At 41.8% G+C, this 51,006-nt stretch carries 46 protein-coding genes, 1 tRNA gene and 1 pseudogene (1 of these 48 running past the window's edge); 26 read left to right on the top strand and 22 right to left on the bottom strand.

All coding sequences use genetic code 11. The annotated features are described in order from the left end of the window. Positions 1–305: pseudogene (locus tag CWC02_RS02820) on the bottom strand (hypothetical protein); the annotation flags it as partial. A gap of 250 nt (positions 306–555) precedes the next feature. Here CWC02_RS02820 and rhlP point away from each other — a divergent pair. The 3 genes from rhlP to CWC02_RS02805 all read left to right on the top strand — a co-directional run bounded on the left by rhlP (position 556) and on the right by CWC02_RS02805 (position 4,795). After that, positions 556–1,368 (top strand): rhombotarget lipoprotein, encoded by an 813-nt coding sequence (gene rhlP / locus CWC02_RS02815; protein WP_138616296.1) that lies wholly within the window; start codon positions 556–558, stop codon positions 1,366–1,368. 88 nt (positions 1,369–1,456) lie between these two features. Further along, positions 1,457–3,514: a TonB-dependent receptor gene (locus CWC02_RS02810; protein WP_138616294.1), complete on the top strand. Its 2,058-nt coding sequence runs from the start codon at positions 1,457–1,459 to the stop codon at positions 3,512–3,514. A gap of 66 nt (positions 3,515–3,580) precedes the next feature. Further along, positions 3,581–4,795, top strand: coding sequence for an MFS transporter (locus CWC02_RS02805; protein ID WP_054552624.1), 1,215 nt, complete (start codon positions 3,581–3,583; stop codon positions 4,793–4,795). A 14-nt stretch (positions 4,796–4,809) separates the two neighbouring features. On the opposite strand, the gene CWC02_RS02800 is transcribed toward CWC02_RS02805, so the two are convergent. From CWC02_RS02800 to CWC02_RS02785, 4 genes are all read right to left on the bottom strand, one after another. After that, entirely contained in the window at positions 4,810–5,220 is a 411-nt protein-coding gene (locus CWC02_RS02800) for a GFA family protein (protein ID WP_054552625.1), read from the bottom strand. A gap of 1 nt (position 5,221) precedes the next feature. Then, the gene (locus tag CWC02_RS02795) at positions 5,222–6,235 is read right to left on the bottom strand and encodes a fatty acid desaturase (protein WP_138616292.1); all 1,014 of its coding nucleotides are present in this window, start codon (positions 6,233–6,235) and stop codon (positions 5,222–5,224) included. A 47-nt stretch (positions 6,236–6,282) separates the two neighbouring features. Beyond that, complete coding sequence (locus CWC02_RS02790; RefSeq protein ID WP_054552627.1) at positions 6,283–8,454, bottom strand: putative bifunctional diguanylate cyclase/phosphodiesterase; 2,172 nt, start codon at positions 8,452–8,454, stop codon at positions 6,283–6,285. A 519-nt stretch (positions 8,455–8,973) separates the two neighbouring features. Next, positions 8,974–9,058, bottom strand: a tRNA-Leu gene (locus tag CWC02_RS02785). A 420-nt stretch (positions 9,059–9,478) separates the two neighbouring features. Here CWC02_RS02785 and CWC02_RS02780 point away from each other — a divergent pair. Continuing rightward, a complete protein-coding gene (locus CWC02_RS02780) occupies positions 9,479–9,979 on the top strand; it encodes an RDD family protein (protein WP_138616290.1) in 501 nt (166 codons plus the stop codon). 62 nt (positions 9,980–10,041) lie between these two features. Here the strand turns inward: CWC02_RS02780 and lptG are convergent, their stop codons facing one another. Next, a complete protein-coding gene (lptG, locus tag CWC02_RS02775; RefSeq protein WP_054552636.1) occupies positions 10,042–11,109 on the bottom strand; it encodes an LPS export ABC transporter permease LptG in 1,068 nt (355 codons plus the stop codon). Then, positions 11,106–12,218 (bottom strand): LPS export ABC transporter permease LptF, encoded by a 1,113-nt coding sequence (gene lptF, locus CWC02_RS02770; protein ID WP_054552637.1) that lies wholly within the window; start codon positions 12,216–12,218, stop codon positions 11,106–11,108. The genes lptG and lptF overlap by 4 nt, the downstream gene beginning before the upstream one ends. A gap of 322 nt (positions 12,219–12,540) precedes the next feature. Here lptF and pepA point away from each other — a divergent pair, with 322 nt between their 5' ends. From pepA to CWC02_RS02755, 3 genes are all read left to right on the top strand, one after another. Beyond that, the gene (gene pepA / locus CWC02_RS02765) at positions 12,541–14,055 is read left to right on the top strand and encodes a leucyl aminopeptidase (RefSeq protein WP_138616288.1); all 1,515 of its coding nucleotides are present in this window, start codon (positions 12,541–12,543) and stop codon (positions 14,053–14,055) included. A gap of 126 nt (positions 14,056–14,181) precedes the next feature. Beyond that, complete coding sequence (locus CWC02_RS02760; RefSeq protein ID WP_054552639.1) at positions 14,182–14,628, top strand: DNA polymerase III subunit chi; 447 nt, start codon at positions 14,182–14,184, stop codon at positions 14,626–14,628. A 23-nt stretch (positions 14,629–14,651) separates the two neighbouring features. Beyond that, positions 14,652–17,507 carry a valine--tRNA ligase gene (locus tag CWC02_RS02755; protein ID WP_138616286.1) on the top strand — a complete coding sequence of 952 codons (2,856 nt, stop codon included), beginning with the start codon at positions 14,652–14,654 and terminating at the stop codon, positions 17,505–17,507. 110 nt (positions 17,508–17,617) lie between these two features. On the opposite strand, the gene CWC02_RS02750 is transcribed toward CWC02_RS02755, so the two are convergent. Continuing rightward, positions 17,618–18,895 (bottom strand): outer membrane protein transport protein, encoded by a 1,278-nt coding sequence (locus CWC02_RS02750; RefSeq protein ID WP_054552641.1) that lies wholly within the window; start codon positions 18,893–18,895, stop codon positions 17,618–17,620. 336 nt (positions 18,896–19,231) lie between these two features. On the opposite strand from CWC02_RS02750, the gene CWC02_RS20910 reads away from it, so the two are divergent. Then, positions 19,232–19,555, top strand: coding sequence for a hypothetical protein (locus CWC02_RS20910; protein ID WP_054552642.1), 324 nt, complete (start codon positions 19,232–19,234; stop codon positions 19,553–19,555). On the opposite strand, the gene CWC02_RS02740 is transcribed toward CWC02_RS20910, so the two are convergent. From CWC02_RS02740 to CWC02_RS02695, 10 genes are all read right to left on the bottom strand, one after another. Continuing rightward, positions 19,515–20,732, bottom strand: coding sequence for a cyclic di-GMP phosphodiesterase (locus CWC02_RS02740; RefSeq protein ID WP_054552643.1), 1,218 nt, complete (start codon positions 20,730–20,732; stop codon positions 19,515–19,517). The genes CWC02_RS20910 and CWC02_RS02740 overlap by 41 nt on opposite strands. 189 nt (positions 20,733–20,921) lie before the next feature. Then, on the bottom strand, positions 20,922–21,257 hold the full coding sequence (rraB, locus tag CWC02_RS02735) for a ribonuclease E inhibitor RraB (protein WP_054552644.1): 336 nt from the start codon (positions 21,255–21,257) through the stop codon (positions 20,922–20,924). Next, positions 21,257–21,943 (bottom strand): 1-acylglycerol-3-phosphate O-acyltransferase, encoded by a 687-nt coding sequence (locus CWC02_RS02730; protein ID WP_082389235.1) that lies wholly within the window; start codon positions 21,941–21,943, stop codon positions 21,257–21,259. The genes rraB and CWC02_RS02730 overlap by 1 nt, the downstream gene beginning before the upstream one ends. Before the next feature lie 165 nt (positions 21,944–22,108). Next, positions 22,109–24,406, bottom strand: a complete 2,298-nt coding sequence (gene parC, locus CWC02_RS02725) for a DNA topoisomerase IV subunit A (protein ID WP_138616284.1) — start codon at positions 24,404–24,406, stop codon at positions 22,109–22,111. Positions 24,407–24,416: 10 nt separating this feature from the next. Continuing rightward, a complete protein-coding gene (locus CWC02_RS02720) occupies positions 24,417–25,517 on the bottom strand; it encodes a PQQ-dependent sugar dehydrogenase (protein ID WP_138616282.1) in 1,101 nt (366 codons plus the stop codon). Positions 25,518–25,568: 51 nt separating this feature from the next. Beyond that, positions 25,569–27,458: a DNA topoisomerase IV subunit B gene (gene parE / locus CWC02_RS02715; protein ID WP_138616280.1), complete on the bottom strand. Its 1,890-nt coding sequence runs from the start codon at positions 27,456–27,458 to the stop codon at positions 25,569–25,571. Positions 27,459–27,491: 33 nt separating this feature from the next. After that, positions 27,492–28,052, bottom strand: a complete 561-nt coding sequence (locus tag CWC02_RS02710) for a YqiA/YcfP family alpha/beta fold hydrolase (protein ID WP_054552649.1) — start codon at positions 28,050–28,052, stop codon at positions 27,492–27,494. After that, positions 28,037–28,819 (bottom strand): metallophosphoesterase, encoded by a 783-nt coding sequence (locus CWC02_RS02705; protein ID WP_054552650.1) that lies wholly within the window; start codon positions 28,817–28,819, stop codon positions 28,037–28,039. The genes CWC02_RS02710 and CWC02_RS02705 overlap by 16 nt, the downstream gene beginning before the upstream one ends. Then, entirely contained in the window at positions 28,806–29,264 is a 459-nt protein-coding gene (locus tag CWC02_RS02700; RefSeq protein WP_138598894.1) for a DUF1249 domain-containing protein, read from the bottom strand. The genes CWC02_RS02705 and CWC02_RS02700 overlap by 14 nt, the downstream gene beginning before the upstream one ends. Positions 29,265–29,273: 9 nt before the next feature. Further along, positions 29,274–29,906: an NUDIX domain-containing protein gene (locus CWC02_RS02695; RefSeq protein ID WP_054552652.1), complete on the bottom strand. Its 633-nt coding sequence runs from the start codon at positions 29,904–29,906 to the stop codon at positions 29,274–29,276. Between the two features lie 150 nt (positions 29,907–30,056). Here CWC02_RS02695 and tolC point away from each other — a divergent pair, with 150 nt between their 5' ends. The 3 genes from tolC to CWC02_RS02680 all read left to right on the top strand — a co-directional run bounded on the left by tolC (position 30,057) and on the right by CWC02_RS02680 (position 33,063). After that, complete coding sequence (gene tolC / locus CWC02_RS02690) at positions 30,057–31,397, top strand: outer membrane channel protein TolC (protein WP_054552653.1); 1,341 nt, start codon at positions 30,057–30,059, stop codon at positions 31,395–31,397. Between the two features lie 104 nt (positions 31,398–31,501). Continuing rightward, a complete protein-coding gene (gene lpxL, locus CWC02_RS02685; protein WP_054552654.1) occupies positions 31,502–32,428 on the top strand; it encodes an LpxL/LpxP family Kdo(2)-lipid IV(A) lauroyl/palmitoleoyl acyltransferase in 927 nt (308 codons plus the stop codon). A 59-nt stretch (positions 32,429–32,487) separates the two neighbouring features. Continuing rightward, positions 32,488–33,063: a TcpQ domain-containing protein gene (locus tag CWC02_RS02680; RefSeq protein ID WP_054552655.1), complete on the top strand. Its 576-nt coding sequence runs from the start codon at positions 32,488–32,490 to the stop codon at positions 33,061–33,063. Here CWC02_RS02680 and glnE read toward each other — a convergent pair. Further along, positions 33,060–35,846 (bottom strand): bifunctional [glutamate--ammonia ligase]-adenylyl-L-tyrosine phosphorylase/[glutamate--ammonia-ligase] adenylyltransferase, encoded by a 2,787-nt coding sequence (glnE, locus tag CWC02_RS02675; RefSeq protein WP_138616278.1) that lies wholly within the window; start codon positions 35,844–35,846, stop codon positions 33,060–33,062. The genes CWC02_RS02680 and glnE overlap by 4 nt on opposite strands. Before the next feature lie 72 nt (positions 35,847–35,918). On the opposite strand from glnE, the gene CWC02_RS02670 reads away from it, so the two are divergent. The 6 genes from CWC02_RS02670 (at position 35,919) to ruvX (ending at position 40,179) form a co-directional block, all read left to right on the top strand. Beyond that, the gene (locus CWC02_RS02670) at positions 35,919–36,812 is read left to right on the top strand and encodes a DUF350 domain-containing protein (protein ID WP_054552657.1); all 894 of its coding nucleotides are present in this window, start codon (positions 35,919–35,921) and stop codon (positions 36,810–36,812) included. Positions 36,813–36,840: 28 nt separating this feature from the next. Next, positions 36,841–37,308 (top strand): hypothetical protein, encoded by a 468-nt coding sequence (locus tag CWC02_RS02665; RefSeq protein WP_054552658.1) that lies wholly within the window; start codon positions 36,841–36,843, stop codon positions 37,306–37,308. 62 nt (positions 37,309–37,370) lie between these two features. Beyond that, positions 37,371–38,105: a 16S rRNA (uracil(1498)-N(3))-methyltransferase gene (gene rsmE, locus CWC02_RS02660; RefSeq protein ID WP_138616276.1), complete on the top strand. Its 735-nt coding sequence runs from the start codon at positions 37,371–37,373 to the stop codon at positions 38,103–38,105. Between the two features lie 68 nt (positions 38,106–38,173). Next, positions 38,174–39,127, top strand: coding sequence for a glutathione synthase (gene gshB / locus CWC02_RS02655; protein WP_054552660.1), 954 nt, complete (start codon positions 38,174–38,176; stop codon positions 39,125–39,127). A gap of 24 nt (positions 39,128–39,151) precedes the next feature. Then, a complete protein-coding gene (locus CWC02_RS02650) occupies positions 39,152–39,709 on the top strand; it encodes a YqgE/AlgH family protein (RefSeq protein ID WP_054552661.1) in 558 nt (185 codons plus the stop codon). 20 nt (positions 39,710–39,729) lie between these two features. Further along, positions 39,730–40,179 carry a Holliday junction resolvase RuvX gene (gene ruvX, locus CWC02_RS02645; protein WP_054552662.1) on the top strand — a complete coding sequence of 150 codons (450 nt, stop codon included), beginning with the start codon at positions 39,730–39,732 and terminating at the stop codon, positions 40,177–40,179. Positions 40,180–40,246: 67 nt separating this feature from the next. Here the strand turns inward: ruvX and CWC02_RS02640 are convergent, their stop codons facing one another. Further along, the gene (locus CWC02_RS02640; protein ID WP_054552663.1) at positions 40,247–41,380 is read right to left on the bottom strand and encodes a PilT/PilU family type 4a pilus ATPase; all 1,134 of its coding nucleotides are present in this window, start codon (positions 41,378–41,380) and stop codon (positions 40,247–40,249) included. Positions 41,381–41,394: 14 nt separating this feature from the next. After that, on the bottom strand, positions 41,395–42,435 hold the full coding sequence (locus CWC02_RS02635) for a type IV pilus twitching motility protein PilT (RefSeq protein WP_054552664.1): 1,041 nt from the start codon (positions 42,433–42,435) through the stop codon (positions 41,395–41,397). A gap of 2 nt (positions 42,436–42,437) precedes the next feature. Here CWC02_RS02635 and CWC02_RS02630 point away from each other — a divergent pair, with 2 nt between their 5' ends. The 9 genes from CWC02_RS02630 (at position 42,438) to CWC02_RS02590 (ending at position 50,703) form a co-directional block, all read left to right on the top strand. Next, positions 42,438–43,151 carry a YggS family pyridoxal phosphate-dependent enzyme gene (locus tag CWC02_RS02630; protein ID WP_138616274.1) on the top strand — a complete coding sequence of 238 codons (714 nt, stop codon included), beginning with the start codon at positions 42,438–42,440 and terminating at the stop codon, positions 43,149–43,151. 17 nt (positions 43,152–43,168) lie between these two features. Beyond that, positions 43,169–43,990, top strand: coding sequence for a pyrroline-5-carboxylate reductase (proC, locus tag CWC02_RS02625; RefSeq protein ID WP_138616272.1), 822 nt, complete (start codon positions 43,169–43,171; stop codon positions 43,988–43,990). Between the two features lie 23 nt (positions 43,991–44,013). Beyond that, positions 44,014–44,547 (top strand): YggT family protein, encoded by a 534-nt coding sequence (locus tag CWC02_RS02620; RefSeq protein WP_054552667.1) that lies wholly within the window; start codon positions 44,014–44,016, stop codon positions 44,545–44,547. Positions 44,548–44,605: 58 nt separating this feature from the next. After that, positions 44,606–45,046 (top strand): DUF4426 domain-containing protein, encoded by a 441-nt coding sequence (locus CWC02_RS02615; RefSeq protein WP_054562744.1) that lies wholly within the window; start codon positions 44,606–44,608, stop codon positions 45,044–45,046. A 7-nt stretch (positions 45,047–45,053) separates the two neighbouring features. Further along, entirely contained in the window at positions 45,054–45,653 is a 600-nt protein-coding gene (locus CWC02_RS02610; RefSeq protein ID WP_058586594.1) for an XTP/dITP diphosphatase, read from the top strand. Beyond that, a complete protein-coding gene (gene hemW, locus CWC02_RS02605; protein WP_138616270.1) occupies positions 45,650–46,783 on the top strand; it encodes a radical SAM family heme chaperone HemW in 1,134 nt (377 codons plus the stop codon). The genes CWC02_RS02610 and hemW overlap by 4 nt, the downstream gene beginning before the upstream one ends. Before the next feature lie 40 nt (positions 46,784–46,823). After that, entirely contained in the window at positions 46,824–48,659 is a 1,836-nt protein-coding gene (locus CWC02_RS02600) for a DUF885 domain-containing protein (protein WP_138598887.1), read from the top strand. Between the two features lie 99 nt (positions 48,660–48,758). After that, the gene (locus CWC02_RS02595) at positions 48,759–49,442 is read left to right on the top strand and encodes a hypothetical protein (protein WP_138598886.1); all 684 of its coding nucleotides are present in this window, start codon (positions 48,759–48,761) and stop codon (positions 49,440–49,442) included. A gap of 4 nt (positions 49,443–49,446) precedes the next feature. Continuing rightward, entirely contained in the window at positions 49,447–50,703 is a 1,257-nt protein-coding gene (locus CWC02_RS02590; RefSeq protein WP_138616268.1) for a lipopolysaccharide biosynthesis protein, read from the top strand. On the opposite strand, the gene CWC02_RS02585 is transcribed toward CWC02_RS02590, so the two are convergent. After that, on the bottom strand, positions 50,692–51,006 hold the end of the coding sequence (locus CWC02_RS02585) for an SIMPL domain-containing protein (RefSeq protein WP_054552674.1). The gene runs 402 nt beyond the window's last position; the window shows 315 of its 717 coding nt (coding positions 403–717); the start codon falls outside the window, past its right edge — the gene reads right to left on this strand; it ends in the stop codon at positions 50,692–50,694. The genes CWC02_RS02590 and CWC02_RS02585 overlap by 12 nt on opposite strands.

Raw genomic sequence — 51,006 nt, 5'->3', positions numbered from 1 at the left:
ATATCACGGTCAAGAATATCACCATGGTGATAACGCTTATACCAACCTGGTGGTAAGCCACCACCATGCCCTACTTTTTTGTATAAACCGGGTGGTAAATCACGGTAGCTGTAACGGTCGTATCTATCGTAACGATCATGTCTGTCATGATGGTGATGTTTGTGGTGTTTTTTATGCTTCTTATGCTTTTTACGTTCGTGCTTATGTTCGTATCTATCATGGTCACGATCATGTTTCGCGTTTGCTTCCATAGGTATCAAACTCAAACCTAAAACGGCAACTGAGATAGTAAGTAATTTATTCATAATAGAGACCCTCAACGTTTGCTCTTGGTAAAAAGCCTAACGTTTTAGCCTGAATCATAGATGAAGGGTTACAATTTAAAAACGCAACTGCTTACATATCAACACATTAAAAAGCCAATCTTTACATTTCTTTAAACTACTTTGGCACTATTTACGAAAAACCGAGTCTGAGTTACAGTTCCGTTTGGGCGTCTGTCGTTATATTTGCAACATAAACAAACGCTTCCTCACTACATAATAAGGATAATTTATGAATCTACTAAAATGGTGTTTGGTCATTAGCATTACTGCACTAACGGGCTGTAGTGCCATGATGAGCCAATATGGCAATCAAAAAACGCAATCAAGTTCATTGGTTGAGTATCTTTACCCAGACCAGCAAGACAGAGCGGCCCATCAAGCAACGATCCCAACTTTGAACTTACCTGCCACTGTAGGGATTGCCTTTATTCCTAACAAGTACAATGATGGCTTACACCACGGTGACGAAGTGGCACTGCTGAACAAAGTTAAAAAGCAGTTTATGCAATATGACTATATTGACCGCATTGAAGTGATCCCAAGCACATATTTAAAAGGCGGCGAAGGGTTTACCACATTAGAACAAGTATCACGATTATATGATGTGGATATTATGGCGCTTGTTTCTTACGACCAAGTGTCGCAAAGCCTAGAAAATAACGCCGCTTTTTTATATCTAACGATTGTTGGTTTATATGTGATTCCGGGCAATGAAAACTCAGTACAAACCTTTGTAGATACCGCCGTATTTGATGTAAAAAGTCGAAAAATGCTGTTTCGCGCTCCAGGTATACATAAAGCAGAGCAACGCAGCACAGCGATTGGCATCGATGAAGTCGCTAAAGAGCAATCGCTGGCAAGCTTTAATGGCGCTGTTGATGACATGATCACGAATCTCGATGCGGAATTGGCGCAATTTAAAACCCGCGTTAAAGAAGAAAAAGTAGCTAATGTCACGCACAGAAATGGTACTGGCGGCAGTAGCTTATTTTGGTTAGTTGCAGTACTGGCAGGTTTTGCCGTACATCGCCGTAGCGCATAACAGACAAAGTTATTAATCGCGAAAGCTTTTACCCATCCTAAAAAGCAGTTACCCTTTGGTTTTTGTTGTACCTAACCAAAGGGTTTTCATGAAGTTGTCGATACTCTCAGTGCTTGTGAGCACCTCATTATTTAACCATCAAGCTTTCGCTAATAATGAGCTAGAACACATTACAACAACCGCCTCGCGCAGCGAAGTGTTGGCAGATCCACTCCCTGTTGTGGTCAGCAGTATTTCACAAAAGCAACTAGCCCTAATCGCTCCTACCCATATTGAACAAGCCCTTAAGCAAGTGGCCGGTGCTAATCTTCAACACGGTAACGGCCAAGAGTATTTACCCGCTCTACGTTCGCCTGTACTTTCTGGTGCTGGTGCCTGCGGTGGCTTACTTACCGCTGAAGATGGTATTCCACTTCGCGCAGCTGGTTTTTGCAACATCAATGAATTATTCGAAGCCCACACAGAAATGGCTGAACGTATCGAAGTACTGAAAGGCCCGGGCTCTGCCCTTTATGGTTCAAATGCAGTGCATGGTGTAGTCAACGTGATCACGCCAGATACGACCTATGACCACAACCAACTTGGTTTTGATTACGGCTCGTTTGGCTACACCCGCTACAAACTTGGTACGGGGCGTGACTTTGGCCAACAAGGTTTAGGCATTAATGCCACGATCACCCGAGATACAGGCTATCGCGATGACGAAAGTGTTGATCAAGAAAAGCTCTCGCTTCGTCACCGTTTTGATGGCGAAAAACTAAGTGTAAATACAGGCCTGACTTACACCCATTTAGATCAACAAACGGCTGGCTACATCGAGGGCTTTGAAAGCTATAAGGATGAGCAAATAGCTCAGTCTAATTATGATCCTGATGCATTTCGTAAAGCCCGATCTTTGCGTGTTTGGTCCAAGCTAAATTGGACACAAGATGAGGCTAACAGCTTTACCCTAACGCCTTATATCCGCGATCAAAACATGACCTTCTTTAAGCACTTTTTACCGGGTACTCCCCTTGAAGAAAATGCTCAGCAAGGTGTTGGCCTTCAATCAAGCTGGCAGCATAAGCTAACAGGTTCTAGCCTGTTAACTGTTGGTTTTGATGGTGAGCTTACAGATGCTGACTTCTTACAATATCAAGACAGTCCCACTCAAGGCTCAGCATTTTTAGTCGCCACCGTGCCTCAAGGCAAACATTATGATTATCAAGTAACAAGCACCCTATTAGCACCGTTTGTGAACCTTGATTGGCAACTTGATGAGTTACTTATCAGCCTTGGTGGCCGATACGAGCGTATGCGATATGACTACAACAACCATATGTTGGCTGGTCGTACAAAAGAAGATGGTACTCCATGCGCAATGGGTGGATGTCGCTATTCTCGACCTGAAAGCGGTGTAAATCGCTTTACCAACTTTTCGCCTAAGCTTGGTTTAAGCTATCAATATGCTGAAAACCAGTTTATCTACGCCAATGCTTCAGAAGGTTATCGAGCACCGCAAGCGGCAGAGCTTTATCAGTTACAACGCGAACAAAATGTCGCAGATCTGAAATCTGAAACAGCTAAAAACCTAGAGCTTGGTTTAAAAGGTCAACAAGCACAGCTGCATTATGTAGTTAGCTTTTATGCAATGAATAAAAAGAACGTAATTTTCCGCGACAGTGATTTTTATTATGTCAATGATGGCCAAACCCAGCATCGTGGTGTTGAGCTTGAGTTAGCTTATGCCATAACGCCTAGCTTATCGATGCAGTTAGCCGCGAGTCACGCCAAGCATACATACAGTTATGACCAATTACTCAGCGGGATTAATATCAATGGTAATCTCATTGATACTGCACCACGTAACATCGCTAACTTACAGCTACTTTGGCAAGCAAACGACATGACACGTGTTGGTCTTGAGCTACATGCCACCAGCAGCTACTTTACTGACCCTGAAAACCAACATAGCTACGAAGGTCACTCATTAGTAAACTTAAGAGCGGCTTGGCAGCTAACAGATAACCTTACGGTCACTGCGCGAATAAACAATTTAACCGACAAGCGTTACGCAGAGCGTGCTGACTACACTACATTTAGTGGCGATCGCTACTTTCCGGGTAGACCGCGCAACGCCATGTTATCAGCAAGTTATCAGTTTTAAGTAACCGCATTTTTTAGTGAGCTATCTCATAGTTCACCCACGCTGTTTAGTGTTTTGGTATGATAAATGTACCTATTGCTATTACTCCTAAACAGCGTGACATCTTCTCAAAATCTAATTCGTAACCTTCTTTTAGTGCTCGGCATTTTTCTTATTGCAGCCAGTTTACGTGCCCCTATCACTGGTATTGCACCGGTGCTTGAACAGATCATTGAACAGTTTCAGTTAAATGCATCGCAAGCCGGCATGTTGACGACTTTACCTTTAATCGCGTTTGCCATTGCCTCACCTATGGCGGCAAGTCTTGCTAAAAAGTGTGGCCTTGAAATATCACTGTTTATTGCCCTTGTACTCATAGGTATAGGGGTTGTCTCTCGGGTTATTGATTCTGCCACCGTGCTTTTTATTGGTACCGCAGTAATTGGTGTCGGTATCGCGATTGGTAATGTGTTATTACCAAGCCTAATAAAGCGTGACTTTCCACACAAAGTGGCAGTAATGACGTCGAGTTATGTTTTGGCGATGGGCATATTTGGTGGCAGCTATTCAGCACTCATCATTCCGCTCGCTGAATACAAAGAACTTGGCTGGCAATTGGCGCTTGCCAGTTATGCTTTACTGGTTGTGCTGGCTATTATGGTGTGGTTACCACAACTTAAGCAACATACCATGCCAAAACAGGCATATGTGTCAAACAATACACAAAACAAAATTTGGCACTCTGCACTGGCTTGGCAAATCACCTTATTGCTCGGCTTTAACTCCTTTTTCACTTATATCATGCTTGGTTGGCTACCCAGTATTTTAATAGAAGGTGGCCATAGTGCGCAGCACGCGGGCGCTTTGCAAGGCGCCTTTCAAGTAGCCTCTGCGCTACCAGGTATTGTGCTTATTCCACTACTTGCCAAATTAAAAGATCAACGCATCTTAACGCTAAGCTTGGCATTACTTGGCGCGCTTTGTTCTGTTGGATTATTAGTTGCACCTAGTTTTGCGATGCTTTGGTCAGTCACCTTAGGTTTTTGCTCAGGTGCCTGTTTTATCTTAGGCTTATCATTTGTAAGCCTACGTACTCATGACTCAATGCAAGCCGCTGCGTTATCGGGTATGGCGCAATGTATCGGGTATTTATTGGCTGCCACAGGCCCTATTATTGCGGGCGCCTTACATAGTTATTTCAACAACTGGGCGGGAGCACTTTGGCTGTGTATGGCATCAAGCCTATTGTGTGCTTTATTTGGTTACTTAAGTGGTCGAAATATCACCATCGGCCAACAATAAATATGAAACCGCAGCTATTTAGGTGCGGTTTCAAAGGCGCTCATATTACTCAGGTTATCGAGCCAAGGTTTATGTGAGCGATACCAAATATGCGCTTTAGGGATGAGCTCATCAGCTTGCTCTACGGCGCCAATACGTAAGCCATAAATACGTTCACCTGCACCGACAGAAGTCGCGTACAAAGCTGTACCACAATTACCACAAAACCCTTGCGCACGTTGGTTGCCACTTTCAGCTATTTTTATATATTCTTTTGGCTTAGCACCTGTAAAGGTAACTCCATCTGGCACAGACACCACAACCGTACGAAAAGGCGCACCTGAGATAATTTGGCAATCAGTGCAGTGACAGTTTATCACTTTATTTTCATCAACGTTTGCATGGTAAGTTACCTCACCACAATGACAACGACCGGTAACCTTCATATTAAACTCCTTGTTGAGATGACAGCTCTTTTACAGGGTAATGATTAGCGTGTTTCAAGCTTTGTAAATCATTAAAACGTACCCCATGATGAGCCATAATAGGATGTATTTTTTTGCTGATCAATTGTCTGATATAAAAGGGTTGATTCGGCACAAAATGATGAATTGTGTGGGTGCGGCCAAAATCAAAACAGAATAGCTGAAACGGTAAAAACCAACGGCTGGTGATCACATGCGTTTGCTCAAGCAAATTATTTACACCGCCATAATAATGCATTGAAGATGTCACTAAGTTAAGAGAACTCGAACGAATAATATTAGGCACGATAAGTACCACCATTAAAAACTCTGCCATCGCCAATAACTCAGCTCCCCACGGCGGCAATGTAAATGGCTGTACGAACTGCACTGCATAATAAGCAATTACCCCGTAAAGAATCGCAAAATACGCAGTAGCAATCGGAAAGCCCGCATTAAATACACGGAAGAACTTAAAACCACTAATTTCTTTTTTAAATCGCTTGGTATTGATTAACAAGCCTAGCAAGCCATCAGTAATGACCAAAGCTCTCAACAAGGGCGACTTAATACCATTGCCTACTAAACGCTCTTCTAAATCTTGTGAGGTGCCGGATACTTTATGGTGATATAAATGAATCTTTCTGCGATACCAAGGGTTCACCGTATTAGGCCGCATAAGCCACACGGTTAACATCATAAAGTTATGTATAAAAGGACGATTACTAAAATACTGCTTATGGATAAGGTCATGCTCAAGCTCATGCGATATTGAGGTAATAAAGGCAGCCAGAATGATGCAAAGCCACGAGGGAATAACCGCTAAGTAATAAAGTGTTGCAACACCGAATAGTGAACACAACGACACCAGCAGAATTACCATCGCAATTTTATTTTGTTGGTTAAGTATAGGGTAACGCGCTCTTAACGACTGCTCTTCGGCCTTAATGGCTGTAACAATCGCCTTGATGTTTTGCTTTGCGGTTAATTTTGACATAGTAAGCTTTTGCTAACTGCTTAATACCAAAATCATACCGTAAATATCTACTGCTCTCGAGAAAATTGCGTTAAAAATGGTATTACATCATTTGCTGGTAATGGCTTAGAAAAGTAATAGCCTTGGATATAATCGCAGCCTGCTTCGGTAAGCACCGCCAATTGCTCGCGCTCTTCAACCCCTTCAGCAACGACCTTAATACCCAATACTCGACTCATTTGGATAATCGATTTAACCAGTGCTTCGTCACCTAAATCAACATGAACTTCATCTATGAAAGACTTATCAAGCTTGAGTACATCAACAGGGAAACGGCGTAAATAACTAAGAGATGAATAACCGGTACCAAAATCATCCAATGAAATTAAGCAACCCGCCTCTTTTAATTGAGTAAGCACATCGAGATGGTTAGTATTTTCAGGAGCTAAAACACTTTCAGTTAATTCAAAAGAGATTTGTGACGGCTTAACCCCTTGATTGTTGATAATTTCAAGCCATGCATTACGCTCAGGATTAAACTCAGTAAACTCAAATAAAGACCGATTTACGTTAAAAACAACATCGTTATAACCTTGCAGCTCTAACGCTTTTATTTGCTGACAAGTTTTAACCAACACCAGCTCACCAAGTGGAATAATCACTCGAGACTCTTCTGCTAACGGAATAAACTCCGCAGGTGATACCCATTGCCCTTGATTATTCCAACGCACTAAACTTTCGAATTTAGCAACCGTGTTATTTTCTATATCGATAATAGGTTGAAAATAAACTTCAATTTCGTCGTTTTTCACTGCCAAAGTTAGCTGATCTATAAGCAAGTTTTGTGTTTTTATTTTGTTATCCATTTCAGTGCAGAAAAATAAATACTCCGTACCAGCTTGCTTTGCATTGAGAGTTGCAAGCTCAGCTTGTCTTATCAAGCGGCGTGCTATTTTTTCGATTTTATGTTCAGAGGATGAAATATAACGTTGCTCAAAACAGCTGATCCCAAGAGTTACATATACTTGCTGGCTAATACCACCAATTGAAAAAGGCTCAACCAACAATGCTGTAATTTGCTTACAAACATGTTCTAGCTCACTAATATGTTGATAGGTTTGTAAAATAGCAAAGCTATCACCATCTATTCGTGAAAAGGCTGATTCTTTAAAACAGCTTTCAAGTCGCTCAGCTAGTTTACATAAAACTTTGTCACCAAATGTTAGGCCATATACCGTATTAATATTCTGAAATTTATCAACATCAAAATAAATTACTGCCAAGTTTGTATCTACTTCATCTTGATATGCAAGAGACGAAATTAAAGTACACAAGTACTCTTTAAAGTAAAAACGATTAGTTAACCCTGTAAGTTGGTCGTGGTTAGCGTGAAAATAAATTTTTCGCTCAGCTTCTTTTTTCTCGGTAATATCTAAAATAAACGCCACATAGCAATCCTCAGCATTATTTTGCATTTTGGTTATTGATAAAAATTGCGTATATAACTTACCTTGCTTAGTTTTATTGGTAATTTCACCAGACCATTTGCCCTCAGTATTAATCTGGTGCCACATAGCTTTATAAAAATGTGGATCATACTGGTTTGAACTTAAAATTTTAGGGTTTTCCCCTAAGACTTCGTCCAGCGAATAGCCCGTCATTTTAGTGAAGGCAGTATTTGCATAGGTAATTTCTACATTGTGGTCGCAGATAAAAATAGCTTCGTGGCTTTGTTCTATTAACTGATTAGAAAAATCTAGCTTAGCAATGAAACGGTCTTTTTCAATTTCACGCTGGATTAAACCTGTAAATAACGAAAAGAAAGATTCGATTGATAACGCATCACTTATTTCATGCTGAAAAAGCGCTACCAGAATGGTATTTGTCTTGCCAGAAATGCTTTGTAATGGCACACCCACATAAGCTTCAATATCCATATCAACAAGCAATTGATCATTAGGGAATAGCTGCTGAACACCTGAGTTGTAACTTGAAACACTGCCACAGCTGACATCATTGCATGGTGTACAGCGAATATCGTAGCTGATGTTTTCAACTATTTCGTCATGCGCAACTAAAGCAATGGTTGTCGCATATAAAGTTGACTCATCGACTTGAGCCAAAAAAACATGCGAAGCACCCAGCACTTCTGATAAAGATAGGCATATTGCATTATAAAAGTTCTCACTTTTAAGATTTGAAATACTTTCAACAATACGCTTTAAATCGTATGTACCCATGTTATGCCACCCAACCGTTTTTTCCGCTAAGAGTCTGACTTAACCTGAACTAAAGACGGTAAATTCTATTATATTAAGCACTTAAACACCATGGTACTCTAGTCGAAAGCGGTTAACTTTCAAACAAATAAGCATACATTTTTCATGGTTATTTCAAAAGTAAGCATAGTTTGAAGTTTACAGGTTATAAATAGAACAAAAGTTATTTTAATCTGGGGTGAATTAGTACTTAGATTTGAGTTATAGGTGTTAGGCTCTGGGTGCTAGGCAAAATACCCCCTTGGGGCTGAGGGTGGTTTCAAAACCCAACAACCGCACCGCTCGGCTAAAAACTGACAGCTGATGGCTGGTAGCTTTTTCAGACATAAAAAAACCCTAACCATTTGGCTAGGGTTCAAAAGTGGTACCAGTAGGCGGACTTTTACTTGCTTCAGTGCCATGCCTCGCGTGGCGCTCAAGTCCGCTAACTACTTTTTTCAGGCATAAAAAAACCCTAACCAATTGGCTAGGGTTCAAAAGTGGTACCAGTAGGCGGACTTGAACCGCCACGCCCGAAGGCAACGGATTTTGAATCCGTCATGTCTACCAATTCCATCATACTGGCTTCATTTTTCTTTAACCTTCTAAACACGAGAAGATAAAGAAAAACCACTTTAGAGCGAAAGCTTTTTTTACTGCTTTTGTCTCTATGCCAAGCATTATACAAAGAATGGGTAAGGCAGCAAGCGTTTTGTGCGGCGTCACTGATCAACCGCACAATAATTAAACAAGTTGTTAACTTTAGAGTTTGTCAGTGCCCACTACCCTACTAGTTTTATAGGTATTGAAATTTTAAAGCTTGGATGATTAAAGGTATGGTGGGTTTTGCTTTAATAAATAGTGATGTTTGCATACTCATTTTGATTGTGTATTTAAGGTTAGCAAAGCCAGTTCAGTTCCCAGCATACTAAACAGCCGTTAAGTATTTCTTGTTTGCGAAGGACTTTGCTAAACTACTGCGCAATTTAATTGGATGAGATTGTTTATGTCAGCTGAGTTTCCACGTGCCGGTTTCTGGCGCCGCTTTGCCTCTTTAATTTACGATACCTTGGTTATCATTGCCTTTGCGATGCTGACAACTGTACTGTATTTATTAGCTATTCAAGGGCTTATTTCTTTAGAGTTACTTAGCATTGGTGACGCCGAAGATGTCTCTGCTTTCATTCAAAATTCACCCTTACTATACGGTATCCGTAGCGCATTATTAGTAATAGTGAGTATCAGTTTCTTTAGTTACTTTTGGACTAAAAGCGGCCAAACAATTGGTATGCGCGCGTGGCGTTTGAAGGTGCAAACCCTCGATGGCCATTTAATTAGCTGGCATCAAGGTGCAATCAGAGCAATTACTGCACTATTAGGTTTAGGTAACTTAGTGGTGTTGGTCGATTTTAAAAATAAACGCGCATTGCAAGATTACATCGCAAAAACTGAAGTGATCACTTTAACTAAAGAAGAAAACAAACGTATTTATCGCTCACTTGATTAAAGGCAAATCAAGCATAAAAAAGCGTGGTTCAAACCACGCTTTTTTATGATTTAAAACGAATCTTACACCCGTTTATTCAACAGGTATGTTGCAAACCCAATAAACAACAGACTTGGTAACACAGCACCAACCACTGCAGGTATTTGGTAAACCATTACCACAGGACCAAATATCTCATTGGTTAAGTGGAAAGTAATACCAGTTATGACACCCATGATTATACGTGCGCCCATGGTTACTGTGCGAAGTGGTCCGAATATAAACGACAGAGCAACTAATAGCATAACGGCGATAGATACTGGCTGCATGATTTTGCGCCATAGCGCCAACTCATAGGTGCTAGTATCTTGTTCATTTTGCTGTAAATAACCTAAATAAGACCAAAGCCCAGTAAACGACAACGATTCGGGCTTAACTGATACAACACCTAATTTTTCAGCAGTCAGTTGCGAGTCGTAGAACTCTTCTTTGTACTGCTCAGTCGTGATCTGCTCTGGCGTGATCATGACTTTATTTACATCACGAAGTAACCAGCCATCTTTACGATTTAATGCTTCTTCTGCCTTAGTAATTTGCGTAAGTTGCAACGATTTATCAAAGTGATACATATGCACGCCACGTAAAGTACCTTGCTGATCGACATCTTCAATATTAATAAAGTTACTACCATCTTTCGCCCACACACCTTGCTTAGCATTAAATACATCACCACCATAAATCGCTTGGTTACGTATTTCTTTTGCTTTGAGCTGTGCTTCTGGGGCGCCCCATTCACCTAGCGCCATCATACAAATAGCCATAAACATCGCGGTTTTCATGACTGATACAATAATTTGCAAACGTGACATACCCGCCGCTTGCATAACAACCAACTCACTATTTGATGCCAATGCGCCTAGACCTGTTAAGCCACCAATCAATGCTGCCATTGGGAAGAAGATAACTAAATCACCTGGCATGCTATACAGGGTGTAAATCAACGCTGTTGCAATATCGTAGCTACCACGGCCAACTGATTTTAACTGCTCAATAAACTTAATGAGGGTACTGATACCTACCAGCACCATTAAAGCAAAACCGGTTGTTTGAATTATGCTGCGACCTAAATACCAGTCGAGTGTTTTCATCATGCGCTTAACTCCCGCTTAGTCACAACTGCCTTTAACCATGCGCCGAGCGGACGACCTTTAATAATCAAGAAACCACCAATAAACAAGGCTGATAAATGGATCCACCATAAGCCAATTGAAGGCGGTATTTTTCCATCTTCAACAGCAAACTTAGCGGCATTCAACAAAATGAAATACCCTAAATACAAGCTAATTGCGGGCACTAATTTAGCGAATTTACCTTGGCGCGGATTCACCACACTCAGAGGCACCGCGAGTAAAGTTAATAATGGAATTGAAAGTGGAATAGCTAAACGCCACTGCCACTGTGCAATAGCTTCAGAGGTTTTCATTTTCAATAAATCAAGGGTTGGAATTGCTTCTAACTTACGGCGCTGGTGCTCTATTTCTTGATCTTGAATTTGTACACTGTAACCATCGAACTCAGTTAAGTTCAAAGCAGCAGACTCGCCGTCTGTTTCGTAACGCTTACCATCATTAAGAACAAGTTGCTGTTCACCGTTATCTTGTTCAATCACCACACCACGCTCTGCATACACTAAACGGGCTAAGTCACCTTTTTCACGATCAGGTAACTGCGCAACAAATACCTTGTGTAGCTCTTTACCACTGTTTTCAATGTTGTGAATAAAAACGACCGCTTTTTCGTTACCTGTTTGCTGGAAACGCCCAGCACGTAATGCCGATAAGCCAGCATCGGCTTTTGCTTGTTCTTTTAATTGATATTCTTGCTCACTGGCCCATGGTGCGACATAAAGAGTTAGGGCACCAGCTAAAATAGCCATGGCAGTACTTGAGATAAGCGTTACCCGAACTACGTACCACTCACTGACACCGCAGGCTCTGAAAACTGTCATTTCGCTGTCAGCATAAATGCGACTGTACGCCAAAATAATACCCAAGAAGATACTCAAAGGCAGGATAAGTGAAGCAAGTTGAGGAAGTTTTAGCGCAATCATCGAAAGCACAAGTTTAGCTGGAAGACCCCCTTCAGAGGCGTCTCCTAAAATAACAACAAACTTTTGAGACACAAAAATAGTCATCAAAGTTAAAAATACGGCGACCTGCGACTTGAAGACTTCAGTGGTCAAATAACGAAAAATTAGCAATGCTCGCCCCTGTTAAACATCGAGTTTCACTGGAATAGTAAGGATTTTTGAGTAAACTAGTTATTTTACTCACTTTATTATATGTCATCAGTGTCAAATATCATACCTAGCAAGCGTATATAATCTTGCATTAATGGTACAGATGACATCTATTATGTGATATTGATATTCACATTAAGATAAAGTTCAAAAACACATAAATAGAGTCATGGTTTATGTACTAAGATTAGTGCTACTAAACTAAAAAATGTAAGAAAAGACTCGAAAAAGAAATTCTTACCCTTATAAATTAAGGTTATACGACTCAATATCAGGAGCAACAATGGAATTTAGCGTAAAAAGTGGTAGTCCAGAAAAGCAACGTAGCGCATGTATTGTAGTAGGCGTTTATGAGCCACGTCGTTTATCCCCCATTGGTGAACAATTAGATAAAATCAGTGACGGTTATATCTCAAACTTATTGCGCCGCGGCGATCTTGAAGGTAAGCCTGGCCAAGTATTACTATTACATCATGTACCTAATGTACTAAGCGAACGAGTATTATTGGTAGGTTGCGGCAAAGAGCGCGAGCTTGATGACAAACAATACAAACAAATTATCTCAAAAACGATAAACACACTTAACGAAACAGGTTCAATGGAAGCGGTATGCTTTTTAACTGAGCAACATGTTAAGAGTCGTGACACTTATTGGAAAGTACGCCAAGCAGTTGAAACAACTCAGGACTGCTTATACACCTTCAATCAACTGAAGAGCAAAAAAAGCGACCCTCGTCGTCCTTTACGTAAAATTGTTTTCAACGTACCAACGCGTCGTGAGTTAACCATTGGCGAAAGTGCAATTGAGCATGGCTTAGCCATCGCTGCAGGTAGCAAGTTATGTAAAGACGTTGCCAATATGCCGCCAAATATCTGTAATCCTGCGTATTTAGGTGAGCAAGCGCAAGAAATCGCTGATAACTTCGATAATGTGACTGTTGATATTATCGGTGAAGAAAAAATGGCAGAGCTTGGCATGAATTCATACCTGGCGGTTGGCCGTGGTAGTGCTAATGAATCGGTTATGTCGGTGATCAACTATCAAGGTGGCGACAAAGAGCAAGCGCCAATCGTGTTAGTCGGTAAAGGCTTAACTTTCGACTCTGGCGGTATTTCAATCAAGCCAGGCGAAGCCATGGATGAAATGAAATACGACATGGGTGGTGCAGCGGGTGTTATTGGTACTATGCGCGCACTTGTGCAAATGCAATTACCAATTAACGTTGTCGGTGTTTTAGCGGGTTGTGAAAACATGCCTGGCTCAAACGCTTATCGCCCAGGTGATATCTTAACAACCATGTCGGGGCAAACAGTTGAAGTGTTAAACACCGATGCTGAAGGCCGTTTAGTACTGTGTGATGCACTAACCTATGTTGAGCGCTTTGAACCAGATACCGTTGTTGATGTAGCAACACTGACAGGTGCGTGTATTATCGCGCTAGGTTCGCATGCCACAGGTTTACTATCAAACCACAACCCACTGGCCCATGACTTACTAAAAGCATCTGAGCAAAGTGGCGACCGCGCATGGCAGTTACCTTTATGGGATGACTATCAAGAGCAACTTGAAAGCCCATTCGCTGATTTCACCAACTTAGGTGGTCGTGCAGCAGGTACGATTACAGCGGCATGCTTCTTATCTAAATTCACCAAAAAATATAACTGGGCGCATTTAGATATCGCAGGTACAGCATGGCGTAGCGGCGGTAAAAACAAAGGCGCAACCGGTCGTCCGGTGCCTATGTTGACTCAGTATTTGCTAAACCGCGCAGGCGTGAGCGAAGCAAGTCACGATTAAGCCTTACCGCAAGCTTAAAACTAACCCTAAATAAGGCGCCAAATGGCGCCTTATTAATTGAAGCAATTTGCGTTCTATGTCAAAATCCCTGCTTTGATCTGTGTATCTGTGGGGACGAAAGTCACTATGAATATGAACGCACAATTTTACGTTCTAAAACAAGATGATAGTGCCCACCAAGCGGCTGGCGCTGTTTTCGATCTGGCAGCTAAAATTGCTGCAGATCAGTATCGTCTAGGTCATCGCGTATTTATTTACGCTGATAACACCGACACGGCCCACACAATCGACGACATCATTTGGTCATTTGAACCAGATAGTTTTGTACCACACAACTTACAAGGTGAAGGCCCTAAAGGTGGCGCTCCGGTTGAAATTGGTATGACTCCACCTGTCGGCAACAGAAAAATATTAATCAACCTAGCTGAACACCTACCGGATTTTATTCGCCGTTTTCAGCAGGTTTATGATTTCGTACCCGTTGAGCCAAATGCTAAGCAAGCCGCCCGTGAGCGGTTTAAAAAGCTTCGCCAACTGGGCGCCCATATTGCAACGCAAGAAATTGACATTTAAGCATTTATTTAAGGTTCTGTGTAATGGATAAAACCTATAATCCGCAAGATATTGAACAGTCTTTATACCAAGGCTGGGAAGAAAATGGCTACTTTAAACCGTCTGGCCAAGGTGACGCATACTCAATTATGATCCCGCCACCAAACGTCACGGGTAGCTTACACATGGGCCACGCGTTCCAAGATACCATCATGGATACGCTAACGCGTTTAAAGCGTATGCAAGGCAACAACACATTATGGCAAGTAGGTACTGACCACGCGGGTATCGCAACACAAATGCTTGTTGAGCGTAAGCTTGCTGCTGAAGAAGGTAAAACTCGTCACGACCTAGGCCGTGAAGCATTCATCGATAAAATCTGGGAATGGAAAAACCACTCTGGCGGCACGATCACTAAACAATTACGTCGTTTAGGCGCCTCTGTAGATTGGGACCGTGAGCGTTTCACTATGGACGAGGGCCTTTCTGAAGCGGTAAAAGAAGTATTCGTACGTCTTCACAAAGAAGATTTAATCTACCGTGGTAAGCGCCTAGTTAACTGGGATCCTAAACTTCACACGGCTATTTCTGATCTTGAAGTTGAAAACAAAGACAAACAAGGTCATATGTGGAACCTACGTTACCCTCTTGCTGATGGCGTAAAAACCAAAGATGGTAAAGACTACATAATTGTTGCGACAACACGTCCTGAAACAATGCTAGGTGATACAGGTGTTGCTGTTAACCCTGATGATGAGCGCTACCAAGATCTGATCGGTAAAGACATTTTACTGCCTATCGTAAACCGCCGTATTCCAATTGTTGCCGATGAACATGCAGACATGGAAAAAGGCACCGGTTGTGTGAAAATCACGCCTGCCCACGACTTTAACGATAACGAAGTAGGTAAACGTCACCAACTACCAATGATCAACATCTTCAATAAAGATGCAGCGGTATTAAGCGAAGGCGAAAGCTACACATTCGACGGTAAAGAGCTTGAATTAGATGCGCCAATTCCTGAGCGCCTACATGGCCTTGACCGCTTTGATGCACGTAAAGCGATTGTGAGCGAATTTGAAGAACTTGGTCTATTAGAAAAAATCGAAGATCACAGCTTAACTGTACCTTACGGTGACCGTTCTGGCGTAGTGATTGAGCCTCTTCTTACTGATCAGTGGTACGTGCGCGTAGCACCTCTAGCAGAGCCTGCAAAAGAAGCAGTTAAAAATGGCGATATTAAGTTCGTACCTCAACAATACGAGAACATGTACTTCTCGTGGATGAACGACGTACAAGATTGGTGTATTTCACGTCAGCTTTGGTGGGGTCACCGCATCCCAGCTTGGTACGACAACGAAGGCAACGTATACGTTGGTCGTGACGAAGCTGAAGTACGCCGCGACAACAACCTTGCTGATGATGTTGCACTTAAGCAAGACGAAGACGTTTTAGATACCTGGTTCTCATCTGCGCTTTGGACTTTCTCAACGCAAGGCTGGCCGGCAAACACTGATGATTTAAAAACGTTCCACCCGTCTGACGTATTGGTAACAGGTTTCGACATCATCTTCTTCTGGGTTGCGCGTATGATCATGATGACCATGCACTTCATCAAAGATGAAGACGGCAAGCCACAAGTACCATTTAAAACCGTTTACGTAACAGGCCTTATCCGTGATGAAAACGGCGATAAGATGTCTAAGTCGAAAGGTAACGTACTTGATCCTATCGACATGATTGACGGTATCGACCTTGAAAGCCTAGTTGAAAAGCGCACTGGTAACATGATGCAGCCACAACTAGCGAAGAAGATTGAGAAAAACACTCGTAAAACATTCGAAAACGGTATCGAAGCACACGGTACAGACGCACTGCGTTTCACCCTTGCGGCAATGGCTTCAACGGGCCGTGACATCAACTGGGATATGAACCGCCTTGAAGGTTACCGTAACTTCTGTAACAAACTATGGAACGCGAGCCGTTACGTATTAATGAACACAGAAGAGCAAGATTGTGGCTTCGCTACAGATGCTGAGAAACAGTACTCACTCGCTGATCGTTGGATTTTAGGCCAATTTGAAGCAACGGTTAAAACCTATACTGAGCATCTAGAAAACTACCGTTTTGATTTAGCTGCAAACACAATTTATGAGTTCACTTGGAACCAATTCTGTGACTGGTACCTAGAACTGACTAAACCTGTACTGTTTAAAGGTAACGAAGCACAGCAACGTGGTACTCGTCATACCCTAATCACAGTATTAGAAAGCCTACTTCGCTTAATGCACCCGTTAATGCCATACATCACAGAAACGATTTGGCAACGTGTTGCACCACTTGCAGGTATCGAAACTGCGGGCACTAGCATCATGGTTCAAGGGTTCCCTGTATATAATGAAGCAAATGTTGATAGCCAAGCGATGGACGACCTAGAGTGGGTTAAACAATTCATTCTTGCTATTCGTAACATCCGTGGTGAAATGGATATCAGCCCAAGCAAACCATTATCGGTATTGCTTGCGAATGCGTCTGACGAAGACAAGCGCCGCTTAACGGATAACGAAGCATTCTTAGCGTCGCTTGCTAAGCTTGAAGAGTTCACGCTTCTTGATAACAAAGACGATGCACCAGCGTGTGCAACATCGTATGTTGGTAACCTTGAGATCATGATCCCAATGGCTGGCCTAATCGATGTTGAAGCTGAATTAGCTCGTATTGCGAAGCAGCTTGAAAAAGCAGAAAAAGGCTTAGCACAGGTTCAAAACAAGTTAGCTAACGAGAAGTTCGTAAATAATGCGCCAGAGGCTGTACTTGCTAAAGAGCATGCTAAGCTGGCTGAGTTTACCGATGCGAAAGACAAACTATTAGCGCAAAAAGCGAAAATCGAAAGTCTATAACAGCATATATCAAGCGCGATTTATTCGCGCTTACAAAAAAGCCGCGCTATAACAATGTTATAGCGCGGCTTTTTAATGCTCTGTAGCAGCGACTTTACGTCGCGTTACAATTAAAATTTGTAGTTGTACTGAGCACCAACTAGAACTGCGTGACCTTTTGATTCATAGTCCCATGAAACATCTTGGCCAACTGATGCAGCTAGGCTGTCTTTTTCAGAGAAGTTTTGTGTTTTACCACGAAGAATACTTACACCTAGGTCAATATTTGAGTTTTCGCTGAATGCGTAGTTACCACCAAATGAGAACCAGAAACGATCTGTATCAGGGATAGAGATTGAAAGGTGAGATTGGTCTGCTGGCGACTCATCGTATGCAATACCTGCACGAAGTAAAAGAGCGTCGCTGTACTGGTAGTCAGTACCGATAGAGTAACGCATTGAATCAGAGAAGTTCTCTTCTTTAGAGAATACAGGTGCTTCTTGACTAGGCGTATAAGCTTCTAATTTTTGGAAGCTATCCCAACCAGTCCATAAAATGCTGTAGTGCACGCCAAGCTTCTTATCGATTTGGTGTGAACCAGAGAACTCAGCAATGGCTGGTAAGGTTAATTTTAACTCACCCGGTACTTTAGTACCCGCTAAACCGCCAACAGCAGCTGGTAGTTGGTTTGAGTACTCACCTTCAAAGTCGATATCTGTTTCGCTGCGGTAGTTAAAACCAAAACGGTTGTTTTCGTCTAACTGATACATAGCACCAATGTTCCAACCAAAGCCGTAGTCGTCACCTTCAAGGTGAGCGATTTGCGTGCTCGCTGGTAAACCTAATGGGTTTGCACCTGCATTACGCACCACTTTCGCATCAGCATAAACATAGTTTAAACCAAGGCCTAGGCTGAACTGTTCGTTGATTTTGTATGAAGCACTTGCATTCATGTTAACAGTCACGATTTCAGTTTCGCCTGCGATAGAGCCTGCTGCGTAATCGTCTTTAAATTCAGTTGAAAGACCAAAGTTTGAAAAAGCACCAAAGCCTAAAGATACTTTGTCGTTTAATGGCATAGTGAAGTAACCAGCAGGAATAAATGCTGATGGCGCGATGCTATCGTCATCGATAGAGCTTTCATCTAAGCCGTATGCAGCACTTTCACCTTCTAAGCTAACATCTGGAATTACAGCAATACCTGCCACTGAGATTTGCTTATCTTTAAATAAAGACATAAGTGCAGGGTTACGAGCAACAACTGAGGCATCGTCAGCAACGGCTGCTTCACCAGCGTATGCACGGCCTAAACCTGAAACGTTTTGCTCTGCTAATTGGAAAGCTGCAGCAAAGCTGTCAGCAGAAACAACAGCAAGTGATGCTGCAATTAGTGTTTTTGTGAACTTCATAAATCTGTGTCCTCTTGCAAACTTGTGCGAAAACTAATCCAACAATGAGGGCAACCTATTAGTTAAGCATAAAAGATTAGCGCTGTATGTTGGCATTAGATGTTTTATTCTAATGATTATAAACTTTCGAACATTACCTTAATTAAGATCAAAAAACTGTAATTTTTCGTTAGAAATAGGTAAAAAACCCGCATTTTAACAACAAGATAACAACTTATTAAAACTCATCAGATCTCTGATTACAAACCAAACAAACGATATTAATTATCATTTGCATTGACTTATCGCCTTTGTAGCTTTAGACTAAAAATAAAAGTTTCTCAGTTGAGTTTGAGTATGGAAATCGCCTTTATTATTGTGGCACTAATGTTATGCGGTGTGAGCGTTCATTATTTTTGTAAAGCAAATTATTGTGCATGTACTAAAGCAGGTGATTGCGACAACCCAGTCAATCACTATTGGTTAGGCGCTATGTTTAGCTCAGTTTTGTCTCTTTTATTGTGTTGCGTAGCCTTACATGTCGAAAAAGGGACGCTATTGTGGTTAGTTTTAATGATAAGTTGTTTTAGTGGGGCATTTATTTCAGCTAAACGCAGCGCCAAAAAACGCTGTGTTAAGTCTAAACAAGCAGATGCTCTTTTAACAAACGAGCCAAATTAAGCTGATAATCTAAGGGTTTAATACTGGCAATAATTTTTAGTTCTTTTTCCACGTTCAAATCGACATCTTTCGCCGTCACGTGGTGCTTATGTTTAGCATTATAAAATACTTTCACTTTTGGTTTGATTGGATTCTCGTGATTCCCTTCCATTACTAACGCTAAACGATCATTATTTAACTTAACAATAGTACCGACAGGGTGTACACCTAGACATTTAATAAAGCGCTGCACTAATTCAGAATCAAACATTTGTTTGTTCGCAAGTAAATAACGCAAAGCCGAAATAGGTTCTTCTCCCATTTGATGAGGCCTATCTGCCGTCATAGCATCATAAACATCAACAATTGCCATCATTCTTGCGGGGCGGCTAAGCTTTTCAGCGGTAATACCGCGTGGATAACCTGTACCATCTAAACGTTCATGATGATTTACTATCATATCAAGCATTAGTGGAGTAATGCCCTTCTCGCCTTTCACTAAACCTAAACTCTGCGCCACATGTTTTTTAACGACTTGCATTTCGTTATCATTCAATGCGCTTGGCTTAGATAAAACACCTTGCGGCATTTTAGCTTGGCCAATATCATGCAGCAAAGCTCCCATCGCCAGTTCTTTGATCGTCTTTTCTTTATAGCCTAAATACTTAGCAAACACACTCACCAAAATCGCAGTGTTGATCATGTGACGCCAGTTATAAATATGTTTATCTTTGAGACGAGTTAAAATAGTTAATGCATTGTGATTTCGAAAAACGGAGCCGACTATATCAACAGCAATGTCGTCAAGCACTGCCATATTCATTTTTAGTCCAGCTGTAATATCGGAATATAAACTTTGTAGCTTACGACTATGCTGCTCATAGTGAACACTAGCTTTTAGAAACTCTTGTTGAACCGTGATCCCTTGCGGCTCTTCATTAGCAGCAGGTTTTTGTTCAACCTTCGGTTTAGCCGGTTCAGGCTTTGGTTGGTATTTTTTAGGGAGTGCAACATCGCTTTGTGTAAAGTCGATGAGTAGCTCTTCAACCCCCTCAGAGATCAGGCGCTGAATAATTGTTTTATCACGCACTAAACCACGTGTTTTGATCTTAATACTATTTACATGCTCTTGTTGCTTACTGACACTGTCAACAAACATCCCTGGAACAAGTTCGGCAATGGGTAAAGTAATAAGCATAGGTAAGCTTAGCGCATATAAACATCGAGTTTTTTATTATCGCTAATTGATTACAAATGTCTATAGATTGAATAACGAATACGAAATAGGTATTAGTCAGAAGGGTAAACTAACGAGTCAAGCAACTCGCTAGATTGTGGTAGTTCAGTCTAAGAGCTGACGGCAGATAGCTGACAGCTCTCTAGCTGTTTATTCCTGAAAGTAAGTGCCCCAGCCGTCGTATTCAACGTCTGTTTGCTGAGCAAGCGCTTCTAACTTGTCTACGTCTTCCATAATGGCTTCTACATCAAGTTCACACTCAACAACCACGTCAAAGCTCCATACTTTCTCGCCGTCTTCTAGCTCAAGTTCAGCTGGTTCTTCAACATCGTAACCTAGTTTAAAAGCGGCTAAAGCTGCTTGCTCTAATTTTTCAAAATTTTCGCTAACAAAGTGATGTTCCACTTCATAAAGTACTTCAGGATCTGAGCCATCTTCAAGCAATGAAGTAACGATGTCTTCAGTAATTTCGCGCCAATTTTCCATTATTTGTTTCTCACTTGAGCATCTAATTCAGTTATTTTAGCGGCCATAATCTGATGAACATGTGAAGCATGGTCACGAGCAGATACGTCTTTATCAAGATAAATCGGCGCTAACATTTCGAGGTAAATTGTACCATTATCCCAGCGATTTAGCTTAATAGTTTTGTGCGTTGTACTCATACAAACTGGTACAACTGGCACATCAGCACTCATTGCTGTGTGAAATGCCCCGGTTTTAAAGGGTAATAAACCGCGACCATAGCTTCGCGTGCCCTCAGGAAACATCCACACCGACAAGCCTTTTTGTTTTATTTTCTCAGCTGATTTAGAAATTGTGCCCGCCGCTTTTGAGCGGTTAGCACGGTCAATTAAGATATTGCCCGATAACCAATATAGCTGACCAAAAAACGGGATCCATTTGAGGCTTTTTTTACCAAGGCTTACGCAGTTCTCTGGCACCATGGCAGGTAAAGTGAATAGGTCATAGTTATTTTGATGATTTGCTACATAGACAGCAGGACCAATATTTTTTGGAGTCTCGTGATATTTAAGCTCTAGTTTGACACCTAAAATTTTAGCTACCTTGCAAAACCAACCCGCAATAATATGCACGTTATTGGTATGAAATGGCTTCACAATGCATAAAAGCAGCCCAAAAACACAGCTTAAAACAATAAATAACGCCATGAAAATTATGCGAAAAATAGCTAACAAACGAATTCTCCTCGTACTAATCAGCGCGCATTATAACGTGAAAAATAGCATTTCCATAGCTTTAAGCGCACATGTGTACGCTTAAAATTTCATAACGTTTTAACAATAAAAAGGCCTGCAATTGCAGGCCTCTGGTTTTTACTCTGTTACTTCGCTTGGCGACTCATCACTATCATCAGTTTGAGTCACTTCGACTACAGCTTCATCAACTCGCTGTAAGCCTCGGGGTAACTTATTACCTCGTCTACCGCGTTCACCATGGTAGTGCTCAAGATCAGCCGGTTTCAGTGTCAGTTTTCGTTTACCTGCATGCAGGGTTACGCTACTGCCCGCAGGCACCACAGCCAGCACTTTTACAAACTCTTCACGGGCTTGCACTTTCGCACTTGGGATAGAAATAATCTTATTTCCTTTACCTTTACTAAGCTTAGGTAAATCGCGCAGTGGGAATAACAACATGCGGCCTTCGTTAGAAATTGCCATACAGTAATCTGTTGCTACGTCAGTTACTCTAATTGGCGCGAGTAATTCACCGCCTTTAGGAACACTGACCAGCGCTTTACCGTTTTTGTTCTTACTCACCAGATCTTTAAAGTCACTTATAAAGCCATAGCCTGCATCTGAAGCCATTAACAACACTTGGTTGTCTTCTGCCATCACCACATGCTCAAAGTTGGCGCCAGAGCTTAAGTTAAAGCGCCCTGTCATTGGTTCGCCTTGGCTTCGAGCTGAAGGTAAACTATGTGCATCAGTAGCAAAAGCACGACCACTTGAGTCTAAGAACACTGCAGGCTGGTTACTCTTACCTCGCGCTGAGGCTTTATAGCTGTCGCCTGACTTATAACTCAGCCCTTCAACATCTAAATCATGGCCTTTACCAACACGTGCCCAACCTTTTTCGGATAACACAACAGTCACTGATTCTGAAGGGATAAGGTCTTTTTCGCTTAGTGCTTTTGCTTCTAAACGTTCAACAACTGGTGAGCGACGATCATCACCATACATTTCAGCCGCTTCTTGGATTTCTTTTTTCATCAACGTCGACATACGACGCTCTGAACCAAGCGTTTGCTCTAACTTGTCACGCTCAAGGGCAAGCTCATCTTGCTCACCTTTAATCTTGAACTCTTCAAGTTTTGCTAAATGACGTAGTTTTAACTCTAAAATCGCTTCTGCTTGAATATCTGTTAAACCAAAACGCTCCATTAAAACAGGCTTTGGTTTATCTTCAGTACGGATGATTTCGATGACTTCATCAATATTTAAAAAGGCCGTTAATAAACCTTCTAAAATATGTAAGCGTGCTAATACCTTGTCTAAACGGTGCTGTAAGCGACAGCGAACTGTTTCACGGCGGAACGTTAACCACTCAGTTAAGATACTACGTAAATCTTTCACTTGCGGACGACCATCAAGGCCAAGCATGTTTAAGTTTACGCGGTAGTTCTTTTCTAAATCTGTGGTTGCAAATAGGTGCGCCATTAATGGCTCAGCCTTGATGCGGTTAGAACGCGGAACAATCACGATGCGGGTCGGGTTTTCGTGATCAGATTCGTCACGTAAATCAGCAACCATCGGCAACTTTTTAGCATTCATTTGCGCAGCAATTTGCTCAAGCACTTTAGCACCTGAACACTGATGAGGCAGCGCGGTGATCACTATGTCACCTTGCTCTTCAGTGTAAATTGCACGCATCTTGATAGAACCACGTCCAGTTTGATAAATCTTACGAATATCGTCTTTCGGTGTGATAATCTCAGCTTCTGTTGGGTAGTCAGGCGCATGCACTAACTCAAGCAACTCTTCGATTTCAGTTTTTGGCTTATCAAGTAATAAACAACAGGCACTGGCAACTTCACGCACATTATGTGGTGGAATATCGGTTGCCATACCTACAGCAATACCCGTTACACCATTGAGTAAGATGTGCGGTAAACGCGCAGGTAACACCATTGGCTCATCAAGTGTGCCGTCAAAGTTTGCGGTCCAATCGACAGTGCCTTGACCCAGCTCTTTTAGTAAAACTTCTGAGAACTTAGATAAACGCGCTTCGGTGTAACGCATTGCAGCAAATGACTTAGGATCATCGGCAGCACCCCAGTTACCTTGACCGTCCACCAGCGGGTAGCGGTAAGAAAACGGCTGCGCCATTAACACCATGGCTTCGTAACAAGCACTATCACCATGAGGGTGATATTTACCCAGTACATCACCCACGGTACGGGCTGATTTTTTATATTTTGCTTGCGCCGATAACCCCAGTTCGCTCATTGCATAGATGATACGACGCTGTACAGGCTTAAGACCGTCACCTACATGAGGTAAGGCACGGTCCATAATGACGTACATTGAGTAGTTTAAGTAGGCGTCTTCAGTAAAGCGCCCCATTGTTTGTTGTTCTATGCCTTGCATCAGCAAGGTATCTGTATCACTCATTAACGCTTACCTATTTTTTCTTAGCACTAACGCGATAGATCACATTAGCAAAGTCGTCTGAGATTAATAAGCTGCCATCTGCAAGCTCTGCAAATGCAACTGGGCGACCAAATGTTTCTTCGTTTTGCATAAAGCCTGTGATGAACGGGGTGTACTTAGTAATACGACCTTGTTCAACATTCGCTAGCATCACTTTGTAGCCTGACTTTTTACTGCGGTTCCACGAACCATGCTCAGCAACAAAAAGCTGCTCTTTGAATTTAGCAGGAAACTGCTTACCGTTATAAAAATGAATACCTAAAGGAGCAACATGAGCACCAAGTGCAAGGGCTGGCGATTTGTAGTCAGCAATACTTTTACCTTTACCAAACTCAGGATCTAAAATCGCCCCAGCGTGAACATAAGGGAAACCATAATGCGCGCCCTCTTCACCTTCACCAACACGGTTAATTTCACAAGGTGGCATGTCATCGCCCATCATGTCACGGCCGTTATCACTAAACCAAAATGCATTCGTTGTAGGGTGATAATCAAAACCAACTGAGTTACGAACACCTTTGGCGATTGTTTTAATTTCTTTTGTATCAACATCTAACGAGAAGATACGACCATATTTTTCGTCTTCAGCACAAATGTTACATGGTACACCCACTGGCACAATTAACTCACCAGTTGGCGCAAAACTAATGAATTTCCAGCCATGGTGACGATCAGTTGGAAACTTATCGTATACCACGTCGTATTTAGGATCTTTTAAATTTTTATCAACGTCTTTAAAACGGATGATACGTGACACTTCAGCCACATATAGATCACCATCTTTAATCGCTAAACCTGATGGCATTTCAAGACCTGTGGCAATAACCATTTTTCTGTCAGCCACACCATCACTGTTATGGTCAATCAACGCATAAACATTGCCTGCTTTACGTGAGCCTGCGTAAACAATACCTCTTTTTGATACCGCAATTTGACGTGCATTTTCTACATCATCAGCAAACAGGCTAATAGAAAACCCATCAGCAACTGTTAACTTATCAAGAATATCTTTTGCCATTGCAGGCGCTGATAACAAGCTCAGCGACAATAATGAGGTCAGTAGTTTTTTCATTTTTTCTTGCCCTTTAATTCGTTGCTAGCAACTAGGTTGCTACACCTTTAACTAAACTTCTGCGCGGTTTCCGTGATCTTCTAACCACTGACGACGATCTGACGAACGTTTCTTTGCAAGAAGCATATCCATCATTTCCATGGTTTGCTCTTCTTCATCTAAGGTTAATTGCACTAAACGACGCGTATTAGGATCCATCGTGGTTTCGCGTAATTGTAACGGGTTCATTTCACCTAACCCTTTGAAGCGTTGAACATTAACCTTACCGCGTTTTTTCTCAGCTTCAATGCGCGCTAAAATACCGTTCTTTTCGTCTTCATCAAGGGCGTAGTAAACCTCTTTACCAATGTCGATACGAAATAGCGGCGGCATAGCTACATACACATGGCCTTGTTTAATAAGCGATGGAAAGTGACGAACAAACAGCGCACAAAGCAAGGTAGCAATGTGTAATCCATCTGAGTCAGCATCGGCCAAGATACAAATCTTGTTATAACGCAGACCAGATAAATCACTTGAATCAGGGTCAATACCCAAAGCGACAGAAATATCATGTACCTCTTGCGATGCTAAAATCTGCCCAGATTCAACTTCCCAGGTATTTAAGATTTTACCGCGCAGCGGCATGATTGCTTGGAATTCACGGTCACGTGCTTGTTTTGCTGAACCACCTGCTGAATCACCCTCTACTAAAAACAGTTCAGTACGGTCATTATCTTGGGCACTGCAATCCGTTAATTTACCCGGTAATGCAGGGCCTGAGGTAACACGCTTACGCACAACTTTTTTAGCAGCACGTAAACGGCGCTGCGCATTTGAGATACATAACTCAGCTAATAATTCTGCCGTTTCTGTATGCTCGTTTAACCATAAACTAAATGAGTCTTTTACCACACCTGATACAAACGCAGCGCATGAGCGAGAAGACAGCTTTTCTTTTGTTTGGCCAGCAAACTGTGGGTCTTGCATTTTAACCGACAATACGTAGCTACAACGCTCCCAAATATCATCTGGTGTTAGCTTTACACCACGTGGTAATAGGTTTCTAAATTCACAAAATTCACGCATTGCTTCAAGCAAGCCTTGGCGTAAACCATTAACGTGTGTACCACCTTGTGCAGTAGGAATTAAGTTTACATAACTTTCAGCGATTGATTCACCGCCTTCAGGTAGCCAAACAACCGCCCAGTCAGCGCCTTCGGTTGAACTTGAAAAGTCACCAATAAACGGCTCTTTTGGTAATACTTCAAAGCCTTTGACTGCTTCAACTAGGTAATCTTTTAAGCCTGTTTCGTAATACCACTCTTGGCTTTCTTTGGTTTGCTTGTTAGTAAACTTAATGCGCAAGCCTGGGCACAATACCGCTTTGGCTTTTAATAAGTGATTAAGCTTAGTAATTGAAAAGTTAGCTGAGTCAAAATAGCTCGCATCAGGCCAAAAACGTACAGTTGTCCCTGTGTTACGTTTACCCACACTACCAATGACGTTTAGATCTTCAACCTTGTCACCGTTTTCAAAAGCCATACGAAATTGCTGCGCATCACGGCGCACAGTCACTTCAACACGAGTCGATAGCGCATTTACAACCGAAATACCTACCCCGTGTAAACCACCTGAGAACTGATAGTTTTTATTAGAGAACTTACCACCGGCGTGCAGCTTGGTAAAAATAAGTTCCACACCCGGGATACCTTCTTCAGGGTGAATATCAATCGGCATACCACGGCCATCATCGATAACCTCAAGAGAGTTATCTTCATGAAGGATGACATCTATTTTAGTGGCATGGCCTGCCATTGCTTCATCGACACTGTTATCGATAACTTCTTGACCTAAATGATTAGGTCGAACCGTGTCGGTATACATACCTGGGCGGCGTTTTACGGGCTCTAATCCGTTTAAGACTTCAATTGCTTCGGCGTTATAATTTTGCTGACTCATAGTTTTTATATCTTTTATGCGCTTAGCTATGTTTTACGTGATTTTAAGAAAATCTACAATACTTGCAAAGGTTTGTTCGAAGCCGATAAAACTATGATCGCCTCCAAATTCAACGTGTTGCTTACACTGAGAATAATATTTAACCGCCTGCTGAAATGGCAGTACTTCATCGCCCGTTTGCTGTAGCAAATAAATCAATGAAGGGGTGTCTAATTGCGGCAAATATAAACTGCGCAATGCATCCATGTGACGAGTACCAAGTTCATAATGACTATCTTGATACGGGTTATAATTTTCCCCTAAATAGTTACCGAGTAACTCAAATGGGCGAACCGCAGGGTTAATGACTACCGCGGGTATTGAATAACGTTGCGACAAATAGGTCGCATAAAAACCACCTAATGAACTACCTAGTAATACAGTATCATCATTTAGCAGTTGTTCTAATTGTAAAATTGCATGTAATGGCTCATGAGTTAATCGCGGCACCTGATAATCGACATCAAATTGCGCCATGTGCTCACCAAAACGAACAGCTTTGTAAGATTGCTCAGAGCTATTAAAGCCATGAATATAAATTACTCGTTTAGCCATACTACATCCGTGGTTAGCAGTAAGCTTTGTTGCTCATCAATTATTAAGTCGATGAGTCGAAATGCGGGGCCCAAATCTTCTTGCTGCCACGCCATCGTGTGTTTGCTAAATTGTATTGAGCAGGCCGGTGTCGCATACACACTAAGGTTACGGTAATTTTGCGTGTACTCATGATGCACATGACCATGAAATACCCCTACACACTGCTCAGTATTGACGCAGGTATTTAAAAATTGCGGGCCATTTTCTAGCATATGTTTATCTAGATAGGCTTGAATAGGCAGCGGGTTATGATGACAAAACACCACACTTTGAACCTGCCCTACCGCTTGGCTTAATTCATCTAAATGCGTTTGTGTTACCCAGCCGGCCGGCGTCGGGCCTTTTGAGTTAGCTAACAGCAACTGCCCACCTAAAAAGGTAATGCGTTTATTGTTTAAAATTTGCGGGCTTATAAGCTTTTCATATTCAGCAAGTTCATCATGATTACCCGGCAGCCAAAACACCGGACAACTGAGCGCTGAGTCTGCTATTAATTTAGCAAAAAGCTGATAAGAATCGTTGCTGTGATCTTGTGTTAAATCTCCACCAAATACCACACAATCCACATCTAATTCAGCAATCGCTTCTAAACAGCGTGAAAAATACGCTGCCGTATTCACGCTAAAGTATTCACCATGGATGTCTTTTGATAAGTGGCAATCAGTGATGTGGGCAACTTTCAGTGCTGTTTTATCAAAATGGAAGGCGTCACTAAACCAAGCCATTATTTACATCCCAATTTAAAACTGCTCGGCCGTTTTCAACACAAGCCACCAGCCAGTCATACAAAAAGGCGTTAAGCTGATATTTTTCATCTTTTTGGTGCATATTCGGATTAGGGTAAGCATAGGAAGGCTTGATGCGCTGATGAAAATCATGATGCACGATTTCGGCTACTTTCGCATCATGATACATGCGCACAGTTAAATACAAAGGCTTAACCGAAGGCAAATGACCGGCTTCTTGTCTGATAGAAATATCTGTGGTGTATTTTGCTGTATCGTCAACTTTAACCGCAAAAGTGCTGTGCCCTAATTGCACTTTACGTTCCTGACCTATACGTCGCTCATTAGGTAATAGTTTTAGCGCACGCACGTAATTATGCTCACACAAAGTTAAGTACTTAGGTAAGCTTTGAATATAACGCTGCTGGGCACTGACGTACGACAAAATAATCCCCTATGAGTTTTTCCAATCAGACAGTATACGTTGCTTATTCAGTGCTAACCACTGTAATGAGATAACTGTCGCTGCATTATCTATTTCACCCTGTTCTAGGCGCAGCATAGCTTCATCATATGACATTACATGAGTTTTGATATCTTCATCTTCATTATCAAGGCCAAAAATACCGCCTTGATACCCTGCTAAGTCAGTGCGCGCTAAATATAAATACAAACGTTCAGTGGTGCCGCCGGGGCTTGAAAGATACGACATCATAAATTCCAGCTCGTTAAGCTCAATACCGGCTTCTTCGAATGCTTCACGTTTGGCAACATCTTCATAATCAGTACTGCCATCAGCCATGCCTGCAATACACTCAAGTAACCAAGGTGACTGCTTTGATGCGAGTGCCCCGATTCTAATTTGTTCAATTAATAAAACTTGGTCAGTTTTAGGGTCATAAGGAAGTACAGCAACAGCATGGCCGCGCTCTAAAATTTCACGTTTAACTTCTACTGATTTACCACCCGCAAACAAGGCATGATGAAAGCGATAGATATTAATTTTAAAGAAACCATTATAAACACGCTCAATTGGCTTTAACTCTATGTCATCATGGTTAAATTGTGAGATTGCTGATATTTTCATCCTTTATTTCCTTTACACTGCAAGCAAAAATTACGACCAATTATATTCTGTTACACTTGGACATGCAGATTTACGTAATTTTTTTTTGGTTATTCATTAAAAAAGAGTACCATGGTGATAGTACAAAATTGTCTAAGGACTGAACGAACAATGAAAAAAACTCTACTCGCTGCGCTGATCGGGTTTTCAAGCGCACTGACTGCAACAGCTAGTTATGCTGAAGACTTACTACAAGTTTACGAGATTGCTACAGCAAACGATCCTACCGTACTTAAAGCAAAAGCCCAAGCAGATGCGCAAGCTTATGAAAGTGATCGCGCGTTAAGTGCACTATTACCACAAATTGGCTTAAGCCTTGGTTATGAAACAACCAAGTCTGATCTTTATGAGGGTAATGATACTACAGGTTATGCTGGTTATGATTACGATCCTGATGTTTTCAGCCGTGGTATTAGCCTAAACCAAACACTATTTGATTTAGGCGCTTGGAACTCGCTAGGTATTGCTGATAAGCAAGCATTACAAGCAGACGCTCAGTATGATTTTGCACGCCAAGATCTAATCGTTCGTGTAGCTGAGGGTTACTTCAACGTACTAAGTGCAATCGATAACCTTGAGTTTGTTCAAGCAGAAAAGCGTGCCATCGAGCGCCAATTGCAACAAACTAAAGAGCGTTATGCGGTAGGTTTAACAGCAATCACTGACGTACACGAAGCACAAGCTCAATATGATAACTCTGTTGCACAAGAAATTGTTGCTAAGAACAGTGTTGAAACAGCGCGCGAGCAACTTCGCGAAATTACTGGTAAATACCACGCAAAACTAGACATGTTGAATACAGATACATTTTCAACTGTTGCGCCAAATAAACAATCGTCTGAGTACATCAAAATTGCTGAAGACAACAACTTAAATCTGCAAGTTTCTAAAGTAACGGTTGATATTGCAAAAGATCAAATTGATTTAGCAAAAGCGGGTCACTATCCGAAGCTAACATTAAGTGCTTCTTACGGTGACAGCCTAACCGATCTAAATAGCAACTCACATCAACCTCGTGAAGATAGCGCTAAAATTGGCGTTAACTTTAGCCTACCGATTTACTCAGGTGGTGCTACAACTGCAGCAACAGATCAAGCTCGCGCTTTTTATGTTGCCGCAAGTGAAGATTTAGAAGCAAGTTTACGTGCAGTAACTCGCTCGGTTATTACATCATATAACCAAGTAGTGTCTGACATTGCCACGTATAAAGCCTTACAACAAGCTGTTGTTTCTGCAGAAAGTGCACTTAAAGCAACTGAAGCAGGCTTTGAAGTTGGTACACGTACTATCGTTGACGTATTGATCAGCACGCAAAACTTATATAACGCAAAAAGTAACTTAGCAAATGTTCGTTACCGCTATGTTGTTTCAACACTTCGCTTGAAACAAGCTGCTGGTACACTAACTAGTGAAGACCTTATTGCTATTAACCAAGGTTTAAAAGAAATCTAAGTATTTCTTCGAAACTTATACCAACAAAGCCAGCCTAGCGCTGGCTTTTTGTATTTTTAAACACTTACAGTTAAACTAGCTTTTTTATTTTTAGAGATTTTTTTGTGGTTAGTTCATCACCGTTTAAAGCGTCTTTTTTGGGCCCTCGCTACTGGTTAACTTGGGTTGGCATTTTCTTTTTATATCTTATCTCTTGGTTGCCACATAAATTGCAACTAGCGCTTGGAAAACTGCTCGGCCGCCTAGTACACCGTTTTATGAAACGTCGTCGCCATATTGCTGAGGTGAATATTCGTTTGTGCTTTCCTGAAATGCCAGAGCATGAACAACGCGAACTAGTTCGTAAAAATATGGAAAATACCGGTATTGCGATGATGGAAACCGGCATGGCTTGGTGGTGGCCCGAGTGGCGAGTTAAAAAAGTGTATGGCTCGATAAAAGGGTTAGAATATTTTCAGCAAATTCAGCAATCAGGCAAAGGCGTTTTGCTTCTTGTTCCACACATTTTACACCTTGAAATGGCAAGTCGGGTAATGGGCTTAAAGCACCAAGGTATTGGTTTTTATCGCCCACATAATAATCCTCTAATGGAGTATTTTACTACCAATGGTCGCTTACGCTCTAATGAATATCTAATCGGTAAAAAAGATGTCAAAGGCCTACTGCAAGCCCTCAAAAACAAGAAGGTTTGTTACTACCTGCCAGATCAAGACTATGGCCGTAATCGTTGCGAGTTTGCACCGTTTTATGCGGTAAAAGATACAGCAACAACTACAGGTGCACTGCTGTTTGCCAATAGTAAGAACTGCGAAACCGTAAGTTTAACGAGTCGTCGTGATGAGAATGGATGCTATCATCTAGAAGTGCTTCCTATTTTAGAAAATTTCCCTAGTGGCGATAACCTTGCTGATGTAACACGCGTTAACCAGCGTATGGAACAAGCAATAAACGTGGCTCCTGAGCAGTACATGTGGCTACATCGCCGCTTTAAAACTCGTCCAGATAAGAATGCACCTTCTTATTACAAGTAGAGTGACATTTTGCTGTATGTATGGTTTTATTAAGCTAATTAACAACAAGAGTATTAGAAATGTGGTTTTGGGTTAAGCATTTATCATTAGCTGTCATTTTGATTGCTGCTGCTATTTATTTTTTATTTGGCAGCGGTCCCGTATTAGATATCAAAAATACTCAAAATGCAGCGGCCCAAGGTCTATCACGCTTTTATTCAGCCCTTCGAAATCAGGTCAATGACAAAGATAACGAGCGAGATAAATATGTTCTTAAATTACCGACACCTGAAACTAGTCTAGATGTCGCACTATTTGAGCGTGAAAAAGTCGTTGAGCCTTCATCGCCAAACTGGACCGGAGATATACAACCTCGTCGCTTTGAAAATGGCACGACTTTAAAAGATGTATTATCTGATTATGCTAAAAATGAAGATATTGTGTTGTACTGGTACCTTAGTAAAGACTACGTAGTAAAAGATCACTTTCGAGTTGATAGCAACTTCGTTTCTGCATTGTATCAAGTAGGTCGAGCAATCAACGATGATTTCGAAAATGAGGTTTACACTTATTTTTGTTTTAAGCAAAGAGCGGCTGTGATCACTGAGCTGCCCTCTGCTTATGTACGTGAAAATTGCCGCCGTTTAAAAAGCTAAAACACCTGTAACCACGCCTGACTAACTAAGTCGATATGCTGAGTTAACTCAGCACGTGGCGCACAACGCCCCTGCTGATTCAAACTCATTACATGATAACGTGAACGATAGGCTATATACGCAGCCACTAACTCTTGCTGCATTTGCTCACTAATACAGCCTAAACGCGCCGCATCGGCTAGTATACGCACATTATCAGACCAGCTCGTTAGCTCTGGATGTTGCTTAGCATTATTTAGCACCAGATACTGAGTAATAAATTCAATATCTGTAATACCGCCCCTATCTTGCTTCAAATCAAACAGCTCATCGTTACCCTTAGCAAGGTGAGCGCGCATTTTTTCACGCATCTCAACAACATCCGTTTTTAATTTTTCGTTATCACGGGTTTGGCATAACACATCTATACGAATTCGCGCGAAACGATCTTTTAATGATGCTTGACCGTAAATCATGCGTGAGCGAACGAGAGCTTGATGTTCCCAAGTCCATGCTTGAGTTTGCTGATAGTGGTAGTAACTTTCTAAATTAATAGCCAGTAAGCCTGACGCCCCTTCAGGACGTAAACGAGTATCAAGCTCGTACAAAATACCAGACGCCGTGCGAGTATTAAATAAATGCATTAAGCGCTGTGCAAGTTTTAAATAAAACTGACGCGAATCAATCGACTTATCACCATCGGTATAACTGCTGCCATCGTGGTTATGCACAAACACAAGGTCTAAGTCTGAATCGTAGCCAACTTCGAAGCCACCTGTTTTACCGTAGGCGATTACCGCAAAGCCTTTTTCTTGCTCTGACGTATTAACGGGCTGACCAAAGCGTTCAACACACGCATGCCATGCAATATTGACCGCTTGCTCTACAATTGCCTCAGCAAGCGCTGTAAGGTGGTCGCTTACCTTCATCACGCTGAGTACACCTGTTGCATCAGCCGCTGCAATGCGTAGCTGATGCGTTTGCTTAAACTGACGAAGAGCTTCCATTTGCAGCTCTAGATCACCATGCTCAATGCGCAAGAAGTATTGTCTAATTTCATCTTTGTAAGCAGATAAAGGTGTCGGTTTATAAAGCACCTGAGGATCGATCAGCTCATCAAGTAAAATTGGGTAACGAGAGATATGTTCGCCAATCCATTTACTATGACAACATAGTGCAACCAGTTGATTTAAGGCTCCAGGGTTTTCATACAACAGCTCTAGATAAGCGGTTCGTGAAATGATCTTATTCAATACTTGGCAGATCATCATAAAGGCGTCACTGCTCGCTTTTGCTATCGTTAATTGTTTAAGTAAAAGCGGCATTAATTTATCTAAAATGTCACGACCTCGACTACCAACCTTCGCCTTAGTTAAACGCGCCTTAAAATCTTCCAATGCAGCTTGCCAATCAAGGTTCGGCTCACACATCAGGCTAACATCCGTCATTTCCCATGCGCTGATGTACTCATTTTCACACGGGTCGCTGGTTTCACTTTCAAAACCAATCACCTGTTCGAATTCACCATGGACTTGAGACATGATCTGCTCGATACTAGACAAACACTGATTAAAATCGTCTTTATTGAGCAAATAACATAAACGTTGTTGGTTTAATTCATCATCAGGTAGGGTTTGCGTTTGCTTATCAGCAAATATCTGTAAGTACTGCTCAATTTGACGTAAGTCTAAATAGTTTTGTGTAAGTAAATCAGCCTCTTTGTTGGACATAACCTGATTGTTAACCAGTTCTTTTAAAGCAACTAATAATGACTGAGTTTGCAGGTTAGCTTCGCGACCACCTCGCACCATTTGCAGCGCTTGTACCACAAATTCTACTTCTCGAATGCCCCCTGCGCCTAATTTAATATTGTTTGTAAGGCGTTTTCGGCGTACTTCTTGAGCTATCATTTGCTTCATTTTACGCAGCGATTCAATCACCGAGAAATCAATATAGCGGCGATAAACAAATGGCCGTAGCAATTCATAAAACTCATTCCAATAACGGTTTTCTGTGCCGATTAATCGCCCTTTTAGCATGGCGTAGCGTTCCCACTCACGTCCTTGCTCTTGATAATAATCTTCCATAGCATGAAAGCTCATCACCAAAGGCCCACTTTCACCAAATGGGCGCAGGCGCATATCAACCCGAAATACTTGGCCATTTACCGTAGTTTGATTAAGCGCCATAATCAGCTTTTGCGCCACTTTGGTATAAAACACCTGCGCTTCAATAGAGCGACGCCCACCTTGCGTTGCAACATCACGAGGGTAAGAAAAAATTAAATCAATGTCAGAGGAGTAATTAAGCTCTCCTCCGCCTAGTTTACCCATGCCTAAAACTAACATGTGCATTGCATTACCGTCATCATCAAGCGGCATACCACTCACTTTAGCTACCTGCGCAAACGCCCACTGATTGGCACTATCGATAAGCTGATTTGCAAGCGCTGAGATATAAGCGATGCTATCAGCGATTGGGTTTGCACAGCACAAGTCAAGAAAAGCCACTTTCAACCAGTACTTTTCTCGATACAAACGCAGTTTTGCCATTGCAGCATTGTCGTCAAGCTCATTGATTTCTGTACTACTTAACGGAGCTTCAACTGCACGATTAGCAAGCTCCTTATCATCAAGTAACCAGTCTTTTAAGTTTGGCTGAGATTGTAAACAGTTCCACGCAAAGTCGCTTAAGGACAACAAGTTAATAATTTTCTGTTGTTCAGTTTGCCCCTCATACAAGCTCGCGAAGCGGGTTTGGCCTAACTGATGAAGTGACTCTGGAAGCGCGTGTAAATTACTCATTAAATACTCTCTTTTAACTTGCCAATAACCGTACTAGAATGATTATCAAAGAATTATTTAGCAGGGACCTGCATGTCATATTTATCACTATCTAACACTAGTTTAGTCGCGATTGCTATTAGTTTCGCTGTAATCTGCGCCACTATAGTACTGCTACGTATTCTAACGCAAATCAAAGCAAAACAAGCGCTTAAAGAAGAGCTTGCGCAACATGATAACTTTGCCATGGGAATAAGCTTTGCCAGCGAAATCATGGTCGTTATAGCAACTATCGCTTATATATTTGATGAGATTAGCTTAAGTGCAGCCCAATCTAATCCGCTAAAAGTACTTTTACTCATTGTGCTGTTGTTTGCTTTTATAAAAATAGGCCATTTAATTCATCGTAAATGGATTTTGCATCGCTTTAATGAAGAAGCCGCTATTCTAAAGCAAAATGTCTGCGCCGCCTTGGTCGATTCAGGCATGCTAATCGCAAACTGTATTATTGCTCTTGGTCTTTATAACTGGTGCCATACCCAAGGCTATAGCAGCTTATTGATCGCCACAGTGAGCTTTTTTGTACTGCAAGGTATGTTTGCCCTTGATAGTAAAATCCGTGAGTATCGTTTTGCAAAAGCTAACCAAGGTGCATCGCTACAAAGTAATTTTAATCTAGAAAATACTTCCATCGGTATTCGCTACGCGGGTAAGTCTATTGGCCTTGCTCTTGCCGGTTATGCTGGTCTTGCCAGTGCATCATTTATTAGTGGTAAGATGGTAGAAAACTTATTCACTTTGGTATCTCATTGCGGTGCTATGTGGGTATTACTTTATATTTTGAGCTACATTATTAAGTATATTTCTTTACCGAATATAGATACTTCTCTTGAAGTTGATCATCAAGATAATATTGGTATTGCGTGTATTGAGTTTGCCGTTTTTGGCGCAATAGGCTATTTACTTATTAGTATGTTTTCAATTTGATACGGAAGTTTTAGTACCGTGAGACTCTATGCCCTTTAAAGTTAATGATTATTTACTAGTTGATATAGACAATGAGTTTAGCCGAGCCTTTACTGAGCATTATTTTGCGAGCGTTGAAGGCTCAACGCTTGTTGTGGCAGGCGCAAATAGCCGCCACATGGTCAAACTTATGTTTGATGAATTAATAAAAGATTACTGTTATTGCGACTTCAGTAATGAAATAAGTGTCTCTGAACTGGCCAGCTACCTGCATGAACACCACAACATTAAAGGTGTTTTAATTAATTTAACCGATTACCAATTAGCGGATGATGCACAAAAATTTATATACAATTCCCTACATAAAATACGTTATTTAGTAAAACAAGAAGAACAAGGTTTTAGCTTTGCGCCTTGCCCCGACAGCGCCCATATAAATCACCTTTCCTGTCAAACAACTATCGCTGAAACGACGACAGATCTTTTACCGTTAGCTGAAGAGTTAAATAGAAAATAAATAATTGCACCTAAGCCGCTGTATACTTACCATATTGCTAAATTTATTGATAAGTGACAGTCATGCGAGTTCCACACATTTACCAACCTTCAGCGATTTCTTTAAACACCCCAGTAGCACTAGATGATGATGCCGCAGGTCATGTTGGCCGCGTATTGCGCATGCAAGTCGGTGATAAGGTCTCGATTTTTAATGGTGAAGGAGGTGAATACCTCAGTGAAATTATTGAAGTGAGCAAAAAAAACGTGGTCGTTAAGCCACAGGAATTTGTTGATCATGATGTTGAGTCGCCTTTAAAGATTCACTTAGGCCAAGGTATTTCTCGTGGTGATAAAATGGATTTCACTATTCAAAAATCAGTCGAGCTTGGTATTACAGAAATCACCCCTATTTTTAGTCAACGTTGTGGCGTAAAACTAAGTGGCGATCGCCTTGCTAAAAAACATCAACAATGGCAAAAAATTGCAATTGCCGCGGCTGAACAATCTGGCCGCAACGTTGTGCCTGTTGTATACCCGCCTATCGATATAAAAGAGTGGCTAGAACAAGCAAGTGATGCGATTAAACTTACTTTGCACCCGCGTGCTGAGCACAGTATTAAAACGATTCAAATCCCCAGTGAAGGGGTACGCTTTTTAGTCGGTCCTGAAGGTGGATTTACCGATGAAGAAATTAACATTGCTAAACAGCAAGACTTTGTTGATATCCGCTTAGGGCCACGTGTTCTGCGAACAGAAACAGCCGCTCTGACGGTACTGAGCGCATTACAATTGCAATTTGGCGATTTAGCGAATTGAAAACAGTAAAAATACCCATATATCAAAGTAACAAAACACAGTATGGCATACGATTCTAAGGCAAAAATATGGCAATTAAGCTAGGCATAATCTCTGATCCAATTAGTGGCTTTAATATTAAAAAAGACACTGGCTTTGCAATGATGATGGAAGCACAAAAGCGCGGTTACGAAATTTACTACATGGAAATGGATGACCTTTCTCTACGTCAAGGTCAAGGCTATGCAACAGCTGCCAAAGCCCGTGTATTTGATGATGTTAATCACTGGTATGAATTAGAAGAAAAAGCCACCATTGCTTTAGCTGATTTAGACGTTATTTTAATGCGTAAAGATCCGCCTTTTGATACTGAGTACATCTACGCTACCTATATTTTAGAGCGTGCTGAGCAAGCTGGTACGCTGGTTATCAATAAGCCGCAAAGCTTACGCGATGCCAATGAAAAGCTATTCACGGCTTGGTTTAGCGAACATACGCCAGATACTTTAGTAACACGTAGCCAAGCAGACATTCGTGCATTTTTAGCTGAGCATAAAGATATTATTTTAAAACCCCTTGATGGTATGGGTGGTGCTTCTATCTTTAGAGTTAAAGAAGATGATGCCAATATTGGTGTGATCTGCGAAACATTAACCGAGCATGGTAGTCGTTTTGCAATGGCACAAAATTATATCCCTGAAATCAAGCAAGGCGATAAACGCGTTCTTGTGGTTGATGGTGAAGTAATGCCGTACTGCCTAGCGCGTATCCCGCAAAATGGCGAAACGCGCGGTAACTTGGCAGCAGGTGGTAGAGGTGAAGCACGTCCAATTAGTGATTCAGACCGTAAAATTGCAGAGGCTGTTGCACCTACACTGAAAGAAAAAGGCCTTATTTTTGTTGGTCTAGATATCATTGGCGATCGTTTAACTGAAATCAATGTCACTGCGCCAACGTGTGTAAAAGAGATTGAAGCTGCTTATGACATTTCAATCACTGGTCACTTATTTGATGCCATTGAAAGAAAACTAAGCCATACTTAATTTAAACAACAAAAGGGGCGACCTATGCAGTCATTAGAGAACCATTTCTTAATCGCAATGCCAAGCATGCAAGACCCTTTTTTTAAGCGTGCTGTTACGTATATTTGTGAGCACAACCAAGATGGTGCGATGGGCTTGGTAATTAACCAGCCTATCAATATCACCGTGGGCGAGCTTCTCGATAAAATCGAAATTGATAACGATAAAAGTAAACAAGCAGCAGGCTTAGCTGTATATGCTGGCGGGCCTGTAAAAACCGATCGCGGTTTTGTTTTGCACTCACCAAAGCCTGGTTATGCAGCGAGTCAAAAGCTCAGCAGTGATATTATGATCACCACTTCAAAGGATGTGTTAGCAAGCCTAACAACGAGTGAAGCACCAGAACAATTTATTATCACATTGGGTTATGCTGGTTGGGATCAAGGACAGTTAGAGCAAGAACTGCTGGAGAATTCATGGTTAATTATCAAAGCAGACCCTGAGATCATCTTTAATACACCTGTTGAAAAACGTTGGGAAAAAGCGGTTTCGATGCTGGGTTTTGATGTCGGTCAATTAAGCTCTGAAGCAGGCCATGCTTAACATTTATAATTTTTAAGACTATGACAAAACGAACGTTTAAGGCACTCGGTGAACGCACCGTAATGGGTTTTGACTTTGGCACCAAAAGTATTGGTATTGCCATTGGTCAAGAACTCACAGGAACAGCATCAAGTTTACAAGCTGTAAAAGCGAAAGATGGTATTCCAGATTGGCAACTAATTAAAAAACAAGTGGACGAGTGGCAACCCGATTTAATGGTGGTTGGTTTACCGCTTAATATGGATGGCACCAATCAAGAAGTTACTTTTAAAGCTAAGAAGTTCGCTAACCGCTTACACAACCACTTTGCTATACCGGTTGAAACGCAAGACGAACGACTAACCACCGCAGACGCAAAAGCGCGTTTATTCGAACAAGGTGGCTACCGAAACCTCGGCAAAGGTAATGTTGATAACATGTCTGCTGTGATTATTTTAGAAAGCTTTTTTGAGCAGTTTTATGGTGAGTAGGCGCCTTCAACGTATTTAAAGAGTGCCAGCACAGACAGTGCTGGCATGTAATTCCCTTTTGTTTTAACTAAGATTTACCTTTTTCGTCCAGGCCATCAATAGTCACACCCTGTAAGAAACCAGCCCCTTTTTGTTCATTGTTTTGTAGCTTAATCATTAGGCGTAAGTCATTTGGCGAGTCAGCATGGTGCAGCGCATCAGCATAGTTAATGCGGCGCTGTTTATAAAGCTCAAATAATGCTTGGTCAAAGGTCTGCATGCCCATTTCTTTCGATTTAGCCATAGTCTCTTTAATAGAACCGATATCGCCTTTTTTAATAAGCTCTGCCACCATGGGTGAGTTAAGCAAAATTTCGATAGCAGCGACACGCCCTTCCCCATCGGCAGTTGGCACCAACTGCTGAGCAACAATGGCGCGAAGGTTTAGTGCAAGGTCGTACTTTAACTTATCGTGCTTTTCTTTAGGCACCAAATGCATGATACGGTCAATGGCTTGGTTGGCATTGTTCGCATGCAGTGTTGCGACACATAAGTGACCAGTTTCGGCAAAGCTGAGTGCATATTCCATGGTTTCTTGTGAGCGGATCTCACCAATTAAGATCACATCAGGTGCTTGACGCAACGAGCTTTTCAGCGCTGATTCAAAGCTTTCTGTATCAAGACCAACTTCACGTTGAGTGATAATGCTTTTACGGTGCTCATGCACAAATTCGATAGGATCTTCAATAGTAAGAATATGACCACGTTGATTGCGGTTACGATAACCTAGAAGCGCAGCAAGCGAGGTTGACTTACCCGTACCAGTACCACCTACAAATAGCACTAAGCCACGTTTTGCCATAATCACGTCGGTTAACGTTGATGGCAAACCAAGTTCATTCACATCAGGAATTTGTGTTACGATACGGCGAATAACCATTCCAGCCCTGTCTCGTTGCCAAAAAGCAGAAACACGGAAACGACCTTCATCAGTAGCAATCGCAAAGTTACACTCTTTACTGTCATGAAATTCTTTGCGCTGTTTGTCGTTCATTGCTGACTCGACCAAAGCGAGTGAATCCTCATCTGAGAGTTTTTCATCGCTTAAAGGTATTAATTCACCGTTTACTTTTGCACTGACTGGCAGTTGGCTAGAAACAAACAAGTCAGAGCCTTTTTTGTCGATCATGACTTGCAAAAAATGATTTAAAGGTAAAGACATTTTATATAGCTCCGTTAGCCACCAAACTGGGTTTTATCTTGCGCTTTAGCTCGCGCATCAACATTAGTAATAATGCCGTAGTTAACCAAATTACCTAAACATTGGTCCATGGTCTGCATGCCATGCGATGCACCAGTTTGAATTGATGAGTACATTTGCGCAATTTTATCTTCACGGATCAGATTTCGGATTGCAGGAATACCGATCATGATTTCATGGGCTGCTACTCGGCCGCCGCCTACCTTTTTAAGTAAAGTTTGCGAGATTACGGCACGCAATGATTCTGACAACATTGAACGCACCATGTCTTTTTCTTCACCTGGGAACACGTCAATAATACGGTCAATGGTTTTTGGTGCAGAGGTAGTATGCAAGGTTCCAAACACTAAGTGCCCCGTTTCTGCCGCAGTCATTGCTAAGCGGATTGTTTCAAGGTCACGAAGCTCACCCACTAAGATTACATCCGGATCTTCACGTAGTGCACTTCTAAGTGCATTAGAGAAGCTATGCGTATCACGGTGAACTTCGCGTTGGTTAATAAGGCTTAGCTTATTTTCATGTACGAATTCGATAGGATCTTCGATAGTTAAAATATGATGATGTTTTGTTTGGTTAATGTAATCGACCATCGCCGCCAAAGTCGTTGATTTACCCGAACCCGTTGGCCCAGTGACTAGCACCAAACCACGAGGGTTATCGGCAATGGTTTTAAAAATATCAGGCGCACCTAAATCATCCAACGTTAAAACATCACTTGGGATAGTACGAAACACCGCCGCAGGACCACGGTTTGAATTAAATGCGTTAACACGAAAACGCGCAAGGTTTGGCACTTCGAAAGAAAAATCCACTTCGAGATTTTGTTCATAGTCCTTACGCTGATTATCGTTCATAATATCGTATACCAGACTATTTACATCTTTTTGTTCTAATGCTGGAATATTAATACGACGCACATCACCATCGACACGTATCATAGGTGATACGCCTGATGACAAGTGTAAATCCGAGGCTTTGTGTTGCACACTAAAGGCCAATAATTCGGTAATATCCATTTATGACTCCACAACCAACTGATAATTATATGGTTACAATAGCAGAACGACTTACATCCGCCTACGCAAGAATTGCTCAAGCTGCAAAAAATAATCACCGCGATGATCAATCAATCAACCTATTGGCTGTTTCAAAAACAAAACCTGCCGACGATATTATTGCTGCCTATAAGCATGGACAACGCCAGTTTGGCGAATCATACGTTCAAGAAGCGGTAACAAAAATCACAGCATTGGCTGATTATAAAGACATTATTTGGCACTTTATCGGCCCTATTCAATCAAATAAAAGTGCCCAAGTAGCCACGCATTTTGATTGGGTACAAAGTGTTGACCGCACTAAAATTGCAAAACGTCTTAATGAGCAACGACCAGCCGACAAAGCCCCACTCAATGTATTAATTCAAGTTAATATTAGTTTAGAAGAGGCTAAGTCAGGCTGCCACCCAGACGAGCTAATGGCACTGGCCGAATTTATCAGTCAATGCCCTAATTTATGCCTGCGCGGTGTGATGGCGATTCCTGCCAAAACCGACGATGCCCAGCTACAATTACAATATTTTGAGCAATTAAGCGCTTGCTTTGATAAACTAAAGGCCCAATATCCCCAAGTAGACACCTTGTCGATGGGTATGAGTAACGATGTTGAAGCGGCGATTGCAGCGGGTTCAACCATGGTACGCATTGGCACGGATATATTTGGCCAACGAAATTAAAAGGTGATAACAGACATATGTCAGACAAAAAAATCGCATTTATAGGCACGGGTAACATGAGCTACGCCATCATTGGCGGCATGGTAAAGAACGGTTTTGCAGCAAAAAACATCATTGCAACCAATCGCAACCAAGAAAAATTAGCTAAGGTTGCTGCTGATTTCGGGGTGCAAACTACCGCGGATAACAACGCGGCACTTCGCGATGCTGATGTGATTGTCTTATCTGTTAAACCACAAATGATGGGCGATCTTTGCCAATCATTCCAAGACTCAGGCGTTGATTTTAGCGACAAGCTATTTATTTCAGTGGCAGCAGGTCTTACCGTAAACCGTCTACGTGAAATGCTAGGGCAAGATGTGAAAATGGTGCGTTGTATGCCAAATACACCATCATTACTCGGTCGTGGTGTTTCTGGTTTGTATGGCGCGGGTGAAACCGCTGAAGAGCACCAGTTTGTACAACAAGTTTTTGAGTGTACAGGCATTGTTGTGTGGGTTGAGCAAGAGTCACAAATCAACGACATCATCGCTGTTACAGGCTCATCACCTGCTTACTTCTTCTTATTTATGGAAGCAATTGAAGAAAAAGCGAAAGCACTTGGTTTTAGCGATGAAGATGCACGCCGTTTAGTACAACAAACAGCACTGGGTGCAGCCGAAATGGCACTGTCGCAACCAGACATCAGTATTTCTCAGCTACGTGCAAACGTAACCTCTAAAGGTGGTACGACTCACGAAGCTGTTGAGCATCTTAAATCACAAGGTTTAGTCGGTACTGTTGCAGATGCAATGGATGCCTGTATCGCTCGCGCTGAAGCGATGGAAAAAGAACTTTAAGCTTACTTTTTGAAGGTAAAACTATGCAAGCCATGCACTTTTTAGTTGGGATTATTTTTGATCTCTTTTTAATGGTGGTCCTTTTACGCTTTTGGTTACAAGCGGCAAAAGCTGACTTTTACAATCCTATGAGCCAGTTTGTGGTGAAAGCCACTTCGTTCGCAGTGAACCCACTTCGTAAAATCATCCCAGGAGTGGGTGGCTTTGATATTGCCTCGTTAGTGCTTGCTTATTTAGTTGCTGTAGCCAAACTCAGTGTTATTTTTCTGATGTTTTATAACGCTTGGGCGCCAGGTCCGGTATTTATTCAAGCGTTAATTACAGTAATTAAAGAAGGTTTAAACTTACTATTTTGGGTATTAATTATTCGTGCTTTACTGAGCTGGGTAAGCCAAGGTTACAACCCAATTGAGGCTGTATTCCACCAGCTAACTGAGCCAATGTTGCGCCCTATTCGTAAGATTATCCCACCACTAGGTGGTCTAGACCTATCAATCTTAGTGTTGATTATTGGTCTACAGTTTTTACAGTTTTTAGTAATGGATTTAATTGGCTAAGCGTTTAACGTGAAGCAGTAAGGGGCCGAAAGGCCTCTTTTGTTAAGTGAGATATACCATGAAGCAATTTATTTATTTTTCTTTGATTGTATTGAGTTTATTTACAACCTTTGCCAAAGCTGATGAACAAGCAGGCGCCCAGTACAAGGTTCTTGGCCCTTGGGAAGTTCATTACATTGCATTTCCATCGACTTTTATTCAGCCAAACATTGCTAAAAACTATGATTTAGAGCGTAGCCCTAGCAAAGGAATTATTAATATTTCGGTATTAAAAAACAGCGATAAAACAGCGCAGACAGCAACTTTAACTGGCACTGCACGTAACCTACTTGGTAATAAAAAGCAGCTTACATTTAAAGAAGTTGTTGAAGGCGATGCGATTTATTACCTCGCGCAAATCGATTACAGCAACGAAGAAATTTACCGTTTTGATATCGAAATTAATCAAAACGGCAAAGTACAAACGCTGAAATTTCAGCAAAAATTTTACGTAGATTAATAGACCTATGAACAACACCTTGGTTTTAGCCACGGGTAACCCTGGCAAAGTAAAAGAGCTGGCAAGCATGCTCAGCCCACTTAATATTAACGTGGTTCCACAAAGCGATTTTCAAGTGCCAGACGTGCCTGAAACAGGCACAACATTTGTTGAAAACGCCATTATTAAAGCGCGCCATGCAGCAAAGATCACAGGCATGCCTGCGATTGCTGATGACTCAGGCCTTGAAGTAGACGGCCTAAATGGTGCGCCAGGTGTGTACTCTGCACGCTTTGCCGGTGCGGGTGCTAGCGATCAAGATAATATCGACAAGTTACTAAAAGAGCTTGCTGATAATCCTGTTCGTAGTGCGCGTTTTTGGTGTGTATTAGTATTAATGCGCCACGCCGACGATCCAACACCGCTTATTTGTAGTGCCAGTTGGGAAGGCGAAATCACTCATAGCCAAGATGGTCAGGGTGGGTTTGGTTATGATCCGGTGTTTTATGTACCGTCTGAGCAATGCACTAGCGCTCAGTTAACTAAAGAGCAAAAAAATGCCCTTAGCCATCGCGGCCAGGCTTTAAAACAACTACTTGCGCAATTGCAGCAAAAAGGCGGCCTGTGAGTTTACCGCCTTTAAGTTTATATGTGCACGTGCCTTGGTGCGTGCAAAAGTGCCCATACTGTGACTTTAATAGCCATGGTCAAAAAGGCACAATCCCCGAAAAAGAATACGTTCAGCATCTTATTGATGATCTCAAGGCCGATTTGCACTTGGTGCAAGGACGTAAAATCCACAGCATTTTTATTGGCGGCGGCACGCCAAGCTTATTAACCGGTGACGCTTATACTCGCCTACTTGGTGAAGTAGATAAATTAATTGGTCTAACTGATGACTGTGAAATTACCCTAGAGGCAAACCCAGGTACTGTCGAAACAGGTCGCTTTAAAGAATATGTTGCCGCTGGCATCAATCGTATTTCAATTGGTGTGCAAAGCATGCAAAATGACAAGCTAAAAGCCCTTGGCCGTATTCATGGTGCTGATGAAGCAAGTTATGCGGCTAAACAAGCACACCAAGCGGGGCTAAACAGCTTTAATCTTGATTTAATGCATGGCTTGCCAGGGCAATCTGTTGAAGATGCCTTGAGCGACCTTGAAAAAATTATTGCCCTTAATCCTCCTCATATCTCTTGGTATCAACTAACCATTGAGCCAAATACGCAGTTTGCTTCTAAGCCACCGACCTTACCTCATGACGACACCCTTTGGGATATTCAAGAACAAGGTCAAGCGTTACTCGCAGCAGCAGGTTATGAGCAATACGAGATCTCAGGCTACGCGAAGCCCGGTTACCAATGCCGTCATAACTTGAATTATTGGCGATTTGGCGATTATCTCGGTATCGGTTGCGGTGCCCATGGTAAAATTACTGATGAAAATAAAGTCATCACCCGTACGGTGAAAGTAAAACACCCACGAGGTTATATGGATCTTGCCAAACCGTATTTATATCAGCAATGGCAAGTAGCAGAAGACGACTTAGCTTTTGAATTCTTTATGAATCGTTTTCGTTTAGTCGAACCCTGCCCCAAAGCTGATTTACCTTTGCTTACAAGTTTGTCACTGCAAAGTCAGGAACAAGCCTTGACTGAGGCAATTGCAAAAGGCTTACTAATTGATGATAAAGATAACTGGCAGGTAAGCCAAAAAGGCCATCGCTTTTTAAATGACCTGCTAGAATTATTCGTTTAAGAATTATAATTAAATTTCTAACAACTACAAAGGAACGATAATGCGTAAACTGACCTTCATCGCTGCGGCGGTAAGTGTTGCATTGCTTGGCGGCTGCCAACAAATGCAAGAGCAACCGAAGCCTGCACCAAGTGTACAAAGCCAACCTGTACAAAGTGAAATCGATAAAGCTAACGCCTTCTTCGAAGATACTTTTAACCGTGATGTAATGAAAAGCCCTATTTATCAAACATACATGGGCATCAAAAAAGATTACGACAAATGGGATGATGGCAGCGAAGAGCGCGTTTTAGAAGACTTTGAACAAACTAAAGCTGACCTAGTTGCGCTTAACGCAATTAACCGCGACCTATTAGATGACGCAACAAAAGTAAGCTATGACCTTAAAAAGCAAGACTTAGAAAACGAAATTGCTGATTTCAAATGGCGCCATTACAACTACCCTGTGAACCAAATGTTTGGTGTTCACTCGATGATACCTGCATTTTTAATCAACCAACATCAAATTGCCGATGTATCTGATGCTAAAGCGTATATCTCACGTTTAAATGGTGTTACAACGGTTATTGATCAACTAATCAAAGACCTTGAAGTACGTGCAGATAAAGGCATTATCGCGCCTAAATTTGTTTTCCCACACGTGATTGATTCAAGCAATAATATCTTACGCGGCGCACCATTCCATGACGGTGAAGACTCAACGTTACTAGCTGACTTTAAACGTAAAGTTAATGCATTAGAGATTGCCGACAGCGAAAAATCTGCACTTATCAGCGACGCTGAAAAAGCCTTAAAAGCAGCAGTAAAACCTTCTTACACTAAGCTAATTAACTTCTTAGCTCAGTTAGAAAAACGCGCTGATGACCGTGATGGTGCTTGGAAATTCCCTGACGGCGAAGCGTTCTACAACAACGCTTTAGCACGTACCACAACAACTGATTTAACAGCGAAAGAAATCCACACTATCGGTTTAGCTGAAGTCGCGCGCATTCACGACGAAATGCGTGCAATCAAAGATAAAGTAGGCTTTAAAGGTGACCTTAAAGCATTCATGCAATTCATGAAAACTGATAAGCAGTTCTACTACCCTAACACCGCTGAAGGTAAACAACGCTACCTTGATGAAGCAACAGCGCTTATCGATAACATGAAATCTCGTCTAGACGAGCTATTCATTGTTAAGCCAAAAGCTGACCTTAAAGTTAAAGCAGTTGAAGCATTCCGTGAAAAAGCAGCAGGTAAAGCGTTCTACCAACAACCTGCGCCAGATGGCTCACGCCCAGGTATTTATTACGCAAACCTTTACGACATGGAAGCAATGCCAACATACCAAATGGAAGCACTTGCATACCACGAAGGTATTCCAGGTCACCACATGCAAATTGCTATCGCGCAAGAGCTTGAAGGTGTACCTAAGTTCCGTAAGTTTGGCGGCTACACAGCGTATGTTGAAGGTTGGGGTTTATACTCTGAGCTAGTACCAAAAGAAATGGGCTTATACGAAGACCCTTATTCAGACTTTGGTCGTCTTGCGATGGAATTATGGCGCGCATGTCGCCTAGTAGTAGATACAGGTATCCACGCAATGAAGTGGACACGTCAAGAAGGTATCGACTACTACGTAAATAACACACCGAATGCGACGTCTGATGGCGTTAAAATGGTTGAGCGTCACATTGTAATGCCTTCACAAGCAACGGCATACAAAGTAGGTATGTTGAAAATTTTAGAGCTTCGTGAAGCGGCTAAAGAAAAACTAGGCGATAAATTCGATATTCGTGAATTCCACGATGTAGTACTTAAAAATGGTGCAGTACCATTAAATGTACTAGAGAAGTTTGTTGACCAATGGGTTGCTAAGAAACAAGCAGCTTAACCAATAAAGACTTGAAAAAGGCCGCTCAGCGGCCTTTTTTATTTATTTAAACAAGTAGTTGAGCTATAAATGTATAAATAATAAAAAACGAGTATCTCCATGCAAAGCGCGATTGAGCAATTGAACAGCCGACTTCAACATCATCAGTTAAAAGAACTCATTGCCGATTACCAAAGTTTATCGGGAGTTTTGCAAGCGGCACAATTACAGCATATCTATCAATTAGCGTGCAGTAGTGAAGTTAAATACTTGTTTTTACAAAATGTGGCAGCGCATTTACTCGAAGCAAGCCCGCTGCCAAGTGAAGCTGTAGGCTTAATTGATGATATCGATAAACTGAGCTTTTTCACGCCTGGTCTTAAGTTTCAAAATGCTTTTTGTATTACCGACAACCAAGGTAACACCCTATTACATCATTTATTTACGCAGTGTCAGGCTGATAACCTCCCCTTTAATTACTTGCGTTCGTTAATGTTATTTGAAAGCAACGAAAGCTTGGGTGTTGCGTTAAAAACATTAAATAAGCAGCAGCTCACTCCTATAGGTTGCTTTATAGCGCTAAACAGCACGACTCAGATGCTAGCCAAACATGAATTCTCTGCATTATTAGCCATGATGGAAGTCGACCAAAGTCACAGCCCGAGCGCAGTCAGCGCCTTGGTAAATACCCTTAAGCAATTTTATGGTGCCAATCAAGCAACGAGTAGCGACAGTAAAGTGCTGCTTTGCGCGGCCTATTTGCAAGTGCCAACGGCACAGTTATTAAACGCGCTCAATCAATAACTCCATGAATAAGGATGTTGTTAAAGCGTTTTTATCGCTCAGTAGTTTTACCGCCCTTAACCATGGTAGCCGTATTGTGCTTACCTTGTGCCTTGCAAGGTTATTAAGTACTGATGAGTTTGGTACTTTCGCGGCGTTACTCGCACTGTGTGAAATTTTGTTATTACCTGCGAGTATGGGCTTTGCATCATCTTTAATGCGTATTAGCTACCCGCTCTACAAAGCTCAGCAACATGACTTACTACGCGGCTTAAAACATGTTTATTTAGCGGCATCGTGTTTATTCGGGGTGATTTTTGTCGCTGCTGTGGTGATTAGCTTTCAGGCTATTTCACCGCACCAAAGCGCTCAAGAGCATGTGGCCTATTTACTATTACTGGTGCCGATTGGCGCCATTATGCAAAGCCAATCGGCTTTTTTAGTGGCTTTGAATAAACCAAAAATTGGCTTGATAACGCAGCAGTGTATTTTTGAATTGCTAACAGCGGGGTTTTGCTTTTTCGTGTACTTGATACGTGGCGACTTATCGTTAGTCGAGATTTGTATCTTGTTGTTTTGTAGCATCTTGTGCGTAGTCATTTATCAATATTGGTTAATCAAAAAAATGATCGTTGCAAGCACTGCCCGCTACCAAACCAAGCAATGGTGTAAAGACTCATTGATCATGCTCGCCAGTGGTGCAGGCACCGTGTTGGTAGCAAAACTCGATGTCTTACTGGTGCATCAATGGTTTGGTGCACAAGGCGTGAGTATCTTCTTTCCTGCAGTAGTGATTGCTGGCTTACTGACTATTTTAGGCAATGCCGCCAACCAATATTTAAAACCCATTTTAATGGCCGATGAGACGACCGAGCAGCAACTTAGCGAGTTAATGAAAGTGGTATGGCGTTTTAACTTTGCCGCTATTTTGCTACTTGCCCTGCTCGCAAAGCCACTACTCACTCTCTATGGCGAAAGCCAATTACAAGAAGGATTTTGGATTTTAATGCTGCTGTTACTCGGGCAGCTGTTATTACCAGCAAGAATCTTAGCCAGTAGCATGATCAAGTTAAAAGGCAACCCGCTTATCAACTTGTATGTCTTACTTGGTGCAACCAGTGTCACGGTTTTAATGGCAGTACTATTAAAAGATCAGTTTGGCTTATTGGGGGTGGCTGTGGCGTTTAGTGGCGGCTTTATGCTTGGAGCGATTTGCCGCATGGTGATTGTGTGCACACGCATGCGGCTACCTTTATCTGTGGTATTGGGTTTAGTCAGATAGATAATATTCAACACTGGTAACTACACGCACTTTTTTCAGCTGAGGTGTGTTTGAATCTCTATCAGAAATTGAAAACTGCCCCTGACGCGCTGTTTTAATTTTACCTAATTTAGACTGTGAATCTTTGGCAAATTTCATTGCTACTTCGCGGGCTTTTTCGGTTGCTTCTTGAATCATATTTGGCTTAATTTCATTTAAGCCATTAAATAAATATTGAATCCGCGTTTCGTAATTATCTTGTACTATCGCAATGCCTTGTTTGGCTAATTGGCTTACTGCGCCTAAGGCATTTTGCACTTTTTC

Origin of the sequence: Pseudoalteromonas sp. S2721, from assembly GCF_005887425.1 — a bacterium.
Classification (GTDB): domain Bacteria; phylum Pseudomonadota; class Gammaproteobacteria; order Enterobacterales; family Alteromonadaceae; genus Pseudoalteromonas; species Pseudoalteromonas simplex.
This window is presented reverse-complemented; position numbering and strand designations above follow the sequence as displayed.

Coding starts and splice junctions, on each gene's coding strand:
- CWC02_RS02650 (WP_054552661.1), top strand. CDS start 39,152: ATGCAGTCATTAGAGAACCATTTCTTAATCGCAATGCCAAGCATGCAA.
- CWC02_RS02720 (WP_138616282.1), bottom strand. CDS start 25,517: ATGAAAAAACTACTGACCTCATTATTGTCGCTGAGCTTGTTATCAGCG.
- CWC02_RS02790 (WP_054552627.1), bottom strand. CDS start 8,454: ATGGGTACATACGATTTAAAGCGTATTGTTGAAAGTATTTCAAATCTT.
- parE (WP_138616280.1), bottom strand. CDS start 27,458: ATGAGTCAGCAAAATTATAACGCCGAAGCAATTGAAGTCTTAAACGGA.
- CWC02_RS02680 (WP_054552655.1), top strand. CDS start 32,488: ATGTGGTTTTGGGTTAAGCATTTATCATTAGCTGTCATTTTGATTGCT.
- CWC02_RS02780 (WP_138616290.1), top strand. CDS start 9,479: ATGTCAGCTGAGTTTCCACGTGCCGGTTTCTGGCGCCGCTTTGCCTCT.
- CWC02_RS02610 (WP_058586594.1), top strand. CDS start 45,054: ATGAACAACACCTTGGTTTTAGCCACGGGTAACCCTGGCAAAGTAAAA.
- CWC02_RS02595 (WP_138598886.1), top strand. CDS start 48,759: ATGCAAAGCGCGATTGAGCAATTGAACAGCCGACTTCAACATCATCAG.
- CWC02_RS02620 (WP_054552667.1), top strand. CDS start 44,014: ATGCAAGCCATGCACTTTTTAGTTGGGATTATTTTTGATCTCTTTTTA.
- gshB (WP_054552660.1), top strand. CDS start 38,174: ATGGCAATTAAGCTAGGCATAATCTCTGATCCAATTAGTGGCTTTAAT.
- CWC02_RS02730 (WP_082389235.1), bottom strand. CDS start 21,943: ATGGCGTTATTTATTGTTTTAAGCTGTGTTTTTGGGCTGCTTTTATGC.
- pepA (WP_138616288.1), top strand. CDS start 12,541: ATGGAATTTAGCGTAAAAAGTGGTAGTCCAGAAAAGCAACGTAGCGCA.
- lptG (WP_054552636.1), bottom strand. CDS start 11,109: ATGATGAAAACACTCGACTGGTATTTAGGTCGCAGCATAATTCAAACA.
- CWC02_RS02590 (WP_138616268.1), top strand. CDS start 49,447: ATGAATAAGGATGTTGTTAAAGCGTTTTTATCGCTCAGTAGTTTTACC.
- CWC02_RS20910 (WP_054552642.1), top strand. CDS start 19,232: ATGGAAATCGCCTTTATTATTGTGGCACTAATGTTATGCGGTGTGAGC.
- proC (WP_138616272.1), top strand. CDS start 43,169: ATGTCAGACAAAAAAATCGCATTTATAGGCACGGGTAACATGAGCTAC.
- CWC02_RS02795 (WP_138616292.1), bottom strand. CDS start 6,235: ATGTCAAAATTAACCGCAAAGCAAAACATCAAGGCGATTGTTACAGCC.
- CWC02_RS02740 (WP_054552643.1), bottom strand. CDS start 20,732: ATGCTTATTACTTTACCCATTGCCGAACTTGTTCCAGGGATGTTTGTT.
- CWC02_RS02750 (WP_054552641.1), bottom strand. CDS start 18,895: ATGAAGTTCACAAAAACACTAATTGCAGCATCACTTGCTGTTGTTTCT.
- CWC02_RS02710 (WP_054552649.1), bottom strand. CDS start 28,052: ATGGCTAAACGAGTAATTTATATTCATGGCTTTAATAGCTCTGAGCAA.
- CWC02_RS02640 (WP_054552663.1), bottom strand. CDS start 41,380: ATGTCTTTACCTTTAAATCATTTTTTGCAAGTCATGATCGACAAAAAA.
- rraB (WP_054552644.1), bottom strand. CDS start 21,257: ATGGAAAATTGGCGCGAAATTACTGAAGACATCGTTACTTCATTGCTT.
- CWC02_RS02805 (WP_054552624.1), top strand. CDS start 3,581: ATGTACCTATTGCTATTACTCCTAAACAGCGTGACATCTTCTCAAAAT.
- CWC02_RS02635 (WP_054552664.1), bottom strand. CDS start 42,435: ATGGATATTACCGAATTATTGGCCTTTAGTGTGCAACACAAAGCCTCG.
- tolC (WP_054552653.1), top strand. CDS start 30,057: ATGAAAAAAACTCTACTCGCTGCGCTGATCGGGTTTTCAAGCGCACTG.
- rhlP (WP_138616296.1), top strand. CDS start 556: ATGAATCTACTAAAATGGTGTTTGGTCATTAGCATTACTGCACTAACG.
- CWC02_RS02615 (WP_054562744.1), top strand. CDS start 44,606: ATGAAGCAATTTATTTATTTTTCTTTGATTGTATTGAGTTTATTTACA.
- CWC02_RS02665 (WP_054552658.1), top strand. CDS start 36,841: ATGCCCTTTAAAGTTAATGATTATTTACTAGTTGATATAGACAATGAG.
- CWC02_RS02705 (WP_054552650.1), bottom strand. CDS start 28,819: ATGGCTTGGTTTAGTGACGCCTTCCATTTTGATAAAACAGCACTGAAA.
- rsmE (WP_138616276.1), top strand. CDS start 37,371: ATGCGAGTTCCACACATTTACCAACCTTCAGCGATTTCTTTAAACACC.
- CWC02_RS02760 (WP_054552639.1), top strand. CDS start 14,182: ATGAATATGAACGCACAATTTTACGTTCTAAAACAAGATGATAGTGCC.
- CWC02_RS02630 (WP_138616274.1), top strand. CDS start 42,438: ATGACTCCACAACCAACTGATAATTATATGGTTACAATAGCAGAACGA.
- ruvX (WP_054552662.1), top strand. CDS start 39,730: ATGACAAAACGAACGTTTAAGGCACTCGGTGAACGCACCGTAATGGGT.
- CWC02_RS02800 (WP_054552625.1), bottom strand. CDS start 5,220: ATGAAGGTTACCGGTCGTTGTCATTGTGGTGAGGTAACTTACCATGCA.
- CWC02_RS02600 (WP_138598887.1), top strand. CDS start 46,824: ATGCGTAAACTGACCTTCATCGCTGCGGCGGTAAGTGTTGCATTGCTT.
- glnE (WP_138616278.1), bottom strand. CDS start 35,846: ATGAGTAATTTACACGCGCTTCCAGAGTCACTTCATCAGTTAGGCCAA.
- CWC02_RS02695 (WP_054552652.1), bottom strand. CDS start 29,906: ATGAAAATATCAGCAATCTCACAATTTAACCATGATGACATAGAGTTA.
- CWC02_RS02670 (WP_054552657.1), top strand. CDS start 35,919: ATGTCATATTTATCACTATCTAACACTAGTTTAGTCGCGATTGCTATT.
- parC (WP_138616284.1), bottom strand. CDS start 24,406: ATGAGTGATACAGATACCTTGCTGATGCAAGGCATAGAACAACAAACA.
- CWC02_RS02810 (WP_138616294.1), top strand. CDS start 1,457: ATGAAGTTGTCGATACTCTCAGTGCTTGTGAGCACCTCATTATTTAAC.
- CWC02_RS02755 (WP_138616286.1), top strand. CDS start 14,652: ATGGATAAAACCTATAATCCGCAAGATATTGAACAGTCTTTATACCAA.